This window comes from Haloplanus salinarum (assembly GCF_009762275.1).
GTDB lineage: Archaea > Halobacteriota > Halobacteria > Halobacteriales > Haloferacaceae > Haloplanus > Haloplanus salinarum.
Map to the genome: position 1 here is coordinate 1,120,872 of NZ_CP034345.1, position 53,321 is coordinate 1,174,192.

The 53,321-nt window shown below is 69.4% G+C and carries 63 protein-coding genes and 2 pseudogenes (2 of these 65 cut by a window edge); 31 read left to right on the forward strand and 34 right to left on the reverse strand.

Annotation, left to right across the window (positions count from 1 at the left end; genetic code table 11):
- The 3 genes from aroA to EI982_RS07040 form a co-directional block, all read right to left on the reverse strand.
- Positions 1-32, reverse strand: partial view of a 3-phosphoshikimate 1-carboxyvinyltransferase gene (gene aroA / locus EI982_RS07030; protein ID WP_157688848.1) — the 5' portion only. 1,267 nt of this gene lie to the left of the window's left edge; the window shows 32 of its 1,299 coding nt (coding positions 1-32); the start codon lies at positions 30-32; its stop codon lies beyond the left edge, outside the window.
- A gap of 103 nt (positions 33-135) precedes the next feature.
- A complete protein-coding gene (locus EI982_RS07035) occupies positions 136-2,079 on the reverse strand; it encodes a TRAP transporter large permease (protein ID WP_157688849.1) in 1,944 nt (647 codons plus the stop codon).
- Positions 2,080-2,142: 63 nt separating this feature from the next.
- Positions 2,143-3,294 carry a TRAP transporter substrate-binding protein gene (locus tag EI982_RS07040; RefSeq protein WP_157688850.1) on the reverse strand — a complete coding sequence of 384 codons (1,152 nt, stop codon included), beginning with the start codon at positions 3,292-3,294 and terminating at the stop codon, positions 2,143-2,145.
- Positions 3,295-3,551: 257 nt separating this feature from the next.
- On the opposite strand from EI982_RS07040, the gene EI982_RS07045 reads away from it, so the two are divergent.
- From EI982_RS07045 to EI982_RS07055, 3 genes are all read left to right on the forward strand, one after another.
- Positions 3,552-4,475 carry a bile acid:sodium symporter gene (locus EI982_RS07045; RefSeq protein WP_157688851.1) on the forward strand — a complete coding sequence of 308 codons (924 nt, stop codon included), beginning with the start codon at positions 3,552-3,554 and terminating at the stop codon, positions 4,473-4,475.
- 138 nt (positions 4,476-4,613) lie between these two features.
- On the forward strand, positions 4,614-5,666 hold the full coding sequence (locus tag EI982_RS07050; RefSeq protein WP_157688852.1) for an NAD(P)-dependent glycerol-1-phosphate dehydrogenase: 1,053 nt from the start codon (positions 4,614-4,616) through the stop codon (positions 5,664-5,666).
- 39 nt (positions 5,667-5,705) lie between these two features.
- Entirely contained in the window at positions 5,706-6,314 is a 609-nt protein-coding gene (locus tag EI982_RS07055; RefSeq protein ID WP_157688853.1) for a DUF420 domain-containing protein, read from the forward strand.
- 54 nt (positions 6,315-6,368) lie between these two features.
- On the opposite strand, the gene EI982_RS07060 is transcribed toward EI982_RS07055, so the two are convergent.
- Positions 6,369-6,800, reverse strand: a complete 432-nt coding sequence (locus EI982_RS07060) for a universal stress protein (protein WP_157688854.1) — start codon at positions 6,798-6,800, stop codon at positions 6,369-6,371.
- Positions 6,801-6,931: 131 nt separating this feature from the next.
- Here EI982_RS07060 and EI982_RS07065 point away from each other — a divergent pair, with 131 nt between their 5' ends.
- The 3 genes from EI982_RS07065 to EI982_RS07075 all read left to right on the forward strand — a co-directional run bounded on the left by EI982_RS07065 (position 6,932) and on the right by EI982_RS07075 (position 9,728).
- Positions 6,932-7,996 (forward strand): glycosyltransferase family 4 protein, encoded by a 1,065-nt coding sequence (locus EI982_RS07065; RefSeq protein ID WP_157688855.1) that lies wholly within the window; start codon positions 6,932-6,934, stop codon positions 7,994-7,996.
- Positions 7,997-8,049: 53 nt separating this feature from the next.
- A complete protein-coding gene (locus EI982_RS07070; RefSeq protein ID WP_157688856.1) occupies positions 8,050-8,313 on the forward strand; it encodes an MTH865 family protein in 264 nt (87 codons plus the stop codon).
- Between the two features lie 107 nt (positions 8,314-8,420).
- Entirely contained in the window at positions 8,421-9,728 is a 1,308-nt protein-coding gene (locus tag EI982_RS07075; protein WP_157688857.1) for a HEAT repeat domain-containing protein, read from the forward strand.
- A 30-nt stretch (positions 9,729-9,758) separates the two neighbouring features.
- Here EI982_RS07075 and EI982_RS07080 read toward each other — a convergent pair whose 3' ends face one another.
- Positions 9,759-10,598, reverse strand: coding sequence for a DUF7504 family protein (locus EI982_RS07080; RefSeq protein ID WP_157688858.1), 840 nt, complete (start codon positions 10,596-10,598; stop codon positions 9,759-9,761).
- 134 nt (positions 10,599-10,732) lie between these two features.
- Between EI982_RS07080 and EI982_RS07085 the strand changes: the two genes are divergently transcribed.
- Positions 10,733-12,589: a S9 family peptidase gene (locus tag EI982_RS07085; protein WP_157688859.1), complete on the forward strand. Its 1,857-nt coding sequence runs from the start codon at positions 10,733-10,735 to the stop codon at positions 12,587-12,589.
- A gap of 8 nt (positions 12,590-12,597) precedes the next feature.
- Here EI982_RS07085 and EI982_RS07090 read toward each other — a convergent pair whose 3' ends face one another.
- Entirely contained in the window at positions 12,598-13,236 is a 639-nt protein-coding gene (locus tag EI982_RS07090) for a hypothetical protein (protein WP_157688860.1), read from the reverse strand.
- Positions 13,215-13,415, reverse strand: coding sequence for a hypothetical protein (locus EI982_RS07095; RefSeq protein ID WP_157688861.1), 201 nt, complete (start codon positions 13,413-13,415; stop codon positions 13,215-13,217). Before EI982_RS07095 ends, EI982_RS07090 begins: the two co-directional genes overlap by 22 nt.
- A gap of 160 nt (positions 13,416-13,575) precedes the next feature.
- On the opposite strand from EI982_RS07095, the gene EI982_RS07100 reads away from it, so the two are divergent.
- The 4 genes from EI982_RS07100 (at position 13,576) to EI982_RS07115 (ending at position 17,427) form a co-directional block, all read left to right on the forward strand.
- The gene (locus EI982_RS07100; RefSeq protein ID WP_157688862.1) at positions 13,576-14,670 is read left to right on the forward strand and encodes an SPFH domain-containing protein; all 1,095 of its coding nucleotides are present in this window, start codon (positions 13,576-13,578) and stop codon (positions 14,668-14,670) included.
- Entirely contained in the window at positions 14,667-14,939 is a 273-nt protein-coding gene (locus EI982_RS07105; RefSeq protein WP_157688863.1) for a hypothetical protein, read from the forward strand. Before EI982_RS07100 ends, EI982_RS07105 begins: the two co-directional genes overlap by 4 nt.
- A gap of 269 nt (positions 14,940-15,208) precedes the next feature.
- Complete coding sequence (locus tag EI982_RS07110) at positions 15,209-15,826, forward strand: SIS domain-containing protein (RefSeq protein WP_157688864.1); 618 nt, start codon at positions 15,209-15,211, stop codon at positions 15,824-15,826.
- Between the two features lie 227 nt (positions 15,827-16,053).
- Entirely contained in the window at positions 16,054-17,427 is a 1,374-nt protein-coding gene (locus EI982_RS07115) for an MEDS domain-containing protein (RefSeq protein WP_157688865.1), read from the forward strand.
- A gap of 173 nt (positions 17,428-17,600) precedes the next feature.
- Here EI982_RS07115 and EI982_RS07120 read toward each other — a convergent pair.
- The 3 genes and pseudogenes from EI982_RS07120 to EI982_RS07125 all read right to left on the reverse strand — a co-directional run.
- Positions 17,601-18,168, reverse strand: a pseudogene (locus tag EI982_RS07120) (NAD-dependent epimerase/dehydratase family protein); the annotation flags it as partial.
- Between the two features lie 246 nt (positions 18,169-18,414).
- On the reverse strand, positions 18,415-18,567 hold the full coding sequence (locus EI982_RS18315; RefSeq protein WP_199243758.1) for a DUF7563 family protein: 153 nt from the start codon (positions 18,565-18,567) through the stop codon (positions 18,415-18,417).
- Between the two features lie 147 nt (positions 18,568-18,714).
- Positions 18,715-19,077 (reverse strand): annotated as a pseudogene (locus EI982_RS07125) (CBS domain-containing protein); the annotation flags it as partial.
- A 117-nt stretch (positions 19,078-19,194) separates the two neighbouring features.
- On the opposite strand from EI982_RS07125, the gene EI982_RS19135 reads away from it, so the two are divergent.
- Positions 19,195-19,413: a hypothetical protein gene (locus tag EI982_RS19135; RefSeq protein ID WP_394352062.1), complete on the forward strand. Its 219-nt coding sequence runs from the start codon at positions 19,195-19,197 to the stop codon at positions 19,411-19,413.
- A gap of 350 nt (positions 19,414-19,763) precedes the next feature.
- Here EI982_RS19135 and EI982_RS07135 read toward each other — a convergent pair whose 3' ends face one another.
- Positions 19,764-19,919, reverse strand: a complete 156-nt coding sequence (locus tag EI982_RS07135) for a hypothetical protein (RefSeq protein ID WP_157688867.1) — start codon at positions 19,917-19,919, stop codon at positions 19,764-19,766.
- Between the two features lie 144 nt (positions 19,920-20,063).
- Here EI982_RS07135 and EI982_RS07140 point away from each other — a divergent pair, with 144 nt between their 5' ends.
- A complete protein-coding gene (locus EI982_RS07140) occupies positions 20,064-20,384 on the forward strand; it encodes a DdfA family disk-determining factor (protein ID WP_157688868.1) in 321 nt (106 codons plus the stop codon).
- 46 nt (positions 20,385-20,430) lie between these two features.
- On the opposite strand, the gene EI982_RS07145 is transcribed toward EI982_RS07140, so the two are convergent.
- The gene (locus EI982_RS07145) at positions 20,431-21,234 is read right to left on the reverse strand and encodes a TrmB family transcriptional regulator (RefSeq protein WP_157688869.1); all 804 of its coding nucleotides are present in this window, start codon (positions 21,232-21,234) and stop codon (positions 20,431-20,433) included.
- A gap of 382 nt (positions 21,235-21,616) precedes the next feature.
- Between EI982_RS07145 and EI982_RS07150 the strand changes: the two genes are divergently transcribed.
- The gene (locus EI982_RS07150; RefSeq protein ID WP_157688870.1) at positions 21,617-22,417 is read left to right on the forward strand and encodes a TrmB family transcriptional regulator; all 801 of its coding nucleotides are present in this window, start codon (positions 21,617-21,619) and stop codon (positions 22,415-22,417) included.
- 14 nt (positions 22,418-22,431) lie between these two features.
- Here the strand turns inward: EI982_RS07150 and EI982_RS07155 are convergent, their stop codons facing one another.
- Positions 22,432-22,608, reverse strand: coding sequence for a hypothetical protein (locus tag EI982_RS07155; RefSeq protein ID WP_157688871.1), 177 nt, complete (start codon positions 22,606-22,608; stop codon positions 22,432-22,434).
- A gap of 416 nt (positions 22,609-23,024) precedes the next feature.
- Here EI982_RS07155 and EI982_RS07160 point away from each other — a divergent pair, with 416 nt between their 5' ends.
- The 5 genes from EI982_RS07160 to EI982_RS07180 all read left to right on the forward strand — a co-directional run bounded on the left by EI982_RS07160 (position 23,025) and on the right by EI982_RS07180 (position 26,734).
- On the forward strand, positions 23,025-23,234 hold the full coding sequence (locus EI982_RS07160; protein WP_157688872.1) for a hypothetical protein: 210 nt from the start codon (positions 23,025-23,027) through the stop codon (positions 23,232-23,234).
- Between the two features lie 80 nt (positions 23,235-23,314).
- Positions 23,315-23,731, forward strand: a complete 417-nt coding sequence (locus EI982_RS07165) for a cobalamin B12-binding domain-containing protein (RefSeq protein ID WP_157688873.1) — start codon at positions 23,315-23,317, stop codon at positions 23,729-23,731.
- The gene (gene meaB, locus EI982_RS07170; protein ID WP_157688874.1) at positions 23,728-24,792 is read left to right on the forward strand and encodes a methylmalonyl Co-A mutase-associated GTPase MeaB; all 1,065 of its coding nucleotides are present in this window, start codon (positions 23,728-23,730) and stop codon (positions 24,790-24,792) included. Before EI982_RS07165 ends, meaB begins: the two co-directional genes overlap by 4 nt.
- A 52-nt stretch (positions 24,793-24,844) precedes the next feature.
- On the forward strand, positions 24,845-25,756 hold the full coding sequence (locus EI982_RS07175; RefSeq protein ID WP_157688875.1) for a hypothetical protein: 912 nt from the start codon (positions 24,845-24,847) through the stop codon (positions 25,754-25,756).
- A 54-nt stretch (positions 25,757-25,810) separates the two neighbouring features.
- The gene (locus tag EI982_RS07180) at positions 25,811-26,734 is read left to right on the forward strand and encodes an alpha/beta fold hydrolase (protein ID WP_157688876.1); all 924 of its coding nucleotides are present in this window, start codon (positions 25,811-25,813) and stop codon (positions 26,732-26,734) included.
- Here EI982_RS07180 and EI982_RS07185 read toward each other — a convergent pair whose 3' ends face one another.
- The gene (locus EI982_RS07185) at positions 26,735-27,115 is read right to left on the reverse strand and encodes a Zn-ribbon domain-containing OB-fold protein (protein ID WP_157688877.1); all 381 of its coding nucleotides are present in this window, start codon (positions 27,113-27,115) and stop codon (positions 26,735-26,737) included.
- Positions 27,112-28,278: a thiolase domain-containing protein gene (locus EI982_RS07190; protein ID WP_157688878.1), complete on the reverse strand. Its 1,167-nt coding sequence runs from the start codon at positions 28,276-28,278 to the stop codon at positions 27,112-27,114. The genes EI982_RS07185 and EI982_RS07190 overlap by 4 nt, the downstream gene beginning before the upstream one ends.
- A gap of 183 nt (positions 28,279-28,461) precedes the next feature.
- Here EI982_RS07190 and EI982_RS07195 point away from each other — a divergent pair, with 183 nt between their 5' ends.
- The 3 genes from EI982_RS07195 (at position 28,462) to EI982_RS07205 (ending at position 31,086) form a co-directional block, all read left to right on the forward strand.
- Complete coding sequence (locus tag EI982_RS07195) at positions 28,462-29,760, forward strand: M28 family metallopeptidase (protein ID WP_157688879.1); 1,299 nt, start codon at positions 28,462-28,464, stop codon at positions 29,758-29,760.
- 100 nt (positions 29,761-29,860) lie between these two features.
- Positions 29,861-30,604, forward strand: coding sequence for an NAD(+)/NADH kinase (locus EI982_RS07200; protein ID WP_157688880.1), 744 nt, complete (start codon positions 29,861-29,863; stop codon positions 30,602-30,604).
- Between the two features lie 41 nt (positions 30,605-30,645).
- Positions 30,646-31,086: a DUF7313 family protein gene (locus EI982_RS07205; protein ID WP_157688881.1), complete on the forward strand. Its 441-nt coding sequence runs from the start codon at positions 30,646-30,648 to the stop codon at positions 31,084-31,086.
- A gap of 186 nt (positions 31,087-31,272) precedes the next feature.
- Here the strand turns inward: EI982_RS07205 and EI982_RS07210 are convergent, their stop codons facing one another.
- The 7 genes from EI982_RS07210 to EI982_RS07240 are packed head-to-tail and all read right to left on the reverse strand — an operon-like array spanning position 31,273 to position 35,485.
- Positions 31,273-31,554 carry a DUF7314 family protein gene (locus tag EI982_RS07210; RefSeq protein ID WP_157688882.1) on the reverse strand — a complete coding sequence of 94 codons (282 nt, stop codon included), beginning with the start codon at positions 31,552-31,554 and terminating at the stop codon, positions 31,273-31,275.
- Positions 31,547-31,945, reverse strand: a complete 399-nt coding sequence (locus EI982_RS07215; protein ID WP_157688883.1) for a DUF7315 family membrane protein — start codon at positions 31,943-31,945, stop codon at positions 31,547-31,549. Before EI982_RS07215 ends, EI982_RS07210 begins: the two co-directional genes overlap by 8 nt.
- A gap of 10 nt (positions 31,946-31,955) precedes the next feature.
- The gene (locus EI982_RS07220; RefSeq protein ID WP_157688884.1) at positions 31,956-32,732 is read right to left on the reverse strand and encodes a cytochrome b family protein; all 777 of its coding nucleotides are present in this window, start codon (positions 32,730-32,732) and stop codon (positions 31,956-31,958) included.
- Positions 32,733-32,734: 2 nt separating this feature from the next.
- Positions 32,735-33,529: a cytochrome b gene (locus EI982_RS07225; RefSeq protein WP_157688885.1), complete on the reverse strand. Its 795-nt coding sequence runs from the start codon at positions 33,527-33,529 to the stop codon at positions 32,735-32,737.
- A gap of 3 nt (positions 33,530-33,532) precedes the next feature.
- Entirely contained in the window at positions 33,533-33,919 is a 387-nt protein-coding gene (locus EI982_RS07230; RefSeq protein ID WP_157688887.1) for a DUF7318 family protein, read from the reverse strand.
- On the reverse strand, positions 33,920-34,558 hold the full coding sequence (locus EI982_RS07235) for a halocyanin domain-containing protein (protein ID WP_157688889.1): 639 nt from the start codon (positions 34,556-34,558) through the stop codon (positions 33,920-33,922).
- Between the two features lie 54 nt (positions 34,559-34,612).
- Positions 34,613-35,485, reverse strand: a complete 873-nt coding sequence (locus EI982_RS07240) for a DUF7319 domain-containing protein (protein ID WP_157688891.1) — start codon at positions 35,483-35,485, stop codon at positions 34,613-34,615.
- Between the two features lie 89 nt (positions 35,486-35,574).
- Between EI982_RS07240 and EI982_RS07245 the strand changes: the two genes are divergently transcribed.
- Positions 35,575-36,054, forward strand: coding sequence for a DUF7321 family protein (locus EI982_RS07245; protein WP_157688893.1), 480 nt, complete (start codon positions 35,575-35,577; stop codon positions 36,052-36,054).
- A 22-nt stretch (positions 36,055-36,076) separates the two neighbouring features.
- On the opposite strand, the gene nth is transcribed toward EI982_RS07245, so the two are convergent.
- Positions 36,077-36,760, reverse strand: coding sequence for an endonuclease III (gene nth / locus EI982_RS07250; RefSeq protein WP_157688895.1), 684 nt, complete (start codon positions 36,758-36,760; stop codon positions 36,077-36,079).
- Positions 36,761-36,870: 110 nt separating this feature from the next.
- On the opposite strand from nth, the gene EI982_RS07255 reads away from it, so the two are divergent.
- The 4 genes from EI982_RS07255 to EI982_RS07270 all read left to right on the forward strand — a co-directional run bounded on the left by EI982_RS07255 (position 36,871) and on the right by EI982_RS07270 (position 39,908).
- The gene (locus EI982_RS07255; RefSeq protein WP_157688897.1) at positions 36,871-38,097 is read left to right on the forward strand and encodes a hypothetical protein; all 1,227 of its coding nucleotides are present in this window, start codon (positions 36,871-36,873) and stop codon (positions 38,095-38,097) included.
- A 329-nt stretch (positions 38,098-38,426) separates the two neighbouring features.
- Positions 38,427-38,591, forward strand: coding sequence for a hypothetical protein (locus EI982_RS07260; protein WP_157688899.1), 165 nt, complete (start codon positions 38,427-38,429; stop codon positions 38,589-38,591).
- A gap of 40 nt (positions 38,592-38,631) precedes the next feature.
- Entirely contained in the window at positions 38,632-39,624 is a 993-nt protein-coding gene (locus tag EI982_RS07265) for a shikimate kinase (protein ID WP_157688901.1), read from the forward strand.
- Positions 39,621-39,908 (forward strand): chorismate mutase, encoded by a 288-nt coding sequence (locus tag EI982_RS07270; RefSeq protein WP_157688903.1) that lies wholly within the window; start codon positions 39,621-39,623, stop codon positions 39,906-39,908. The genes EI982_RS07265 and EI982_RS07270 overlap by 4 nt, the downstream gene beginning before the upstream one ends.
- A gap of 59 nt (positions 39,909-39,967) precedes the next feature.
- Here the strand turns inward: EI982_RS07270 and EI982_RS07275 are convergent, their stop codons facing one another.
- The 6 genes from EI982_RS07275 to EI982_RS07300 all read right to left on the reverse strand — a co-directional run bounded on the left by EI982_RS07275 (position 39,968) and on the right by EI982_RS07300 (position 46,100).
- Positions 39,968-40,648: a carbonic anhydrase gene (locus EI982_RS07275; RefSeq protein WP_157688905.1), complete on the reverse strand. Its 681-nt coding sequence runs from the start codon at positions 40,646-40,648 to the stop codon at positions 39,968-39,970.
- A gap of 33 nt (positions 40,649-40,681) precedes the next feature.
- Positions 40,682-41,467, reverse strand: a complete 786-nt coding sequence (surE, locus tag EI982_RS07280) for a 5'/3'-nucleotidase SurE (RefSeq protein WP_157688907.1) — start codon at positions 41,465-41,467, stop codon at positions 40,682-40,684.
- Between the two features lie 76 nt (positions 41,468-41,543).
- Positions 41,544-42,938, reverse strand: coding sequence for a small ribosomal subunit Rsm22 family protein (locus tag EI982_RS07285; protein WP_157688909.1), 1,395 nt, complete (start codon positions 42,936-42,938; stop codon positions 41,544-41,546).
- Positions 42,935-43,666 carry a prephenate dehydrogenase/arogenate dehydrogenase family protein gene (locus EI982_RS07290; RefSeq protein ID WP_157688911.1) on the reverse strand — a complete coding sequence of 244 codons (732 nt, stop codon included), beginning with the start codon at positions 43,664-43,666 and terminating at the stop codon, positions 42,935-42,937. The genes EI982_RS07285 and EI982_RS07290 overlap by 4 nt, the downstream gene beginning before the upstream one ends.
- Before the next feature lie 60 nt (positions 43,667-43,726).
- Positions 43,727-44,896 carry an MFS transporter gene (locus EI982_RS07295; protein ID WP_157688913.1) on the reverse strand — a complete coding sequence of 390 codons (1,170 nt, stop codon included), beginning with the start codon at positions 44,894-44,896 and terminating at the stop codon, positions 43,727-43,729.
- Positions 44,897-44,933: 37 nt separating this feature from the next.
- A complete protein-coding gene (locus EI982_RS07300; RefSeq protein WP_157688915.1) occupies positions 44,934-46,100 on the reverse strand; it encodes a M24 family metallopeptidase in 1,167 nt (388 codons plus the stop codon).
- An 82-nt stretch (positions 46,101-46,182) separates the two neighbouring features.
- On the opposite strand from EI982_RS07300, the gene EI982_RS07305 reads away from it, so the two are divergent.
- Complete coding sequence (locus tag EI982_RS07305) at positions 46,183-46,602, forward strand: VOC family protein (RefSeq protein ID WP_157688917.1); 420 nt, start codon at positions 46,183-46,185, stop codon at positions 46,600-46,602.
- Between the two features lie 3 nt (positions 46,603-46,605).
- Here the strand turns inward: EI982_RS07305 and EI982_RS07310 are convergent, their stop codons facing one another.
- The 4 genes from EI982_RS07310 to EI982_RS07325 all read right to left on the reverse strand — a co-directional run bounded on the left by EI982_RS07310 (position 46,606) and on the right by EI982_RS07325 (position 50,017).
- Positions 46,606-47,223, reverse strand: a complete 618-nt coding sequence (locus EI982_RS07310; RefSeq protein ID WP_233255344.1) for a LysE family translocator — start codon at positions 47,221-47,223, stop codon at positions 46,606-46,608.
- 128 nt (positions 47,224-47,351) lie between these two features.
- Positions 47,352-48,062 (reverse strand): TMEM165/GDT1 family protein, encoded by a 711-nt coding sequence (locus tag EI982_RS07315; RefSeq protein WP_157688921.1) that lies wholly within the window; start codon positions 48,060-48,062, stop codon positions 47,352-47,354.
- Positions 48,059-48,772, reverse strand: a complete 714-nt coding sequence (locus EI982_RS07320) for a metal-dependent transcriptional regulator (RefSeq protein WP_157688923.1) — start codon at positions 48,770-48,772, stop codon at positions 48,059-48,061. Before EI982_RS07320 ends, EI982_RS07315 begins: the two co-directional genes overlap by 4 nt.
- 75 nt (positions 48,773-48,847) lie before the next feature.
- Positions 48,848-50,017, reverse strand: a complete 1,170-nt coding sequence (locus EI982_RS07325; RefSeq protein ID WP_157688925.1) for a pyridoxal-phosphate dependent enzyme — start codon at positions 50,015-50,017, stop codon at positions 48,848-48,850.
- Between the two features lie 77 nt (positions 50,018-50,094).
- Here EI982_RS07325 and EI982_RS07330 point away from each other — a divergent pair, with 77 nt between their 5' ends.
- From EI982_RS07330 to EI982_RS07340, 3 genes are all read left to right on the forward strand, one after another.
- The gene (locus EI982_RS07330) at positions 50,095-51,372 is read left to right on the forward strand and encodes an NAD(P)/FAD-dependent oxidoreductase (protein WP_157688927.1); all 1,278 of its coding nucleotides are present in this window, start codon (positions 50,095-50,097) and stop codon (positions 51,370-51,372) included.
- A 91-nt stretch (positions 51,373-51,463) separates the two neighbouring features.
- Entirely contained in the window at positions 51,464-52,099 is a 636-nt protein-coding gene (locus EI982_RS07335; protein WP_157688929.1) for a PH domain-containing protein, read from the forward strand.
- Positions 52,096-52,725 (forward strand): PH domain-containing protein, encoded by a 630-nt coding sequence (locus tag EI982_RS07340; RefSeq protein ID WP_157688932.1) that lies wholly within the window; start codon positions 52,096-52,098, stop codon positions 52,723-52,725. Before EI982_RS07335 ends, EI982_RS07340 begins: the two co-directional genes overlap by 4 nt.
- Here EI982_RS07340 and pdhA read toward each other — a convergent pair.
- On the reverse strand, positions 52,695-53,321 hold the 3' portion of the coding sequence (gene pdhA / locus EI982_RS07345; protein WP_394352063.1) for a pyruvate dehydrogenase (acetyl-transferring) E1 component subunit alpha. 474 nt of this gene lie beyond the right edge of the window; only the last 627 of its 1,101 coding nucleotides appear in the window; the start codon falls outside the window, past its right edge; it ends in the stop codon at positions 52,695-52,697. The genes EI982_RS07340 and pdhA overlap by 31 nt on opposite strands.

Here is a 53,321-nt window from a genome sequence, read left to right on the forward strand (position 1 = left end):
CCGACGCGCGACCGCGTGAGTTCCACGTCCATATGCCACGGTCGGACGGCCGCCGTATCAGCGTACCGACCGACGACGGATCCACGGCGGCGACGACCCCGAAGCGGGGACGGGTCGGTGCGACAGGGGGTGCGATCACGCGTACCCCAGCGCCCGGGGGAGCCAGAGGGCGATCTCCGGGAACAGGATCACCGACAGCAACACGACGGCCTCGACGAGGAAGAACCACACCAGGTTCTTGGTTATCGTCTCGATGTCGGTGTCGGCGATCGGCGCCGCGACGAACAGGGTCACCCCCAACGGTGGCGTGATCATCCCCATCGCCAGCGTCATGATCATCACGACGGCGAAATGGAGCGGGTCGCCACCGACCCGGACGACGAGCGGCGTGAACACCGGCGCCCAGAGGAGGATGTTGGCGATCGATTCGATGAACATCGCCAGGACGGCGAGGATTCCCACGATCAGCAGGATCAACGCCGTCGGGTGCTGGGTCAAGGCGAACAGGGCGCTCCCGACGGCCTCGGGCACGGACTTGATCGCCATGAGATACGTGATTGGTCGGGCAGCGCCGATGATGAACAGCGTCACCCCCGCCATCGTGACGGTGCTGTACGACGCCTCGACGAAGCTCTCCAGATCCATCTCGTCGTAGACGAACACGCCGACGAGGAGGGTGTAGCCGACCGCCACCGCGCCCGCCTCCGTCGGGGTGAACACCCCCGAGAGGATCCCCCCGACGATGATGACCGGCATGACGAGCGCGAGCAGGGCATCCCGGGTGATCGACAGCGCCTCGCCGGCCGAGGGACGGTCCGCGCTGTCGACCTCGGGGACGCGCTCCCAGTCGGTTCGCCAACCGATGGCGTACGTCGCTACCATCAGCCCGAGACCGAAGAGAATCCCCGGGACCACCCCGGCGATGAACAGGGCACTCACACCCACCTCGGGGATGGTGATAGCGAAGACGATCATGATGATGCTCGGGGGAATGATGGGGCCGATGATCGAAGACGAGCAAGTGATCGCGGAGGCGTACCCGCTGTCGTATCCCTCCTCTTTCATCGCGGGGATGAGCACGCTCCCGACGGCCGCCGTGTCGGCCACCGCCGACCCCGAGATGCCGGCAAAGAGCATGCTGGTCACGACGTTGACGTGTGACAGCCCCGCCCGCAGTCGGCCGACGAGGAGGTTCGCGAAGTCGATGATGCGCCGCGTGATCCCGGTCGCGGTCATCAGGCGACCGGCGTAAATGAACATCGGAATCGCCAGGATGGAGAAGCCGCCGATGGCCTGGCCCATCTGCTGGACGACCAACAGGGGCTGGAGGATATCGAGCGAGTTCGGGAACACGAGGAGAAAGAGGAGCGTGCTGAGCGCCATCCCGAAGGCGACCGGCACGTTCAGCAGGATCATGGCGATCAACGCGACGAACACCAGCCCGACCTCCAGGACGGCGTTCCGAGGCAACGGGAGGCCCACCGCGTACAGCGCGAGTGCGACGGCCGAGAACGCCAGAAAGGTGCCGATCGCACCCACCGAGTTCGCCTCCAGATCCTCCCCGGCCGCCTCGACGATCCGCCGTGTCGACTCGACCGAGACGTACAGCCCGCCGACCGCGAGTGGGAGTTGGGTCCAGAACAGCGAGACGCCGAGCAGCGCGTGCTGGCTACTCGACTGGTTCAAGGCGAGCTGCGAGCCGAACCACAGCATCGCGACGCCGAGGACGAGGATCAGGCCGTTGTTGATCATCGTGAGCGAGCGCCTGACCCGATCGGAGAACTTCCGGTAGAGATACGATACGCTCACGTGATCGCCGACGTAGTACGCGACCGCACCGCCGACGTACGTGACGTAGAGGTCGAGGACCACCGACAGCGGGTTCGCCCAGCCGAAGGAGAACCCGAAGGCGTACCGCGCGACGACGTTGAGGTTGATCGCGACGGCGATACCGATCAATCCACAGATCGACGCCCACTTGAGTACCAGCCGAAGCCATCGCTCGACCTGGTCGATACCCGGCTCTATCCGCCCGAGGCTCTGCTGGAGTCCGGTCTTGACGCGCGTATCCGTACTCATGGGGGGAGCACGAGAGTCGAGGGGGCCATCATGTCGTTCGGGCTCGGAGGGGGACGGCGGGGATTACAGCTCCACGCCCGGGACGTCGTGGTCCTGGAACTCGAGGGCGCTCGTGACGAACTCCTCGGGAACGCCGTCCTCCCCGAGCCATTCGTCGTAGGTCGGCTCGGTGACCTGCTGCCACTCCTCGAGTTCGCTGTCCGTCGGGCTGTAGATCTCGATCTCCGAGTTCTCCTCCTGTATCATGCGCTTGGCCTCGGCACCCTGTTCCAGGTCCATCTCGATCTGCTGGGGCGTGACCTCCGCGACCGACGACGTGACCACCTCCTGGAGGTCGCTGGGAAGCCGGCCCCACGAGTCGGAGTTGATGTGCAGGATCGCCGGACTGTCCTGGGTCTGTGTTTCGACGGTGTAGTTGATCTCCTCGAACATCCCCGAGGCGTACAGCCACCAGTAGTGGATGTGGATGCCCTGGACGACGCCCTGTTGCATCGCCGACGTCGTCTCGGACCACGCGACGGGCGTCGAACTGAAGTTCCAGTTCCCGACGGTCGAGCCTTCGATGGGGGATTCGGTCACCCGGATCCCCTGGCCGCTCCCGTCGGTCGGGACGACCGGCGTGGAGTCGTCCGAGAAGTGCATGTGACGCATGCTCCCGCCGTTGCTCCCCCAGTAGTCCAGGATCTCGATGTTCGGGAGGTCCTCGTAGACGGCCTCGTGGACCCGTTCGACGACCTCCCCACGTCCGCCGTCGCCGTAGTTCTCGCTCCAGAAGCCGTAGAGGTTCTCGTGGTCCGACCAGAGGTACGGGAGTTGGACGAACAGCCACGCGTCAGTCAGGTTCGCGAGGTTGTTCACCGCCGAGACGCCCATATCGAGCGTTCCGGAGTTGACGGAACTCGTGATCTCCGGCGGACCGCCGGCGTTCTGACAACAGACGACGTCGACGCTGATCCGGCCGTCCGAGTTCTCCTCGATGGTCTCCGCGAGCAACTCGGTCCCACGGTAGTGGGCGCTCTCCTGGGTGGCCGACTCCGCGAGATTCAACGTGTAGGAGTCCTGGTCCTGGGACGCCTGTGCGGTCGTCGTCATCTCGCCACCGTCGCCCTCGCTACCGCCACCGCCGCCACCCGCACAGCCCGCCAAGGCACCGACGCTGACCGATCCACCGACCGTTTGCAGTACTTTTCTCCTCGAAATGGAGCTATCAACCATCGTTAGCCGATAACTATGGTCGTACGTCTAAATCTAACTGTTTGTTTCGTCGGAGACGGTCGAAATATATACAAACGTCCATGTGTTCGCCCAATAATGTGACGTGCAATCGTGAAATTCCCCATTTCATCTAACTATGTGCGGTACAGTTCGGATTCCCGCGACCGTCTCGGTGAGTGGAAAAACGGGGGTCGGCGACCCACCCGGCGGAACGGGCGGGAGAAGGTGAGTTCCCACCCCGGGGCGGCACACGCCCGATGACGCCGCGAACGCTACTCGCCCGGGGTCGCAACGTCGTGCTCGTCGTCGCCGCGGCGGCGCTGGGAACGTGGTTCCCGCAACTCGCCGGCGTCGGTTCGTTCACCCTCCCCATCGTCGCCTTTCTCGTGTATATCTCCCTCCGTGACGTCGATCCGCGTTCCCTCGCGTCGGGCGTCCCGCTTCGTGCCCTCACGGTCGGTCTCGCCGTCTCCTATGCGGTGCTCCCGGCGGGAGCGTTCCTCCTCGGTCCCGTCCTGGCGACGCCGGAACACCGGGTCGGGCTGTACGTCGTCAGTGCCGTGCCGATCACGGCGGGCAGTTCGATCGTCTGGACGCGACTCTCGGACGGCGACGTCGAACTCGCCGCCCTCGTCGCGGTTACGTCGATCGTGCTCTCGCCCGTGGTCACGCCGCCGGTGCTGTCGGCGCTCGTCGGCTCCACGGTGGCGTTGTCCCCCGGTTCGGTGGTGTCGAACCTCCTGTTCATCGTCGGTGGGGGTGTGGGTCTGCGGGTGGTCGTGCCGGACGACGCGCTCTCGGCGTCCCAGCTCGATGCCGGTGCGCGCGCGTCGATCGCCGTCCTCGTGTACGCCGGCGTCGCCGGGGTCGACCCCGGGCGGGTGACGGCGGACCTGCCGCTCCTGTCGGTGACGACGGCGACCCTCCTCCTCGTCGGCTTCGTCGCGAGCGTCGGACTCTGTCTCCTCTGTGGACTCGCTCCGGGCGTTCGCTCCGCGGTGTTCTTCTCCGGGAGCCTGAAGAACCTCGGCGTCAGCCTGCTCGTCGTGGACGTCCTCGGGATGCCGGCCGCGACGGTCGTCGTCGTGGTCTACTACGTCCTCCAACAGGTCGTCGGGGCACTGGCCGCGGACCTGCTGTTTCCGTGGCCGGGCGACGAGCCGTCCGAGTCCACCGTCTGATCCCGCTCCGTGATCGTTCCAGGGTGGCGCCGTCCCGTCCGAGCCCGGCTCGATGGGACGAGAACTTCCGACGGCGGAGCGGGACCGAAGTACCGCGCGGACCTCATCTTCTAAATGGTTCCGCGAAGTAGGAGGCCCATGTTCGAGAAGTCGACGTGGATCAAGCTGCCCCGAAACGTCGTCGTGGGCCACGGCGTCCTCGACGACCTCGGGGCCGTGGTCGACGACCTCGCGGTCGCCGGCCGGCCGCTGGTCGTCACGAGCCCGACGCCGAACCGCCTCGTCGGCGACCGCGTCCGCGCCCAACTCGGCGAGGACCCCGCCACGGTCGCCGTCGAGGCGGCGGGGTTCGACGCGGTCGAACGCGTCACCGAGCGGGCGCGGGCGGCCGAGGCGACCTACCTCGTGGGGCTCGGCGGCGGGAAGCCGATCGACACCGCGAAGATGGCCGCCGACCGCCTCGGCTTGGGACTCGTGTCGGTCCCCACCGCGGCCAGTCACGACGGCATCGTCAGCGGGCGCTCCTCCATCCCCGAGGGCGACACCCGTCACAGCGTCGCGGCGGACCCGCCGCTCGCCGTCGTCGCCGACACCGAGGTGATCGCCGCCGGCCCCTGGGAACTCACTACCGCGGGCTGTGCCGACATCGTCTCCAACTACACCGCGGTCGAGGACTGGCAACTCGCCTACCGGCTCCAGGACGTGCCCTACTCCGAGTACGCGGGCGCGCTGTCGCGGATGACCGCCGAGTTGCTCGTCGAGAACGCGGGCTCGATCAAGGAGGGCCTCGAGGAGTCCGCGTGGGTGGTGATGAAGGCGCTGGTCTCCTCGGGTGTCGCGATGTCGATCGCCGGGTCGTCACGGCCCGCCAGCGGCGCCGAACACCTCTTCTCGCACCGACTCGACCGTATCGCGCCCGGCCGCGCGCTCCACGGCCACCAGGTCGGCGTCGGCGCCATCATCGTCGCCTACCTCCACGAGGGCGAGCGGGGGATGTGGCGCGACATCCGCGACGCCCTCTCGGTCATCGGCGCGCCGACCACCGCGGACGAGCTCGGCTTCGACGACGAGACGGTGATCGAGGCGCTGACGACCGCCCACCGCATCCGCGACCGGTACACCATCCTCGGCGACGGCATCAGCGAGGCGGCCGCCCGCGAGGCCGTCACCGTGACCGACGTGATCGGGTAGGAACGGAAGAGGCAAGCCGATCCGGTCCGACCGTCGACCATGGCAACGGCCAGCGCAAGCGGTCCGGTGAAGGAACATCCCGCCGCCGCCACCGCGGTGTTGTCGGTCGTGGGCTACACCCTCGTCGTGGGCACGTTCGCGGGTGTCGTCCCCGAATCGGTCTTCCCCGACCTCTCGCTCGCACAGGTAAATGCCCTCTCCGACGCCATCGCCGTCGTCAACACCGCGGCGACCCTCTGTCTGATCGCCGGGTGGCGGTGGATCCGCCGCGACGAGGTGAAGAAACACGCCGCCGCGATGTCGACGGCGTTCGGTCTCATCCTCCTGTTTCTCGTCATCTACCTGACGAAGATCGGTGGCGGCGGCACCAAGGAGTTCGTCGGGCCACAGCTTCCCTACTTCGCGTACCTCGCGATGCTCGCGATCCACATCCTCCTCTCCATCGTCTCCGTGCCCGTCGTCCTCTACGCCATCGTCCTCGGCCTGACACACACGCCGAACGAACTCCGCGACACGGCTCACGCCCGCGTCGGCCGCATCGCCGCCGGATCGTGGATCCTCTCGCTCACGCTCGGCGTCCTCGCGTACCTGCTCCTCAACCACGTCTATAGCTGGGAGTTCGTCGCGGTCGCCGCGGGCGTTACGTAGCCGGCCACGAACCGCCGACGAGCGACGGGCGTTCGTCGCGGCCGCACACGCCGGCTACGCGCCGCCCACCACGAGCACCGGTGCGTCGACCTGGCGGACGACCCGGCCGGTGACGCTGCCGACCGGATACGGCTCCGCCCCGTGGCGGCCGTGGGTCCCCATCACCACGAGGTCGATCCCCCGCTCCCGTGTGCACTCGACGATCACGTTCTCGGCGACGCCCTCGACGGCCGTCGCCGTGACGTCGACCCCGCGGTCGGTCGCCCGCGCCTGCAGGTCGTCGAGGACCGTCTCGCCCTCGGCACGGAGCGTCTCGTGCAGGTCGTCGAGCGACAGCGTCGGCGCCTCGTGGGCGAGGGCGTCCGTCTCGACGACGTAGAGCCCGTGGACGGTCGCGTCGAACCGCTCGGCCACGCCGAGTGCGTGGTCGAGTGCCGTCACGGCCGCCTCGCTCCCGTCGGTCGGAACCAGGACGTCGTCGTACATGGTCGGCCGTCCGGTCGCCCGACCCCTCAACCCACGTGTCGGTTCCCGGCCCGCGGGAACGGGGCGGCGAGATATCGCGGACTGCCCGGCGACGGAGGGGATTTTTGGTCACCGGCTCCGTGGGCCGGCACGTGCACGTCGCGTTCGTGACGATGACGACGGCCCACCACGTGGACCACTGGTACGCCCGTCGGACGCGGGCGGTCGCCGAACGCCTCGCGTCTCGGGGCCACGAGGTGTCCGTCGTCTGTACGCAGTGGTGGGGTGGCGACCACGCCGCCTTCGACTTCGACGGCGTCTCCTATCGCCGCGTGACGACCGACCGCTCCCCGTCGACGTTCGTCGCGAAGCTCCCGTTCGTCCTCAACGGCGTCCGGCCGGAGGTGATCCACGTCGCCACGGATCCCGCCCTCGCAGTGCCGGCCGCGAAGGCCGCCGGCCGCCTCCGACGGGTGCCCGTCGTCGCGGAGTGGTGGGATCCACCGGGGCGCGGGACCGAACGCTCCTGGCGTCGCCACTGGGCCGCCCGATCCCCGAACACCCTCCTCGTTCCCTCCGAGACCGTCGCGACGACGGCCCGGGAGTGTGGCGCCGCCGCCGACGCCGTCAAGGTGCTCCCCGACAGCGTCGACGTGGCCGGCATCCGCGACGCGCCGGTCGACGATCGGGCGGACCTGGTGTACGCCCGCCGCCTCGACGAGCACGCGAACGTCGAGGAGTTCCTGCTCGCGCTGGCGGAACTCCGCGGATGGGAGTGGCGGGCGGCGATCATCGGCGACGGTCCCGCACGGGCGGACGCCGAACGGATGGCCAGCGACCTCCGGATCGACGACCGGGTCGAGTTCCTCGGCGACCTCGCCCCGGCCGAACAGGTCCCGATCCTCAAGGGAGCGCACGTCTTCGCCCAGACGGCCACCTGGGAGCCGTTCGCGACCGACCTCCTGCGGGCGCTCGCCTGTGGGTGCGTGGGCGTCGTCGAGTACCAGGCCGACTCCGCCGCCCACGAACTCGTCGAGGCCGACCCCCGGAGTTCGCTGGTGACCAGTCCACAGGAACTCGCCGAGGAGATCGTCGCCGCGACCGAGACCGAGCGCTGGACGGTCAACGAGGATTACGCCGCCTACGACCACGACGCCGTCCTCGACCGGTACGTCGATCGCTATCGGGAACTCGTGACGGACTACGGGCTCTTCTGACGGCCGTCCCGGCTTTCGGAACGCTTATCCGCCAGATACGTCCACGAATTCCCATGAACGAAGACACCGAAGCCGAACTCCGCAAGCAGTTTCGCTCGGCGTTCGAGGGCGCCGACTTCCCCGTGACCGACCAGATGGATCTCGTCCCGACGCTCCCCGACGGCCCGGGCACCCGGTTCGAGGCCGGGGACGTGTCCTTCTCCGCGATGGAACTCGCGGCCAACCTCGACGGCCACCAGGAGTTCCCCTACGAATCGGTCGACGAACTCGTCGACGACGTGATGGCGGCGCTGAAAACCGAGGGACTGCTGGACTGATCCCGGATCGGGGTGCCGCCCCCGGCGCGAAACAACTTTATTCTCCATCCCGTACAGCAAACCGGAGTCCCTGGAGCCCGGACGACGGCTCGGGGAGGACGACAAGGATGGTGGAAGACCGATCCGAGGCGGATACGGCGTTTCTCTACGAACTCGCACGGGAGTCGAACACGACGGAGCTGGTCGCGTATCTCCGACGCGGATCGCGTCCGGTCGTCCGGCGACGGGCCGCGGAGATGCTGGGCGACTTCGCCGAGGAGACGACGCGGAACGACGGCGACACCCAGGAGGTCATCCGTGCCCTCATTCAGGCGGTCCGAGAGGACGACGACCGGAGCGTCCGTGCGCGAGCGATCGACGCACTGTACCGACACGGCCCGGACACGCTCGAACGGCTCGTCCACGAGATGGGCGAGTTCGACATCGAACCCGAGGAGGGGACGCGATCCGATACGGCTGCGGAACGAGCGACGGCGAGGCTCCTCGAGGAGTGGCTCGACGCCGACTATCCGGAGTTCCGCATGGTCGCGGCGACCGCACTCGGACGGATGGGTGGGGAGCGATCACTGTCCGCGCTCGTGGCGGCGACGACCGATCCGTCTCCACGGGTACGTGCCCGTGCCGTGCAGTCCTGTGGGTGGATCGGTGACGAACGGTGTGTCGGGGCCCTCCGGAATCGCCTCGACGATGACAGGCGCCGCGTCCGTGAGGAGGCGGTGCGGGCCCTGGGTGCCATCGGGAGCGAGGCCGCACTCAGGTCGCTCGCGCCGGTCGTCCAGGCCGACGAGGAATCGCTCCGACGGGCCGCAATCGAGGAACTCGGTCAGTTTGCGACCCTCGAACCCGTCGACGTCCTGCTTCGAGCGTTGGTCGACGATACCGCACCGGTACAGCGTGCGGCGCTCCTGTCGCTCGTCCAGTTGTTCGTCGACGCCCCGGCGGAACGACGGCAGGAGGTCCGTGAGGCCGTCGCCGACCGGCTCTCGAACGCGGACACGCTGACGGTGGTCCCCCACGTGATCGACATGCTCGACGAGAGCCGACGGACGGACGTGAGACACAACGCAGCGTGGCTCCTGGGTCGGGTGGCCGACGCCGACGATCCGGACGCGGATCGGCGCGATGCGGTGTACGACTGCCTGATCGCCGCACTCGGCGACCCGGACGACCGAACGGCCCGGCTCGCGGCGAGCAGTCTGGCCGAACTCGAGAGTGAAAAGCTCGAACGCCGGCTCCAGATCCTCGTTCACGACGAGGACGTGCCGTCGGACGTCGCCGAGCGCGCGGAGGCGGTACTCGACGAGATCGGAGGGAGCCTCTCGGGAGAGGTCGTGACCAACGCCGTCGATTATACGTACGTCCGCGATCCGTCGGATTACACGGCCAACCACGACGATGCCGACCGAGAGCCGTGAGTGCCCCACGACGCGCCCCGGATCGCCGACTCAGTCGAGTTCGGAATGTGGCCCGGCGATGAACCGCCGGTCGTCGGCCTCGATCGAGAGGTCGAACACCTGATCGAGGACGTTGATCGTCGACTTCGACTGCGCTCGCGGGTCGACGTGATAGTGAGAGAGTGCATCGGCCCGGTCGAAGCGCACGGCGAGGACGTGGAGGAACTTGAAAACCGTTTGCAGGTCGAACTTCTCGACGAGTTCGGGAAGGATGTCGAATTCGGCGGCTATCTTCCCGCCGACGTCTTCGTACTCGCCGACGATCCGCGAAATCGTCTCGCCGACCTCGGAGAGGCCGAGTCGACTGTCGAGACGGACGACTTCCAGCGATCCCTCCGAGAGGTCGAGATCCGAGACGTCGCCGAGGGGATCGGGCTTGGTCGTGAGGATGATCGTCCGTCTCGGCCACTCCCGGAGCGCATCGTCGATCAGCCGAATCCGTTCGGCGGGGGCCGTCGTCACGAACAGGACGATATCTCCGGGGGAGAGAAAGTGGACTCGGGCGTTGTCGAGGCCGTCGCTCCCACGCGGGGCACGGACCAACACGCCACCGGTTCGGTCGAATTCGTCCGCGACGTGGACTCCCGACTCCACGGACGACTCGACGTGTTCGAACAGGTGCCGCTCGAAGCGCTCGATCCCGGCGTCGCGGTCGTGGTGCTGGCCGCTCCGTTCACAGTGAGGGCAGCTCCACCGGATCCGGAAATCCTGTTTGGTCACCCGCTCGCGGTGGTGTCCGAGGATGTGGGTGCCAACAGCGTCACCGATCGTGTCTCGGCTCGTCGACCAGATCGTGAAGGGACACTGCCGACACTGGAACCGGTAGACCATCTACGTTCCTACCGATTCATACCAGTAGTATATCAGTTCTTGTTCGCTCGCGTGCGATGAATCGAGGCCGCCCACGGGGCCGAGGGAGCGCTCGCCGGGGGAAGGGGTTTGGTCACGCCCGACCAACGCCCGGTATGTTCGACATCGAGCGGTACCTCAACGTGCGGAGCGCCCACGGCGCCTCCGTCGGTCCGGACGGCGACCGACTCGCCTTCCTCATGGACACCACCGGCGTTCCGCAGGTATGGACGCTCTCGGCGCCCGGCGCCTGGCCCGAGCAGCGGACCTTCTTCGACGACCGCGTCACCTTCGCCTCCTGGTCGCCCGAACGTCCCGAACTGATCGTCGGCCGGGACCGGGGCGGCGACGAACGCGAGGCGCTCTACCGCCTCGACGTCGCGACCGGCGAAATCGTCGATCTGACCCGACATCCCGACGCGAAACACTGGTTCGGGGGCTGGAGTCCCGACGGCGACCGCTTCGCCTTCGCCTCCAACCGCCGCGACGACGCGGTGTTCGACGTCTACGTCCAGGATCGTGACGCGACCGGCGCGGACGCCGAGCGCGTTCACGAGGGCGCCGGCTGGCTCTCCGTCGCCGGCTGGAGCCCCGACGGCGACCGCCTCCTCCTCGTCGAGTCCCACTCCAGTTTCGACCAAGACGTCTACGTCCTCGACGTCGGGACGGGAACGCGCCGCCACCTGACGCCCCACGAGGGGACGATCCGGCACCTGAGCGCGACCTGGGGACCCGACGGCGAGAACGTCTACCTCGCCACCGACCGCGACGGTGACACGCTCTCGCTGGCCCGGATCGACCTCGCGACCGGCGACCTATCGTCCGTCGTGGCCGCCGACGCCGGCGACGCGACCACGGCCCTCGCCGACGACGAGTGGAACGTCGACGGCGTCGCGGTCGACGAGGACTCCCGGCGCGTGGTCTACTCCCGCAACGTCGACGGCTACACGGAACTCGGCGTGGGCGAGCTCGTCGCGCCCGGCCGGCTGGATCACTTCCCGACCCCCGACCTCCCGGAGTCCGTCGCCGGCGGCGTGAGTTTCGGCCCGAACGGGGACCGCTTCGCGCTGACCGTCACCCGAAGCGACGACACCGCCAACGTCTACGTCGTCGACGTGACAAGCGGGACGGTCGAGCGCTGGACCCGGGCCTCCACCGCGGGCATCCCGCGTGACTCCTTCGTCGCCCCGGAACTCGTCCACTACCCCTCCGTCGACGGACTGGAGGTGCCCGCCTTCTTCTCCCTCCCCGAGACCGACACCGGGCACGGCGAGACGCCCGTCGTCGTCGACGTCCACGGCGGCCCCGAATCGCAGCGCCGACCCTCCTTCGGCCGGGTGAAACAGTACCTCCTCTCCCGGGGCTACGCCGTCTTCGAACCGAACGTCCGCGGCTCGACGGGCTACGGCAAGGCCTACACCCACCTCGACGACGTCGAAAAGCGCATGGACGCGGTCGCGGACCTGAAGGCCGGCGTCGAATGGCTCCACGACCACCCCGCCGTGGACCCGGACCGTATCGCGGTGATGGGTGCCTCCTACGGCGGCTTCATGACCCTCGCCGCGCTCACCGAGTATCCCGACGTCTGGGCGGCCGGCGTCGACATCGTCGGCATCGCCAACTTCGTGACGTTCCTCGAGAACACCGGGGACTGGCGGCGCGAACTCCGCGAGGCCGAATACGGGTCGCTCGACGAGGACCGCGACCTACTGGAGTCGATCAGCCCCGTCCACAACGTCGACGACATCGCCGCCCCCCTCTTCGTCCTCCACGGCGAGAACGACCCGCGCGTGCCCGTAAGCGAGGCCCACCGGATCGTCGAAGGGGCCCGGGAGGCCGGCGTCCCCGTCCGCGAACTGATCTTCGAGGACGAGGGGCACGGCTTCACGAAACTGGAAAACCGGATCGAGGCCTACACCGCCATCGTGGACTTTCTGGACGAACACCTCGGGACGGGAACCGAGGCGACGTAGCCCGCCGCCTACGTCGCCCGTTGGTCGTCGGGGTTGACCGCGCGGTTCTCCACCGTGTTCGGTTCGTCCTCGCTGCGCCGCGGGTCGGCCGCCGTGGCGACGGTCTTCGTCGGCACGTCGTCGTCGCCCTCCTCTTCCTCCTCGGCTTCGGCCTCCTCCGCTTCGGCTTCCTCCGCTTCGGCTCCTTCCGCCTCGTGATCCTCGGGGTTGACCGCGCGGTTCCCCACCGTGTTGGGTTCGTCCTCGCTGCGCCGCGGATCCGCCGCCGTGGCGACGGTCTTCGTCGGCACGTCGTCGCCCTCCTCTTCCTCCTCGGCTTCGGCCTCCTCCGCTTCGGCCCCTTCCGCCTCGTGATCCTCGGGGTTGGCCGCGCGGTTCCCCACCGTGTTGGGTTCGTCCTCGGCGCGCCGCGGGTCGGCGGCCGTCGCGACGGTCTTCGTCGGCACGTCGTCGTCGCCCTCCTCTTCCTCCTCGGCTTCGGGTTCGGCCTCCGCTTCCTCGGCTTCGGGTTCGGCCTCCGAGTCCGGTTCCGGTTCGGGCTCCGAGTCCGGTTCCGATTTCGACGACGTCGACGCCTCGTCGCTGGAGCCCCCGCCGAAGATGGAGAGAATCTTGCCGAGCAGGCTCATGCCGACGCACCCCCCCACGCGGTGTCGGCGGAGCGGAGCGGACAGCCGGTCGGCAGGGAGCGAGTCGGGGCCGTCGATCGGAGCGTCGCGTCGCTCGTCGGCCGGTCGAGCCCGCCCGTCGCGACGGAGACGATGGTCAACACGATGCTCGTGACGGCGGCGGCCAACTCGCTAGCCGTCGGTCTGGAACGGTGCATGGCTTTCGTTACCATGGCACTCATTATAAATGTGGGGCCCCGATTCGAGGTCCAGCGCCGGTGAGCGGGCCGTGCTCGTCGTGTTACTCGGATAAGTAAAAATCGGATTAGTGTGAAAACCTCGTTGCTTGATGCGGTCGCGGCGAGAACCGACTGGTGTATGCTTCATCCGCTCCCGATGCAGCTCGACGTCCCGCTGTTCGGGATCGTTGGCCTGCTGGTGCTCGGGCTAGCGATCGTGACGGTCTGGCAGATGGTCCGGATCGTCGACGCCTACGACAAACGGGCACTCACCGTGTTCGGCGAGTATCGCGGCTTGCTCGAACCGGGCATCAACTTCGTTCCGCCGTTCGTCTCGCGCACGTACCGGTTCGACATGCGGACACAGACGATGGACGTGCCCCAACAGGAGGCGATCACGCGGGACAACTCCCCCGTCACGGCCGACGCCGTCGTCTACCTCCGCGTGATGGACGCGAAGAAGGCGTTCCTCGAGGTCGAGGACTACAAGACCGCGGTCTCGAACCTCGCCCAGACCACGCTCCGGGCGGTCATCGGCGACCTGGAACTCGACGACACGCTGAACAAGCGCCAGGAGATCAACGCCCGCATCCGGAAGGAACTCGACGAACCGACCGACGACTGGGGGATCCGCGTCGAGTCGGTCGAGGTCCGCGAGGTCAACCCCAGCCAGGAAGTCCAGCACGCGATGGAACAGCAGACCGGCGCGGAGCGGCGGCGGCGGGCGACGATCCTCGAAGCCCAGGGCGAACGCCGGAGTGCGGTCGAGAAGGCCGAGGGAGACAAGCAGTCGAACATCATCGGAGCCCAAGGCGAGAAACAGAGCCAGATCCTCGAAGCCCAGGGCGACGCCATCTCGACGGTACTGCGCGCGAAGTCCGCGGAGTCGATGGGGGAGCGGGCGATCATCGACAAGGGAATGGATACGCTGGAGGGGGTCGGGCAGGGTGAGTCGACGACGTTCGTCCTCCCGCAGGAACTCACCTCGCTGGTGGGTCGCTACGGCAAGCACCTCACCGGAAGCGACGTCGCGGCCGACGGACAGCAGTTGGACAGCCTGGATTTCGACGCCGAGACGCGCGAACTCGTCGGCCTCGACGACATCAAGGAGATCCTCGGCGAGATCGACCAGGCAGCAGAGATGGACGTAGAGGAGCTAGAGCAACAGGCCAAGGCGGTCAAGGACGGCGTTCCGAACGCCGCGGACGCCGACCAGGGCGGTGACGGAGCGTGACGGCCGAGCGTTCCCTCCCGACGGATTGGACGCTGGAGACCGAGCGGACGACACACGACGAACTGATGGGCCGGGACTACACCACGGTTCTCTACCGACAGGAGGATACCGGACGCGCGGTGTACATCAACGAGGTCATCGACGGCGACAACGTCTGGGAGTACGCCATCCACCGGTCGGGGGTCGGCGGTGACCTCGGCACCGCCGCCGACCTGGAGTCGGCGAAGGGAATCGCGTTCGCGTTCATGAACGACGCCGACGGGGACTGACGGCCACCGCGCCGTCGGCGGCGGGATTCACCGCCGCGTCTGCCGGACGAACTCGTCGATTTTCGCCTCGATGCGTGTCGCGACGCCGTAGCGGTCGGGACCGTCCGTTTCACGCCGCGCTCACCGCGCGTTCACCGGTCCGGATGGACGGCCCCGACCGGAGCGGTCCAGAAATCGGTCGGCAGGGCGGTTCCGGGCTGTAAACTGGTGGTGACGCCCGTCTTGGTTCCAGACCCCAGGACGGCACCGAACTTCCGACCGCCGGTCGAGTGGCCCTCGGCCCCGGCAGCGATGGGGTTCCCGTCGTGTCGGAGGTTCGCCGTGATCGTTCCGGCGCCGAGGTTCGTCTCCGGCCCGAGGGGGCGTTCGCCGACGTCTCGAACGTCCACTTCGTCGCGTGTGGCGCCTCCTATCACGCCGCCGTGTACGGCGAACACCTGCTCTCGAAGTGGGGCATCCCCGCGTCGGCGTTCTTAGCGAGCGAGTACGCCGTGTATCCGCGGCCGGTCGACGACGGGACCCCCGTGATCTGCGTGACACAGAACGGCGAGACGGCCGACACGAAGCGAACGACCCCTATCATCCCGCAGTGGAAGACAACCCCGGCGACCGATACGGCGACTCCCCTCGTTCCCGACAGCCACGTGACGGCGACACGAACACGCGATACGCGGAGCCCGCCACTGACCGAGAACCGCGCGGTGTCAAGGGTTCGACCGCCTCCGCCCCGGGAACTCGGTGTTCGGCGGCGCCGCGACCACCGCGAGTTCGTCCCGCTTCGAAAGGCGTGGTACGCACGACTGGACGACGATCACCCCGTCGAACGCGAGCCGATCGAACAGGGGTTCGGCACGCATCCCCGGTTCCGGCTACCGATCACCGTATAGCGCGACGCCTCACCAGTCACACGCGGAGGGACGGTCGTCCGTGATTCCGCGGGAGACGGACTGCCGAATACGGAGGCTGCGTTCAGCGTCCCGGACTCGAGTAGTTCGTGAAGGAGGTGTCCAATCGACCGGTCACTGAGCCTGCGAAGCCATCAAGGGGACCGTTCTCAGACCCCCTATTGTCCAATAGCACAGTTTTATCAATTCATCTCAACAGAGATATAACGATGGAACGACCCGAGGCGCAGTTCGTCCCCGAGACGACACGCCAGGCGACTGCCGCGGACCTCCGCGCAGAGCTCGGGTCCCATGATCTGCCACGTCACCTCGCACTCTTCTACCGATCGAACGAATCCCAGTTAGATGCCACCACGGCCTTCCTCGTCGAGGGTCTCCAGTCCGGCTATCGCTGTGTCTATCTGCTCGACGTCAACACCGCTGGCGACATCGAATCGGCACTCCGGCGGGCCAATGTCGACGTCGAACGACGGATCGACGCTGGCGACCTCGTCGTCCGAGACGCCGAAGATGTCTACCTCGAATCCGGCTTCGAACCCACGGAGATGATTAGGACACTCGAAACCGAAGCCAACGCTAGTGTCGCGGACGGCTACGAAGGGTTGTGGGTCGCTGGCGAGAACTCGTGGTGTTTCCACACCGAGCTGTCGTTCGACCATATCGTCGACTTCGAAGCGGACTTCGATGCCGCCTGCCCGGACCTCCCGGTCACCGCACTCTGCCAGTACGACCTCGACCGCTTCAACGGAACGTCGGCCGCCAAGGCCCTCCGAACCCACGAACGGATCATCTACCGCAATCAGCTCTGTAAGAACCCCTTCTACATCCCACCCGAGGACTACCGCTCGACCGAGAGCTCGGAGCTGAACGCACAACTGATGCTGGAGCAAGCGTATTCGCTGACGAACGCCCGCCGCGACATCGACGAGCGCGAACAACGGCTGGGCATCGTCAACCGCGTGCTTCGGCACAACATCCGCAACGATCTGAACCTCGTGAAGGGGACGCTCGAACTGGTAGACGAGACGGAGTCGTTGTCCGCCGAGAGCCACCGGCAACTAGTGATCGCCATCGAGCATGCTGAGTCGGTCGTCGAGATGGCGGAGAAAGCCCGCCACATTCAACAAACGACGGGTGAGACGGCGGTCGAGCCACAGCAGCTTGGCCCACTCATCGAGACGGCCATCCAAGAAGTAACCGACGAATATGCTACTGCCGACGTCCAGTTCTCCGGGACGAACGGTGTGACCGTGCTTGCCGACGAGAATCTCGACGTCGCGTTGTATGAGGCCATCGAGAACGGGATTATCCATCAGGACATGGACGCTCCAACGGTTGTCGTCTCCGTCTCAACGCCAAGTGAAGACACGGCCCGGATCGAGATTCGGAACGAAGGAGCGATTCCCGACTTGGAACGGTCGACACTAGTGAAGGGAGCGGAGACCCCGTTAGAGCATTCGAGTGGGCTCGGCCTCTGGCTAATCAAATGGATCGTCGAGAACGCCCATGGGTCGATCGAATTCCCGGACTCGAACGCAGGCGAGGCACGCCTACGGATCGAATTATACCGGGTGCCCTCGTAGGGGCCCGCTATTCACTACGCTGTCGATTGACTCGTTGGTCCGTAGTGAGCGATCGTAATCGGGGAACACCGTCGGGCTGCATACGCGCTCCGTATTCACCACGGCCACTCGGACCGCTCACCGGTCGAGAGGGTGTTCGTGTCCGTTCCTCCGGCCGGGACGGTCACGACGTTTCAGAGCCCGTCTACCGTCGTCAGCCCCTCGGCCAGCGGGACGTCCGCGTCGAAGCCGAGTCGTTCGCGTGCGGCGGTCGTCCCGGCGCGACCGTGTCGGATGTCGCCCTCCCGGCCGTCGACGTAGCGGATCGACGACGACGACCCGGCCAGGTCGCGGATCCGTTCGGCCAGGGACGCGACCGTGACGCTCTCGCCGGTGCCGACGTTGTACGCGGCGCCGACGTGCGGTGTCGTCGCCGCCCGGAGGTTCGCGCGCACGATATCGTCGACGTGGACGAAATCGCGGGTCTGTTCGCCGTCCCCGTGGACGGTGATGGGGTCGTCCGCCAGCGCCTGTTCGACGAACGTGGTGATGACGCCGCTGTAGTCGCCTCCGGGCTGTCCGGGGCGGTACGCGTTGAAATACCGCAGGGCGACGGACGTCGTACAGCGACGCGTAGAGGCGGACGTACTGATCGGCGGTGTATTTGCTCACGCCGTACGGCGACGTCGGGTGTTCCTCGTCGACCGGCACGTAGTCGGGGTGGCCGTAGACCGCCGCGCTCGACGCGAAGACGACGCGTGCGAGCTGATCGAGGATTTCGTCACACCGGCGCTCGAGAGCCTCCGATTCCATAGCCCACTACCGCGTCCACAGCGTCATTGTCATGCCCGGGCTACGGGAGAGATCCGGCAGGCCCACCGGTAGCGTCGGGGGGATTCGCCGCCCGCCGGTCGCCGGCCGCGGGCCGACGTCACGGGCGAGCGCCCCTGACGGTGTCGGCCCGGTCGTGCGGGCCGAGCGGGCGTCCGGATCGGCGGCAGGAAGGGACTACCGCTTCGAGCGCGCAGCGCGGGCCTCGCTCCCGTCCCGGACCAAGTCCTCACACCGCGGACAGACCCGCACGGTGTCGAGGTGGGTCGGTGAAAACACGCGAACGTACTGCTCCGTCACGACGGACTCGCAGTTGTCACACTTCGGCATATCGGCTCCAGAATGCTCATCGTGTTAATTCATCACACTCACTCGATTCATCATTCTCATCATCTCAGTGACAGTCTGGCGGGTCGACGTCGCCCACCCGGTCACCGATGTCGTCCCGAGCTCACTGCCCTGCGGGTCCCGAAGCCGTCACCCGCCGAGCCACCACCCGTAGAGGTGTTCCGCCGCTCGGTCGTCGGACGGCTTCTTCGGCCGACGGCAGGTCTTCCCCTTGAGGATCTGCCGCTCGGCTTTGTTCGCGGCCAGTCCGAGCGCGTGTGACGCACCGTACCCCTCCCCGTGGGCCGTGAAGTAACCCCGGTCGGTCGTCAGTCGAATCCGTGCGAGCACCAGCGGCACGCCTCGGGACCGCTCGTCGTGTTCCTGGAGTTCGATGCTGGCTTTGATCAGGCTCATCTCGCCGTACTTCGCGGCCACGTCCTCGATCTCATCGTCGAGGAGGGTTCCATGACCGAGTTCGTGGCTCCGATAGGCACGAACGGCTGGCCGGTCGAGAACTGTGCCACCGTCTTCGCCGAGACCGACACGTTCCTCGAGACCGCACGGACGGTGGCGTTGTCCCGCGACGGCGCGGTCGTCGTTCACCGCGACGGTACCATCGCGGAGGGGATGGTGCGAGTCGATCAGCTCTCGCCCGGCGAGCGCCGACGGACCGACGAGCTTCCCCACGCGGGGTGGATGGGCGCCCGTCACATGAGCGCGCTGGAAACCTCGATCCGCGAGGAGGTGATCGCCGCCATCACGCTGAGCGAGGAGAACGGGCGGGTGACGGTCTTCACCGACGGCACGTTCGAGGATTTCCCGGCGACGTCCCTGCTGGCCGATTGATTGGCGGCGGGACGCGTCGCTCGCGGCGGGTCCCATCGACGGCTGTGTCTCCCCGTGAACGTCATCCACGACACGCGATGGTGGGTGGCGGAACCGCCGTTCGGTTCGGCGTGCTCGTCGCGGCGGCCGCGGGCCGCTGGATCGGTGCCCGTCGCTTCGGCCGTCGGCGCTGACCGTCGGTCTCACCCACGTCGCCGCGGGCATCGCCACCCTAGAATCGGTGGTCACCGCCGACCCGGCACTCGAGGGGTCCGGGACGTCGCAGTCGGCGACGCCGTCGACTCCGACGGTCGCCAGTTCGCCCCGAGGGGGTGGTGGTCGCGAGCAGGACGAGCACACCGAGGATGGCCTCACGCCGGTCGCATCACCACCAGCCCGGTCCCCGAGACCGCGGCCGGATCACTTCCCCTCGCGCTCGCGCCGAAGTGATCCTCGAACCGCTCGACCGGGGTCGTGAACGGCTCCGCGCCACCGAGGTTCGACGACGGACTCGAAGGGGGTGCCACCGAGACACGGCCGTGGGTTCAGCTCACGCGTCGTCCCAGGGGTTCCGTGTCGACAAACACCGCCCTTCCGTCGGATTCGAACATTGTTTTGATAATCTGGGTGAAATTCGGACGCGTTTTCAGCGTCTACCGCGTTGGGACAGCATGGAGTACGACATCGGACCGAACGAGTCGACGAGTACGGCCGTGGTGCGTGCGGTGAGTGCGGTCGAAGGCCGCGACCCACGGTCGATGCGGCCGCTCACTGACGTACTCGATCCGGACGCGCTGGACGCCCTGTTCGGTCCCCGACACGACGGAACCCCCCGGCCGGGTGGCAGTCTCACGTTCGTCTACAGCAGGTGCCGGGTCACGGTCGACAACGGGGAGTACCTCACGCTCCACCCGATCGATCCCCGGACCCGCGACCGACGCGACGCCGAGATCGTCGAGGCGGACCTCGGTGACGAATCGGCGACCGGGTGACGAGCGAGCGTGCGCACTGCCGGGTAGAACGTCGCCCCGGACGGTGTCAGACGGCGGGATCGCGCTGGGTTAGGAGTCCCTGTGCCATGAGTCGGCGGGCGATCACGACGAGGCCGTTCCCGAACCCCTCCCCGAAGATGGCCTGTTCGGCCTTCGAATCCGGCATGATGGAACTGACGAGGATCGTCGAGCGGTCGACCAGCAACAGACGGCCGATCGCGGTCTCGTCCTGGCTACCGGTCGCACCGTGTAACCACTCCAGTCCGGAGATGAACGTCGTGGCGTCGGGGACGGCGGCCTGAATCCGTTCCTGGAGCGGTTCGGTCAGGGCACCGATGAGCAACTCGACGCCGTTCCCGACCTCGTTGAGGGTGGCGACGAGGTCCTCGGTCAGCAGCGATTCGTCGCCGATGACGAGGACGATTTCGTCGGTGGCCGTCTCGATGAGCTCTTCAGTCCGGTTTTCGATCGCGTCGTTTCCGGCCATCGCCCACACCTGCTGGACCGGTTCCTCGTCGTCGCTGTCGACGATTTCGACCGTGTCGAGGGCGTCGTGCAGGCGTTCGACGCGGGCCTCGTACTGGTCGCGGAGCGTCTCGGTCGCCTCGTCCAGCGAGACGGCGCGGAACTGCTGTGGATTCGAATGCTGAATCTGGACCAGCCCCTGTGCTTCCAGCACACGGATCGCGTCGTACACCCGCGTCCGGGGCACTTCGGTCATCTCGCTGAGTCTCTTCGCCGTGCCGGTCTCTAACTGAGACAACCCCACGTAACACCGTGCCTCGTACTCCTTCAGCCCGAGTTGCTGGAGTGCTTCGATCGCTTCTTCTATGTTTTCGGATACGTTCATTGTGTCCCAACTGTCCCATTCAAACGGCGTCAGACTAATCGTTAGGACGGGGCTACTGATAGTGTTTGTCACTCAAACCGTAAATCCAACACCTTCGTCACACTCACCCGCTCCGCTATGCCGACGTAAACCACCGTGGGGCCCCGAATACGGATCGGCTGTCACCTGACGAGTTACGGGCGACTGCCGATCGAAGAGTACGGCGCTGAAAGGTGATCGCTCCGGCGGCCCAGATATTTCACCCGTTTTATCACAACATCTATATCCCGGACGGGGCCATAGGTCACAACCGACGGCCGGTGTCGAGCCGCGTCCCGACCGCTCGATGCGGCGTGCCGACCGGCCACCGCACGTGGCGGCGTTCGACGGAACCCCCTCATCGATGACCACCGACCCCAGCCAAGACCCGCAGTCCGCCGCCATCGAGCAACTCGAACAGTTCGGCTTGAGTTCGTACGCCGCACGGACGTTCGTCGCGCTCGCCAGCCTCGGCACCGGGACGGCCAGAGACGTCAGTGAGGCGTCCGAAGTGCCACGAACCCGCGTGTACGACGCCATCGACGAACTCCACGACCGGGGACTCGTCGACGTCCAGCAGTCCTCGCCCAAACGGTTCTGGGCCATCTCCGCCGAAACCGCGAGCCGGTCCTTCGAACACGAACTCCGACACCGGACGGACGTCCTGCGGACCGCACTGACCGAACTGGAACCGATCGAGCGGCGGGACTCACAGCGCGGCGTCTGGACGGTCGACGGCCAGCCCGCAGTCACGGAACGGGTCGTGGAGTTTTTCGGCGACGCGGAGTCGGAGATCGTCTACATGACGGTCGGGGAGTTGCTCACCGACGGCCTGATCGAGGCGCTGAGCGGCGCCGCGGAACGGGACGTCTCGATCAAGCTCGGCGGCGTTTCGGCGGACGTCCAGGAGCGTATTCAAGACGAGATCCCCGGGGCGACGATGTTCGAGTCGCTGTGGGTCTGGTCGGAGACGCCGGCCGCCCGGCTCATGATGATCGACGGGGAGAAGACGCTCGTGAGCGCGCTCGTCAACGGGGTGGACGCGAGCCCCTCCGACGCGCGCTCTGAGACCGCCATCTGGGGCGAAGGCGAGGCAAACAGTCTGGTCGCCGTGCTGAAAGCGATCTTCACGTGGCGACTCGACGCCGTTGAGAGGGATACCTGAACATCCCGAGCGGTCTATCCGACCGGGTCGACGCCGGCGTCGCCCGCGCGCTCGTCGGCCTCGTCCGGAAGGTAGCCGTGGGGCAACGCGTCACGTCGGGCCGCAAGCGCCGCGAGGACGGGGTCGACCGCCTCGAAATCGTCCCCTCGCCGCACGGTCCCGGTCTCCCGGTCCCACGTGACGAGGTCCATCTCCTCCAGGAGCGGGAGGTGGACGTGATGGAGTGGGATCGTTCGTTCCCGGTCGTCTTCCACACCGGCGAACGGGTCCAGGGGCTCCGCGTCACGGAGTTCGATCAGTATCCGGCGGCGGCGACCGTCCGATAGCGCGCATCACCCCGTCGAAATCGTTCACTGTCCGAAGGGATGCGGTGGTTCCCCTTTCAACCCCTCACGTTTCACGGAAAGCTATGTTGTGATTACACGAGTAACGAACCGTCCGACGGTGAACGGTGGATCGGGGAGCGACCGGGCCCGTCGGCGTCTCGCGTTGCTCCAGACCGGAGTACGCCGGTAGGTTCGGCTTTCGCGCTCGGGGGCTGGCGGGGACGGAGCGAAAATCAAGCCGCGCCGACCGCCGTACGTGCCGAGTCGAACGAGGTGGTAGTGTGGCAAGCCTAGGACTGTGGACGAACCTGGCGGGCGTATCGATCAGTATCGTGGGGACGCTACTGCTGTTCGCACACGTGACCAGCGAGTACCACGCGGCCATCGTGGACATCGGCTCGATCGCCGTGGGATACCTCGGTCTGATCCTCCTCGGGGTGGCCGTCTCGATCACGGGGGTTGCGCTCCTGGTGCGCGAGGCGACCGACTGAGACGGACGGCGCGGGTCGGCGTCGGCCGCCGGCACGGGGGCTCCGTTAGAGTCAAACGCCCGTGCGCCGAACGGTAACACATGAGCGCAGGGCAGGAACAGCGGACCATCCGGTGTCTCGTCGCCAAGGTCGGTCTCGACGGCCACGACCGGGGCGCCCACGTCATCGCCCGGGCGTTCCGGGACGCCGGCTTCGAGGTCATCTACTCCGGCCTCCACCGCGCGCCGGAGGAGATCGTCCAGGCGGCGGTCCAGGAGGACGTGGACGTCCTCGGCATCTCCATCCTCTCGGGCGCGCACAACACGCTGGTGCCGACGGTGATCGAGGGGCTGAAGGAGTACGGCGCCTTCGAGGACACCCTCGTCATCGTCGGCGGGATCGTCCCCGACGAGGACCGCGAGGACCTGATGGCGGCGGGCGTCGCCGAGGTGTTCGGCCCGGGGACGCCGATGCAGGACACCATCGACTTCGTCCGCGACAACGTCCCGCACCGATGAGCGAGGCCGACGCCGAGGAACCGGAACTGGTCGCCGACGTCCTCGACGGCGACCACCGAGCGCTCGCCCGCACCATCTCGAAGATCGAGGACCGCGCTCCCGGCTACCGCGACATCGTCTCGGCGCTTCACGCCCACACGGGCGACGCGGAGGTGATCGGCGTCACCGGCAGCCCGGGCGCCGGTAAGTCCACGCTGGTCGACAAACTCGCGAAGACCTACCGGGACCGCGGGCTCACCGTCGGCGTCATCGCGGTCGATCCCTCCTCGCCGTACACGGGCGGGGCGGTCCTCGGCGACCGCATCCGGATGGCCTCGAACGTCGGCGACATGGACGTCTTCTTCCGGTCGATGAGCGCCCGCGGCCAGCTGGGCGGGCTCTCGACGGCCACCGCCGACGCCGTCAAGGCCCTCGACGCCTTCGGCAAGGATCGGATCGTCGTGGAGACGGTCGGCGCCGGCCAGAACGAGGTGGACGTGGTCCGCACCGCCGACAGCGTGGTCGTCCTCGTCCAGCCCGGCAGCGGCGACGACGTCCAGATGCTCAAGGCCGGCATCCTCGAGATCGGCGACGTGTTCGTCGTCAACAAGGCCGACATGGACGGCGCCGCGACCACCGTCTCGGACCTCCGGGAGATGCTCCACATGCGCGACGGGACGACGGCGGGTGCCGGCCACCACGGCGCGGGCACGACGGCCGACGGGAGCGACGGGGACGAGGACGAGGGGTGGGATCCCCGCATCGTCGAGACCGTCGCGACCGAAGGCGAGGGGGTCGCGGCGCTGATCGACGCCCTCGACGCCCACTACGACCACCTCCGGTCGACCGGCGAACTCGACCGGCGCGCGCGGACCCGCACCGCCGAGGAGATCCGGCGGCTACTCCGGTCCGACGCGGCCGATCTCTTGGAGGAGGAGATCGATCGCCACGGCGGGATGGCGACGCTCGTCGACGAGGTGCGCGCCCGCGAGACCGACCCCTACACCGTCGTCGACCGGCTCCTCGACCCCCTCGCCGACTGCGTCCGCGAGCGTCGCGAGCGCGACGACCCGGCCGAGTGACTCCGGTGGTCGTCTCCGATAGGATGAAATCACCGCACGACGAGAGCCGGATATGTCCCTCCGTTCGGCGACGCCGTGGTTCGGCGACCACCCACTCGCGACGGAACTCGCGGCGGTCGTCCTCGCACTGCTGGGCGTCCACCTCTGGCGACGGATCGTGACGGTCCTGGGGCCGGCGGTGTCGAACGCAGTCCCCGTCGGCGGGGATGGCCCCTTCACGGGCGCGCTCCTCCTCGCCGGTCTCGTGGCGTACGCCGGCGCGTACGCGGCCCTCCGCGGCGTCGACGTGGGGCTGGCGCTGCCGACGGGGCGCGACCGACGGCGCCTCGCCCTGGCACTCCTGCTCCCACCGGGGCTCGTCGCCTGCACGAAACTGGTCGGCGACGCCACCGGCGTCCCGTACAACGCGCTCACGACCTCGGCGTGGAGCGCCGGCACGCCCGCGACGACGTTCCTGGCGCTGCTCGGTCCGGGCGTCGTCGTCGGCGCCTGCTCGCTCACCGTCGTCTGCCAACTGCTCGTCCAGGGGACGTTCGAGCGCGTCGTCGACGGCCGGCGGGCGGCCGTCCTGACGACCGTGCTGGCGGCGGTCGTGCTGACCGGGGCACCCGCGGGGCTGACCGCCTTCCCGCGGCCGGGGAAACTCGCGCTCGCGGTCACGTTCGTCGGGACGCTCTGGCTCGCCCTGCACGCCGCCGAGTCCGTCGACAGCGACGCGTTGGCGTTCCTCGCGTACCTCCCCCTCACCGCGGTCCTCGGCCTCGTCGTCGTCTCCTGGGTGGCGGCGACGGACTCGGTCGCGGTACTGCTGTACGGCACCACCCAGGTCGCCGTCCTCTGGACGGCCGCGGACGGCTACGACCGGACCGACTCCCTCCTGTTGCCCGCGGTGGCCTACGGCGCCCTGCTCCTCTCACAGGAGGCGGTCGTCTTCCTCCTCGAAGCCGGGATGCGAAGTTGGTGACGGCCCGGGACCGGCAGCCGGCCGGTATAAGGGCACCGCGTCCGAAGGGCGGGTATGAAGCTCAGACGCCTCGGGGGTGCCCTCCTCGGACTGGGGGCGGCGACCGCCGTCACCGACCGCGTCCTCCGGGACGCGGCGGGCGAACTCGAACCCGCCCTCGACGCGACCGAGCGGACGTACAGCTGGCGGGGGATGGACGTCGCCTACGCGGAGGCCGGCGACCCCGACGACCCGGACCTGGTCTGTCTACACGGGATCAACGCCGCCGGCTCGAGCGGCGAGTTCCGCGAGGTGTTCGGGACGCTCGCGGAGACACACCACGTCGTCGCCCCCGACCTGCCGGGGTTCGGCCGCTCGGATCGGCCGCCGCTTCGCTACTCCGCGGCGCTCTACGAGGACTTCGTCGCCGACTTCCTCGACGAGTTCGACGCGCCGGCGGTCGTCGCGTCGTCGCTCTCCGGTGCCTACGTCGCCCGGGCGCTGACGCCCGGCGTCGACGTCGAATCGCTCGTCCTGGTCTGTCCGACGACCGTCGGCGGTCCGGATCCGCCGAAGACGTGGCTCCGCGAACTCCTGCGTGCGCCGGTCGTCGGGACGGCGCTGTTCGACGCGCTGGTCTCCAAACCCTCGATCCGGTATTTCAACGCCGACCACGCCTACGCCGATCCGGACGTGGTGTCCGCCGAGTGGACCGACTACCAGTGGCGAACCACCCACCAGCCGAACGCCCGCTTTGCCGTCGCCTCCTTCGTCGCCGGCGACTGCAACTCGTCGCTCGACCTCGATGCGACCCTCCGGGACGCGGACGCGCCCGTGACCGTCGTCTGGGGACGCGACGCGACGCTCCCGCCGCTGTCGCGGGGGCGGGAGTTGGCCGAGGCGGCCGACGCGCGGCTGGTCGTGTTCGATCACGCGAAACTCCTGCCGCACGTCGAGTATCCCGAGGAGTTCGTCGAGACGGTCGTTTCGGCCGTCTGATCAGCGCGTCCGCAACACTAGCAGGTCGTCCCCGGTCGTCTCGTTGGTTCCGATGGCCGGTTCGACGACGGTCCCGACGGACACGTCCTCGGGGTCGACCCCGCGGACGACGCCCGTGAGGCGCACGTCGCCGAAGTCGGCGATGGCGGTGGCGTACGGCTCCTCGTCGGCGAAGTCCGGGGCGGCGACGTAACACACCGTGAACGTCTCGACGGTGCCCGTCTCCGGCAGCGGCGTTCGGTCGAGGTCCGGGGAGCCACAGTCGGGACACACCCGCCGGGGCGGGAGCGAGCCGTGTCCCGAGGGACAGACCAGGGAGTAGCCCTCGCCGTCGTCGATGGCTTCGAGCCACTCGTCGTACCCCGCGTTCTCGTCGGTCATCGGTCCACCTCCAGGACGTGGACGACGGCGGAGGCCACCGTCCCGCCCGCGTTGTGGGTGACGCCGACCGTCGCGTCCGAGACGTGGTCGCTGTTGGGGTGATCGCCCCGGAGGAGCCGGGTCATCTCGGCGATCTGACTGCCGCCGGTGGCGCCGACCGGGTGGCCCTTGGCCTTCAGCCCCCCGGAGAGGTTCACGGGACGGTCGCCGGTCGCCGTCGTCTCGCCGCGGCGCGCGGCGCCGATGCCCTCGCCCGTCTCGTAGAAGCCGAGCCCCTCGATGGCCATCACTTCGGCGATGGTGAAGCAGTCGTGGACCTCGACGAGGTCCACGTCGGCGGGTTCGCGGCCCGCCTCGGCGTACGCCTCGCTCGCGGCGCGCTCCGTCGCCGGCGTGACCGCGAGGTGCTCGCGGGACTGGAGGGCGAGGTTGTCGCCGCCCTGTCCGGATCCGGTCACCGACACCGGTGCGTCGAGGTCGTTCGCCTCGGCGTACTCCTCGCTGACGAACACGACGGCGCTCGCGCCGTCGGTCACGGGACAGGCGTCGAGGAGGCCGAGCGGGTCGGCCACCATCGGTGCGTCGAGCGCCTCCTCGACCGTGATCTCGCGGTGGAACTGGGCGTACTCGTTGGGGAGGGCGTTGTCGTGGTTCTTCACCGCGACGTGGGCGAGGTCCTCGCGCGACCCGCCGAACCGATCGAAGTAGGCCCGCGCCATCAGGGCGTACGCGCTGGGGAAGGTGATCCCCGCCCTGATCTCGTAGAGGTCGTCGGCGGCGGTCGCCAGCCCCTCGGTGACGGCCGCCGTCGAGAGGTTGGTCATGCGCTCACAGCCGCCGGCGAGCACCACGTCGGCCTCGCCCGAGCGGACCGTGCGGACGGCCTCGCGGACCGCCACGCCGGCGGAGGCACACGCCTCCTCGTACCGGGTCGCCGGGCAGTTCACCCCGACCATCTCCGCCATCAGCGGTGCCTGGTGGCCCTGGCGCTCGGCCAGCGAGCCCATGAAGTTCCCGTAGTTGATCTCCTCGATTTCGTCCCCGGGGACGCCGGCGTCCTCGCGCGCCGCGAGGGCGGCCTCGGCGAACAGATCGCGACCGGTACGCTCCGGCTGTCGGCCGAACTGCGTCAACCCGACGCCGGCGACTCGAACGCCTGTCATGCCGTGACATAGGCGCACGAGCAGATAAAGACCTGCCGGATTCGGCGCCGCTACCGCACCGTATCGACGGTTTCGCTTCGACGACTGTCACCCGCTGGATCGACGTTCGACGTTCGACGTTCGGGTGTCCGGACGGACCCGCCGGACCGAAACGGTTAGTCGCCCGGGGGAACAGGTGCGCGCATGCACGGCTGGATCGGCGAGACGTTCACGAGCGACGTCGGGTGGTCGCATCTGGAGCGACTGGCCGACATCGGCGACCGGATGGCCGGGAGTCCCGGCGAGCGCGAAGCGCTGACCGCGACCCGCGACGCCCTCGCCGACCTCGGCGCCCGGGACGCACACGTCGAGACGTTCGACGTCCAGGGGTGGGTTCGGGGATCGAGCGGGATCGAGACGCCGAGCGGCGAGACGGAGCCGATCGCCCTGCCGCGGAGTCCCGCCGGCGCCGCGACCGGCCGCCTCGTCGACTGTGGTGACGGCCTGCCCGCGGACTTCGAGACCGACCTCGACGGCGCGGTCGTCGTCGCCTCCTCGACGGTTCCGGACCACTACGACCGGTTCGTCCACCGCCGCGAGAAGTACTACCGCGCCGCCGAGGCCGGCGCCGCCGCCTTCGTCTTCCGCAACGACACGCCCGGCTGTCTGGCGCCCACGGGCAGCGTCGGCACCGACGACACGCCGCTCGGCCCCATCCCCGCGGTCGGCGTCAGCCGGGAGGCCGGCACGCGGCTCGTCCGCCGACACGAGGGCGAGCGCGTCACCGTCCGTGTCGACTGCGAGACACCCGACGCCACGAGCGGCGTCGTCCGTGCCGATATCGGCCCCGACACCGACCGTGCGGTCCACCTGACCAGCCACGTCGACGCCCACGACATCGCCGAGGGCGCCGTCGACAACGCCGCGGGCACGGCCACCGTCCTCGAGGTGGTGCGCGCGCTCCTCGCGCGCGACGCCGACCTCTCCCGGCGGGTCCGGATCGTCTGTTTCGGCGCCGAGGAGGTCGGCCTCCGGGGGTCGAAACGCGAGGCCGAACGGATCGACCCCGACGCCGTCCAGGCGCTGGTCAACTGCGACGGCGTCTGTCGCGGCCGGACGCTCCAGTGGTACACCCACGGCTTCCAGGCGCTCGGCGACGCGGTCAGGGACGTCGCCGACCGCTTCGGCCACCCCGTCTCCGTCCGCCCGAGCCAGCACCCACACAGCGACCACTGGCCCTTCGTCGCGCGCGGGTTCCCCGCGCTGCTCGTCTCGAGCGAGGGCGACGACCGGGGACGGGGCTGGGGACACACCCGCGCGGACACGCTCGACAAACTCGAACGACGGACGCTGCGGGAGGGGGCCATCCTCGTGACGGGCGTCGTCGCCGCCCTCGCGGACGCCGACCGGATCGACCGCCGGTCGCCCGAGGGCGTCGCCGCCGACCTGGAGCGCGAGGACCTCGCGGCCGGCATGCGCGCGACCGGCGACTGGCCGTTCTGAATCGCACGGGCTTTTTACCGTCGTGGGTCGAGGTGTCTCGCATGGAGCGGACGCCTCGCGCGGAGCGACCCGGCAGGGGACGGCCGGAAAACCAGGACGGGTGCGGGCAGTGAACGTCGCCGTCAGGGGCGACGACGGGACCGTCGCGGCGGCGGTGGGCGTCGCCGGGGCGTCGCTCGTCGCCGAGGACGGGGACCGACACGCGGACGTCGTCGTGGCCGTCGGCGACGACGCCGTCCGCTCGGTCACGGCCGATCCGCCGGACGCGCCCGTCCTCCCCGTGACGACCGCGGGGGGTCGACACCGCGTCGCCCGTCCGGCTCTGTCGGGTGCACTCGCCGCGCTGGTCGCGGGCGACGGCCGTCGCGAGTCACATCCCGTCCTCGGCGTTCGTCGCGACGGGGCCGTCGTCGCCCGCGCGCTCCGGGACGTCGCCCTCGTCACCGACGCCCCGGCGAGCATCTCGGAGTACGCCGTCGCGGCGGGAGGGACGCGCCTCGATACCGTCCGGGCCGACGGGATGGTCGTCGCGACGCCGCTCGGCAGCGACGGCTACGCCGCCGCGGCGGGTGGGGCGGTCCTCGAAGCCGGCGCGGGCGTCGCCGTCGTCCCGATTTCGCCGTTCTCGACGGCGCCGGACCACCGCGTCGTCGACCCGGGGACGGGACTCGACCTGTCGGTTGAACGCGAGGGGGCGGTCGCGCTCTTCGCCGACGGCGTCCGCCGCGACACCGTCGACGCCGGGGTCGACCTCCGGATCGAACGCGTCGGCTCGGTCGACCTGGTGACCGCGGACGTCGGCCGCGGCCCCGATGGCCCCGGCGTCGGCACCGATACCGGATAGGAACGGAAAAGTTCTAATGAGTCACCGGCCCAGTTTGAACCATGCAACCGCTACAGTTCGTCGTCCCGGTCGGCGCTCTCGACGCGCTCGAACCGTACATCGCGCACGTGGTGCTGGCGCTGGTGGTGGTGAACATGCTCACGCGGATTCGGGCCCACTCCGTCCACGCGGCACAGGTCGAGGACGGCGCCGATGAACTGAGCCGGTACCTCCCCCACTCGCTGTCGACCATCCTGCTCGTCCTCGCCTCGTTCGTGTTCCTGCTCGTCGAGCCGCACGGCGGGATGGTCATGTCGGTCATCGCCGTCGGCCTGCTCCTGACCGACTTCTTCGAGTTCGAGTCCCGGCAGGTCGAGGCCCGAAACGACATGACCTTCGAACGCCCCAAGGGCGCCGTCGCGGCGTCGCTGCTCGCCCTGCTGTACGCGGGCTACCAGAGCCTGTTCGTCGTCATCGAACCCGTCTGGAGCGCCATCGTCTGATACTGTTCATTGTAAGTCAGTACCGGTGGTTCGCCGGGACAGTCCGGCGAACCACCGGAGAACAGGTACAATAATCCGTACGACGACGGGTCGGCTTTTTTCACCGGATTCCGGCGTCGTGACGCCCGAGCACAGAAGCCGGTTCCGTCGGTCGTCGAAAAGAGCGCGGTCGCTCGCGTCCCGCTTTCAGGCGTTCCGCCGATCTTCGACCGCCTTGCGCGTCTGTCTGGCGGCGGGGAGCAGAACCCAGAACGCCAGCGGGCCGAGGAGCGCGAACCAGAAGAGCACGTCCATCAGCCCGATCGCAAGCAGGTTGAACAGGTCCGCGTTCGCCGGGGTGGGCGACACGGGGCTCACGAGCTGTCGGGTGCTCTCGAAACTCGGCGTGCGGTACCAGCCGGCGAGCACGATCCAGCCGAGGCCGGCGCCGGTGAAGATGCCGAGCCCCTTGATGAATTCGTCAGCCATTATCTGAGGATTCGTCGGCGTCCTCTTGAGGGTTTCCCATTCCGCGGGCGCGAAACCGCGTCCCGAGAACGTACACGCCGGCGCCGACGGTGATGGAGACGAGCCCCGCGACGGCGAGGACCGCGCTCAGTACCGTCGACGGCGGCGTGACGCCGAGGGCACCGAGCAGTCCGATCAGGAGACGTCGCAGGAGGCTGAGTCTGATCGTCGCCGCGTCGAGCAGGACGAACCCGAAAACGACGCCGGCGACGGCGATGAGCGTCGAGAAGACGGTGACCGTCTTGTAGAGGCGCATGGGGACGACCACGTCCCGGCGGCCGCCCTCGGTGGTCGTGGGTCCGTCGACGTCGGCGGACTCGCCGCCCGCCTCGTCGTCCGAAGAATCGGTCATCGACCGTCGGTCACTTCGGCGGCCGGAGCCGATAGTACCGACGGTTGAGGTCGTACATGTACCCTTCGCGCATCGTCTTCAGAACGGCGTAGGTGACCGTCGTCGCCACGATGGGGAGGAGGAAGGTCAGATCGAAGAGCAGGTCGACGTTCATCGGCATCAGGTTCTTGATCGCCAGCAGGCTGATGGTCAGCGCGAAGACGACGCCGCCGACGCCGACGGCCGACCAGAACGGCTGTTCGACGGGACGCCGCGCGGAACCCTTGTTCAGGAAGGGTACGATGGCGATGACGCCGACGACGACGACGTTCGCCAGCACCCCGTAGGTGCGGTCGGCCGTGAGTTTCTGCCCGCCGAGGATGGCGAGGTCGGGGTTCAGCGGGCCGAGCTTCAGCAGGCCAAAGGACCAGTAGAGATACCAGTCCGGCAGGATGATGGCGGGGGTCGAACTCGGGTTGGCCGGCGAGCCGATGTGTGGTGGCATCGTCGCCGAGAGGAAGAAGATCATCCCGGTAAAGAAGGCCGCGATGGAGAGGTTCCGGACCGTCTCGTGGGGCCACGTCGGGAAGGCGAGCACGTCACGCTCGACGTAGTCGGACTCGGTCCGCAGGTCCTGGTCCTCGCGCCGTGCGCGCTCGAAATACTCGTAGGTGAGCCGCGAGAGGCCCGTCGTCCGTTCCTTTCGCTCGCGCCACGTCGGCGTCTCGTCGTCCGGGGCGACGATCCCCGGGCCGCCGCCGTCGGTGCGAGCGTCCGCGTCGTCCGTGGTGGAATCTGTCTCGGTCATGATCAGTGGGGTTCCGCGATGCCCTGCACCCAGACGATACCGATGTGGATGGCGATCAGCGTCGTCACGACGAATGGGAGCAGGAACACGTGCAGGATGTACATCCGCTGGAGCGTCGCCTGACTGAGCGTGAAGCCGCCGAACAGCAGTTGGGCGATCCACTCGCCGGCGAGCGGGATCGACAGCGACATCTCGACGCCGATCTGGCCGGCCCAGAAGGCCAGCTGATCCCACGGGAGCAGATAACCGGTGTACCCGAACACCATCGTCAGGCTGATGAGGACGATGCCCAGCAGCCAGTTGAGTTCCCGCGGTTCCTTGTACGCGCCCGTGAAGTACACGCGGAGCATGTGGAGGAACACGGCCGCGACCATCACCTGTGCCGACCACCGGTGGATGGACCGCAGCATGAACCCGAACTGGAGGTCGGTCATGATGAACGTGATCGAGTTGTACGCCGTACTGGGGTCGCCCGCCTGTGCCGGGGCGTAGTAGAACCCGAGCAACGCGCCGCTGACGGCGGCGACGATGTACGCGAGCGTCGAGAACGACCCCAGCGCGTACAGCGGGTACCAGTACCAGAACTTGTTGTCCAGGTCGTACTGTTCCGTGTGACTCTTCGGCATCTGGAGGTTGACCTTGTAGTACAGGTTCTCCAGCAGCTCCAGGTAGTCGACGATGCGGAGCCGCTTGTCCATCCAGATCAGCGCCGTCAGGAAGGTGGCTTCCACGGGGGTCAGGTCCTTCCGTTTCATCCACCCCTCGTGGTCCATCTCGTCTTTCTTTTCTAAGCTCATGGGTTATCGCTTGTAGTAGGGGTACACTGCGCGTTTGACGGTGTCCCACGCGCCGTCGCCGAGGGCCTCCCCGTCGACGTCCTCCTCGCGGATGTAGAGGTCCTCCCACTTCCGGCGTCGCTTCTTGACGATGACGACGTCGGGGAGGAACTCCTTACGGTACAGCGCGAGGATGAACGCGAGGTCGACGAAGATGACGGCTAGGATGGCGCCGAGGAACATGTTGCCCGTCTCGGTCAGGCCCCACCCGCTCACGAGGCCGTAGGCGAACATGAACACGAACACCACCTCGATGACCGTCAGGAGGACGATGGCGATGGCCGCGGCCGTGCTCTCCCGGGCCGGTTCGTACCGGTGGATGTCGCCGTAGGTACTGCCGCTGGACGACATCTACTCTCCCCTCCCGGTTCCGGTGTTCGGCGACTCGCCGTACTTCAGGACGTAGAAGGTGAACACGAGCGAGACGATGATGCCGAGCATCGTCGCGCCGCCCACCCAGTGGGCCTGAATCGGGACGCCGAGGGTGTGGAGGTCGACCTCGCCGCTGCCCTCGCCGCCGCCTTCGCCGCCACCGCCGCCACCGCCACCGGGCATCTCGCCGACGACGACGACGCCTTTCATGCCGAGGCCGCGGTGGGGCTGGCAGTAGTACTTGGCGACTGTCGCCTCCTCGAAGGTCTGTTCGAAGGTGAAGCCGGCTTCGGCGGTGAGCTCGCTCTCGAAGTCGCCGCCCTCCTCGGCGACGACGTTGTGCTGACCGCCCTCGCCGTTCCACTCCCAGACGACGGTCGTCCCGGGGTCGACCTGAACGGCCGCGGGGTCGAACCCGAAGTTCCCGCCGTTGCCCTGGGCGCCGACGGTGATCGTCACCTCGTCCTGGCCGGTCGCGTCGGCCACCTCGCTGTAGTTGCCCACGTCGCTCATCCACCCGTCGAACGACGCCTGTGCGGCGGCTGGCGTCGCCGTCGCGGCGGCCGTTCCGGCGGCGGCGGACCCACCGGCCACTCTCAGGAAATCCCGCCTCTTCATACGGTCGAAACTGAGGATGGAACGCGCTTAAACCCACCGACTCCCCAGTGGTCGTCAGCCGGACTCGCCGGCCTCGTCGCCGGCGGTCGACCCCCGCGACGGCGCCGTCTCCGACCCCTCCAGCGGCGGGAGGAAATCGGGGCGGTCGCCGTCGTCGACGCCGGTCGCACGCAGCCGGTCGCGGAACTCCTCGGCCCGGAAGCGATCCGAGAGCCGGGCATTGGCGACGACCGCAAAGAGGAAGACGCCGATGCCGACGAAGATCAGCCCCATGAGCGGCGGCACGAGGTTGACGTACCCGCCCGGCGCGGGGACGGCGTCGGTGAACAGCCAGGCGCCGATCAGTCCGATCCCCGTCAGCAGTTGGGCGAGCGCGACCACCTGGAGGAGGTTGTTCCCCAGTTGGCCCGTCCCTTCCGGTACGTCGTCGGGGGCTGGCAGGGAGACGTCGTCGGGAGCGTCGGGCACCTCGTAGGAGTCCATCGAACACAGCGCCACCGTCGGTTTCACGTCCCGGAGGACCGTCCCCCGTCCCTCGACGCTCCCGTCGGGGCCGACGATGGCGTACCCCTCGTCGGAGTAGGCGACCAGTCGCTCCTCGCCCTCGTCCTCGTAGCGTTCGAGGACGGCGAACACCTCGCGGGTGGCGATCCGGCTCTTGAGGTCAGCCTCCACCCGGTCGAGCAGTTCCGCGCCGACGATCCACGTCTCGGGATCGAACGCCGCCTCCCACTCCTCGGCGCTCATCTTCGCCATGTCGCTGGGGCCGAAGTCCTCGAAGTCGTACTTCTCTTCGACCTCGCGGCGGAGAGCCTCGACGTCCGTATCCCCCGCCGTCGGGTCGTCCCCGCCGGAGTCGGCCGTGGCCGGCACGTCCTCGGGTGCGTCGTCGGACCCGTCGGTCGACGACGGTGACGGTTCAGCCATCGGTTCGCATTGGGTCCCGAGTGACATACGCTTTCCGACCTCTCCCCCGAGCCGGGTCCGTTTTAACCACCCCATCCCAACGGTCGACGATGGTACGCGACGCGACGGTGGCGACCCTCGCCGGCCTCGCCGTGACCGCGAGCCTCCCCTTCTACCTCTACGGCGCGTGGATCGTGTTGGACAACGACACGGTGACGTGGAGCGTGTTGACGAGGCACCTGAAGTACATCTCGGTCGGGCTGGTGTTGACGACGGTGCCCGTGGTCGGCTGGATGGCGCCGCGGCTGATGGACCAGTTCGGCGGGCTGGCGGTCCTCCACGCGGTCCTCGGCCTCCAGGCCTACGCGATGCTCGCGTTCGCGATGACGGGTATCGTCCGCATCTTTCAGGCGAAATACGCGGCCGATCTCTATCGCGACCCCGACCAGGACGTCGATCTGAACGACCTCCACGAGAACATGAGCGCGTGGCGCGGGCGCCTCCGCGTCGGCGTCTTCGGCTACGTCCTCTTCTGGCTCGGAGCCTATCTCGTCGGCGTCCTCCGGTATTTCCAGTTGCACGTCCTGTAGCGTGTGAGACGCGGACGTTACGCTACCACGCCTCGCCGCTCGCGAGGTCGACGTCCGAATCCAACTTCGAGGACGGACAGACGTCCTCGAGGACGCAGTCCTCGCAGTCCGGGTTCCGTGCGTCACAGGTCGCCCGCCCGTGGCTGATGAGCAGGTGTGTCAACTGCTGCCAGTCCGACTCGGGCACCAGGTCCATCAGGTCCGCCTCGATCCGTTCCGGCGTCTCCTCGGTCGTCAGGCCGAGCCGTCGGGAGAGCCGCTGGACGTGCGTGTCGACGACGATTCCCTCCACGACGTCGTGACCGTGTTGGAGGACGACGTTCGCCGTCTTGCGCCCGACACCCGAGAGGTCGGTGAGTTCGGCCATCGTGTCCGGTACCTCGCCGTCGTGTTCCGCGACGAGCGTCTCGCCCATGGACTTCAGATAGCCCGCCTTGTTGTTGTGGAAGGTGATGCCGTAGATGTCGTCGGCGAGTTCGTCCTCGTCGGCCGCGGCGTAGTCCGCCGCGTCGGTGTACGTCTCGAAGAGGTCGGCCGTCACCTCGTTGACCCGCTCGTCGGTACACTGCGCCGACAGGACGACGGCGACGAGCAACTCCAACCGGTTCGTGTAGTTCAGCGAGATGGTCGCGTCGGGATACTCCGCGGAGAGTCGGTCGACCACCTCGGTGGCCTGCGCCTCGCGCGACGCCAGTGGCGTACCCATGGCTCGCGGTCGGCACCGATCCCCGTTGAGTCTGTCGGCTGGGCCGGGCCGCTCTCACGTTCGATACCGGGGCCGGACATTATTTACCGGGGGGCTCCCTTGTCGCGGTCATGGAGTGGACTCGGCGGGCGCTGCTGGCCGGGACGGCGGTCGGGCTCGGCGGCTGTCTGTCCGCCGGACGATCGAACGTCGACTACCCCGAGACGGCCGCCGGGACCGAAACCGCGGTCGACGAGGCGCTGGTCGACGCCGAGACGGCTGGCCCGGCGACCGACGACGGAGACGAGCCGGCACAGCAGACCGAGCCGTCGGTTCCGAACCGGCAGCTCGCGACCGAAGTCGAACGGGCGTACGGGGAGATCGAGTGGTTCGCGACCGAGTACGACGACGCGATCGAAACCTATCGGCGCGTCCTCGGCAACGCGATGGCGACCGTCCAGCGGGTCCGGGACTCCTCGGAGTTCGATGCCGGCAACCTCGAACTCGTCCGGCGGGCGACCGACCGGGCCGTCGCGACCGCGGAGGCGGAACTCGGGGGACATTTCGGTCTCCCCGGACAGATGCGCGACGAGGTCGACGCCCACGTCGAGACGATCCGCCGGTTCGGGGCCCGGGGGGATCTCGACCGGGTCGACGTGGAACTCGAACGGCTCTACGACTACCTCAGGGGGATCCGAAGCGACCTGTTCGTCCGCCGCGTCCTCTCGGACCGGCAGGTCGACGCGCGGCTCTACCGACACCTCCACGACGACACGCCTGACGAGGAGGACGGCGAGGACGAGACGGACGACGACGAGGCGGATCCGGGCCTGTTCGAGGTCTACCACTCGTCGGGATACGCGGGGTACGCCTACGGCGGCCCACGGTACGTCGAACGCGACCCCTTCGGCGACGACGACGCGAACGATACGAACGAGGGGGCGGAGCTGCTGGCCCGCCAGCGGACGCAGTTCGGATCGGTGGGCGAGGCGACCGGTCGCACCGGGTTCGCGTACGTGGTGAGCTACGCCGTCCCGGACGAGGCGGAGCAACCGACCGACCTCGAGCCCCTCGACTACGATCACACGTCCCTGTTCGTCCAACGGTACGAGGACGTGGCAGCGGCCGGGGAGGCCGCCGAGCGCCTCTACGACACCGCGGTCAGTCGCGAGGGGAGCTACTCGTTCGGCCGGGATCGGTGGGATCGGGTGTACTACGAGGCCGACGGTGACGTGACCTACGCCTTCCTGATCAGGGCGGGGCCGTTCGTCCTCGTCGCCGCGCCCTCCGAGGTGGCGTGGGAGGAGCGCGTCGACTGGACCGAGCCGCTGGACAGGCTGTGGCTGTGGAGACCCTGACGTGTCCCGGCAGTCGACCCGCCCCGTCGCGCGCCGACAGATCGCCCTGATCGTCACCGCTTTCGCCGCCGTCGGCGTCGCCCTCGGCGTCGTCGGCTTCGTCGGCACCGACTGGGCGCGGACCCAGTTCGTCACGGGGGCGACCGGCAACGCCCCGGAGACGTTCGGCCCCGTCTTCGTGGCGCTCTCGGCCCTGCAGACCACGGTGACGCTGTTTTTTCGCCGGGCCGGTCCTGGCCGCGACGGTCGGACTGCTCTCCGGATCGCGGTTCGTCGACGACGGCACGGCCGGCGCCGTCGCCGCCGGCGGCTCGCTCGTCGGCTTCTTCGTGCTGGCCGGGGCGGGCCTCGCGGGGGTCGCCCTCGTCTCGGGGCCCGGAACCGACCAGACGTACCCGCTCGCGGGCGCCGTCGGCCCGCTCCTGCTCGCGGGGGTCGCCACGGCGGCCACGGGCGGGGTGGCGGGACTGCTGGGATGTCGGTTCGTCCGGTGAGACCGGCACACATAACTGTCCGCTCCGCGGGGGCTTCGGTATGTACGGCGAGGCCGCCGCACTCGGGGCGGGGACGATCCTGAACGCCCTGTCGACGGGGATGGGATCGGCCTTCGCCATCGACGCGGAGACGACCGCCCGGGTCGAACTCGACGACTCCGGGACCGTCGACGGCGAGATTGCGGGGGTACCGGACGCCGACACCCGTCTGATCCGCCGCGCCGTCGAGCGCGTCGTCGAGCGGTTCGGCGACGGCGAGGGCGGTCACGTCCGCACCGAGAGCGAGGTGCCGATGGCCGCGGGGCTGAAGAGTTCGAGCGCCGCCGCGAACGCGACGGTGCTCGCGACGCTGTCGGCGCTCGACGTGCCGGTGGAGGGCGCGGAGCCACGGTCCGCGGGAGGCGCGGAGCCACGGTCCGCGGGAGGCGCGGAGCCACGGTCCGCGGGAGGCGCGGAGTCACGGTCCGCGGGAGGCGCGGAGCCACGGTCCGCGGCGGACGCGACGGACGCCCCGCTCGACCGCGAGGCGGCCTGTCGGATCGGCGTCGAGGCCGCCCGCGACGCCGGCGTCACCGTCACCGGCGCGTTCGACGACGCGAGCGCGAGCATGCTCGGCGGCGTCACCGTCACCGACAACGACGCGGACGACCTGCTCGCCCGCGAGGCCGTCGAGTGGGACGTCCTCGTGTGGACGCCGGCGGCGCGGGCCTTCTCGGCCGACGCCGACGTGGAGCGGTGCGCGCGGGTGGCGCCGATGGCCCGCCTCGTCGCCGACCTGGCGCTCGACGGGCGCTACGGCGCGGCGATGACCGTCAACGGACTCGCGTTCTCGGCCGCCCTCGAGTTCCCGACCGAACCGGCGGTCGAGGCGATGCCCCACGCCGCGGGCGTCTCGCTCTCGGGGACGGGACCGAGCGTCGTCGCCGTGGGCGACCGCGAGGAACTGGAACAGGTGTGCGAACGCTGGAATCAACGGACCGGAGACACATGGATGACGACGACACGAACGGACGGCGCACGGGTGATCGAATGAACGACGCGACCGAGGAGATGTCCCTCGCGGAACTCCGCGAGGAGATCGAGGGGATCGACCGCGAACTCGTCGAACTCATCGCCCGCCGGACCTACGTCGCGGGCACGGTCGCCGAGGTGAAAGAGGAGCGGGACCTCCCGACGACCGACGAGTCACAGGAGGCCCGCGTGATGGAGCGGGCGGGCGAGAACGCCGAACACTTCGACGTCGACGCGAACCTCGTGAAGGCCATCTTCCGGCTGTTGATCGAGCTGAACAAGGTGGAGCAGCGCGAGAGCCGGTAGGACGACCACTGCGACGGCCGGGGCGGCGCTTGTCCCGAGCGCGCCGCGACGGGTCGCGTTCAATAGGTCCACAGCCGCGCGATCCGTTCCTCGATGGCGGGATGGGCCGCCCGCAGCGCCGCGGGGTCACGCTCGCCGTCGACGTTGATCACGTGGACCTCGCCCCGCCGGCCGGCGTAGACGTCCCGGAAGTCGTAGACGACGCCGAGCACGTCGACGGCGGCCGGGACGTCGGCGCTCCGGACGAGGACGTCGACCTGCCGGTCGACGTTGTACTCGACGAGGCGGTCGATGGCGGCCGCCCGACCCAGGTCGTCGGGGAGCGCGTCGATGCCCGCCTCCAGATGTGGCTCCAGCAGGTCGAGACAGCGCGCGATCCCCGGCGGTTCGTCGACGCCGTCGGTCAGATCGTCGTAGGCCGCGGTCACGGCCCCACAGCCCGTGTGTCCCACGACGACGACGGTTTCGGTCCCCGTGTGTGCGATCGGGTAGAGCACGTCGCCCGAGACCACTTCGCCCGCGTCGGTGCGCTCGACGACGCGGTTGCCGATGTTGCCACAGGTAAAGAGGTGGCCCGGTCGGTCGTTCCCCCAGATGTGGTCCTGGAGGACCCGGGAGTCGGAACAGCAGACGGTGACGACCGGCGGGCGCTGGACGTCCTGAACGTCGTCGAACCGATCCGCGAACGCCGCGGCGTGCTCCAGGTTCCGGTTCAGGAGGTCGACGAAGGCGTCATCCATCGCCCGTCGGTTGCGAGCGGTCGAGCAAAGGAGTTACCGGTAGGTCTCCGCGAGGGCGTCGAGCGCCTCGTGGTGCTCGGAGGTGTGTGGCGCCGTGAGGGGCGAGACGCTGACCCGGCCCTCGACGATGGCCCGGCGGTCGGTCCCCTGGGGATCGGGGAGGGTCCCCTCGTGCATCCGCGCCCAGACGTTGTCGGTGAGGCTGATCCGGTCGCCGTCGCGTTCGGCGCGCATGTCGTAGAGCCTCGACGGTTCGGTGATCTCGATGGGTGCGAGGTCGTCGCCGGGTTCGTGGATGGGCACGTTGACGTTCAGGTAGTCGGCCTGTTCGAAGACGCCGGCGCCGAGGGCGTGGTCGACGAGGTACGTCGTCACCTCGGTGGCGTTGCGGTAGTCCCGCGTCTCGTCGGCGGCGTGTTGCCACTCGCCGTCCGCGCCGGGGACGTACAGCGAGACGGCGAGGGCGGGCACGTCGAAGAAGGCGGCCTCGACGGCGGCGCTGACGGTGCCCGAGCGTCCGAGGACGTACGCGCCGAGGTTGGCTCCGCGGTTACAGCCAGCGATCACCATGTCCACGTCGGGACAGAGCGCCTCCAGGCCGACGACGGTGCAGTCCGCGGGCGTCCCGTGGATGGCGTAGCCGAGGTCGTGTGTCTCGACGTCGACCTCCCGCGACATGGCTCGTCCGACCGCGCTCTGGTCGCCATTCGGGGCGACGGCCGTCACCTCGGCGAACGTCGAGAGCGCATCGTAGAGCGCCCGGAACCCCACGGAGTCGATGCCGTCGTCGTTCGTCAGGAGAACGTGTGGCTCGTCCATGCCCTCCCCTGGGGGAGCCGCCGAGTTAGGCGCTCCGGCCCAGGCGGCGGGCGAGGGCGGCACGGCGAATCGAACCCTACGCCACCGGGTCGACGACCGCCTCGTCGTCGACGACGAGGTTGTACGCCCCCTCGTCGTCGTTCCAGAGCGCGAGGGCGTTCTCGAACCGGAGGACGGCCCCGTAGTCGGCGTCCCGGAGCGGACGGTTCAGCCCCGACTCGCGCGTCAACACCGCGTAGTGTTCGAGGCGCTCGCTCCCGTCCCCGATCTTGAACAGGGGGTTGCCGTCGTCGGCGAGGTTCCGGCTGAGCTTCACCGCCAGCAGGTCGATCCGCTCGGTGACGTGGCGTTCCATGTCGGCCATCCGGGCGTGGCGGGCGGCGTCGGCACGGACGTCCACCCGGCGCGTCCCGTCCCGCCGGAGGAGCGTATAGGAGAACTTCACCGTCTCGTTGGTGAACGTGCCGGGATCCGTGCCGGCGTCGTCGAGGCGACGCTGTGGCCGGGGCGCCCCGACCAGCGGTCGCTCGTCGAACGACCAGCCGCGGTCGGAGGGGGCGGCGCCGGGCCACAGCCGAAGGGTGGGGGCGTAGACGGTCGTGGCCCCGTCGTCGGCGACGGCGCGTTCGACCCGTCGGAGGCCCGTGCTGGTTTCGAGGTCGGCCGGCGAGAGCGCGAGGAGGGTGCCGTCGTCGGCGAGGGCCGCCAGACAGCGGTCGACGGCGGCGACCGGGTCGTCGAGTTCACTCAGGACGTTCGCCGCGAGGATCAGGTCGTAGGGGGCGTCCCCGAACGCGAAGTCCTCGATCCGGTCGCGGTGGATCGTCGTCCGGACGTTGCGCCGGGTTCCGTCGAGCAGGGTATCGAGGACGTCGGCCGCGGCGCTCGGCTCGACGGCGTGGTAGTCCACGACGGCGTCGTCGGGGAGGTAATCGAGGAGGCCGAGCGCCGGGCCGCCGACCCCCGCGCCGACGTCGAGGACGCGGAGGCGACGCGGGAGCAGCGACCGCTCGACCAGGTCGCCGAGGGGGTAGCCGACGGCGGCGTAGTAGTCGGGGAGGTGATAGAGGGCGTAGCCGAGCGCGACCTCCGCGTCGTACTCGACGGGGTTCCCGCGGTAGTAGTCGTCCTTCAGCCGCCGGATCACCTCCCGCAGGCGGTCACCGGTCCCGCCACGGTGCCAGTTCGCGCCGTAACGGGCGACCAGCAGGTCCTCGACGGTCTCGACGTACCGGTCGGGGAGGTGGGTCGGCGCCCGGTCGGTCGCCGGGACGGGGTCCTCGGACGCGGGGACGAAGGTGCCGTCCTCGCGCTCGAACAGGCCGAGGTCGTAGGCCTCCTCCCGGAGCACCCGGCGGACGGCCGCCGGATGCGGTCGGCCGTCGACGTAGTCGGCGATCTCGTCGGGATCGATCGGCCGCACCTGTCGGAGGTACTTCGCGTTCGAGCGGACGGCCTCGCGGTCGATCATTCGCCGGCCTCGCGGTAGAGGTCCTCGAACGCCTCGCCCTCGGCGTCCGCGACCCGCCGGGCGGCCGCCGCGACGGCGTCGGCGCCGTCGAACGTCTCCTGGATCTCGCGGTAGACGTGGGGGGTGCCGCCGGTCACCGTCGCCACGAGGTCGTCCATCGCCGCGGAGACGGGCGTCGCGAACTCCTCGCGGACGTCGGCCGCGGCGAGGGCGTACGCGAGGACGGCGGTGTGGGCCCCCGCCTGAACCGTCTCCATGGCGGCGTCGTGTTCCTCGACGGTCGTCTCGAAGGTGTGGTTGCCGGCGGCGGCGACGTCGGCCCGGATGGCGTCGGTCACGGGACCGGGGGCGTCGGCGACGACGGCCACGTTCCCGGGCGCGTTCGACGCGGCGAAGAGCGGATGCATCGACACGCGCTCGCGGTCGGGCAGGGCCACCCGCATCGCCGTCACCGGTGTGGCCATCACGCCGGTGACGTCACACATCGCGCGCTCGGCGCGGGGGGCGTACCGCTCGACGGCCGCGTCGACGGCGGAGATGGGGACGGCCAGACAGACGGCCGCGAACGTTTCGGTCGTGTCGGTCGACACCGCCCGAACGTCCGAGCCGAGGGTCGCGGCGGCCCGCTCCGCGGCCGCGGCGTCGACGTCGGCGAGGGCGACGGGTCGGTCGACGGTCCGGGCGACCCAGCGGCCCATCTCGCCCGCGCCGACCACCAACAGCTCCATGCGCCGTGCTTCCTCCTCACCGATCAAAAGGGGTTCGGTGCGGGCGGTCGCGGGGAGGGCTCACAGTCCCAGCCGGAACGCCCGGTTGGCCAGCAGGGCCACGAGCGCCACCCCCGTCACGCCCACGAGCAGGCCGTAGGCGGCCGCCCACCCGCTCACGTCCGAGAGGACGCCGACGACGACGCTCCCGGTCGACCCGATCACCATGTACGCGGTGCGGACGAGGCCGAAGGCGGCGCCGCGCTCGTCGGCCTCGAACTTGTCGAAGAAGCGGGACTGGAGGGGCGCCCCCCACGTCATCGCGACGCCGACACAGACGACGGCGGGGAGGAGCGCGACCCGCGGCCCGGCGACGAGCAGAGCGTACCCGACGACGCCGAGGGCCATCGTCACCGCCGCGGCGCCGTCGCGGCCGATCCGGTCGGACACCCACCCGGTCGTCGGCTGGGCCAGCCCGTTGACGACGAAGTACGCCGAGAAGAGCAGGCCGGCGGTCGTCTCGGGGAGGCTCCGAAAGGCGACGAGGAAGGTGGGGAGAAAGGAGGCGGTCGCCTGCCAGGAGAAGGCGCCGATGCCGGCCACGAGCGTCGTGAACGCGATGGACGGGCGGGAGAGCAACTCGAGCAACGGGCGGACCGCCATCCGGTCGCGCATCGGCTCGTCGGGGTGGTCGGGCGTCGTCCGCTCGACCCGCCAGGCGAAGGCCACGAACGCGGGGAGGGCAACGGCGGCGCCGACGGCGATGGCGGCCCGCCAGCCGAAGCGGACGGCGACGGCGGTGGCGACAACGGGCGCGATCAGCCCCGCTAGCGGCCCACCGGCGACGTGGACGCCGATGGCCCGGCCGATGTCGTCGAACTCCTTGGTGAGCAGGGTGGTGGCGACGCTGTAGTGGAGGCCGGCACCGGCGCCGAGAACGACGGTCAGGACGGCGAAGACGGCGAAGGTGGGCGAGAGGGAGAGCGACAGACTGGCCGCGGCGGTGATGCCCACGGCGGCGAGGATCACCCGTCGCTCGCCGAAGCGGTCGCCGAGAACCCCCGACGGGAACTGGGTGAGTGCGTAGGCGGCCCACATCCCCGAGAGCGCGAGCCCGACCGCTCCGGTCGAGACGCCGAAGTGGCCGGTCACGTCCGGGACGACCGGGCTGATGACCAGTCGCGCCAGCATCGTCGACGTGAACGCGAGCGTACAGAGCGCGAGAACCGTGTGGCGGTACCGCCAGTTCACACGGGCTCTGGATCCACCGCAAGGAAGTGCTTTGCGATCAGACGATCAGTTCGACCGGGTACTCCGTCAGGTTCTCGGCGCCGTCCGCGGTGACCACGACGAGGTCCTCGATGCGGACGCCGCCCACCTGTGGGTCGTACAGCCCCGGTTCGATCGTGATCACGTTCCCCGGTTCGAGTTCGTCGCCGTCGGGGGCGATCCGCGGCAGTTCGTGGACGTCGAGGCCGACGCCGTGGCCGGTGCTGTGAATGAACCCCGTTTCGGTCGACGGGTCGGTCCGGAGCGTCGGGACGTCGGCCGCCTCGTAGACCTCGCAGGCGGCGTCGTGGACCGCCTCGCCCGTGACGCCGGGTTCGACGGCGTCGAGCGCCGCCCGCCGGGCCTCGTCGGTCAACGCGAACCACTCCCGGAGCCGGGGGTCCGGCTCGCCCCGCAGGAACGTCCGCGTCATGTCGGCGTGATAGCGCGTCTCCTTGTCCCGGGGGAAGATGTCGACGACGATGGGTTCGTCGGCGCGCAGCGGGCCGGACCCCCGCTCGTGTGGGTCGGCCGCGTCGGCCCCGCAGGCGACGATGGTTTCGTCGAGTGCACAGCCCTCGTCGAGCAGCGTCCGCTCGATGGCCCGGCGGACGGCCTCGCTGGTCAGCGGGTCGCCGTCGCGGTGGAGGACGCCGTCGACGACCGTCGCCGACTCGATCAGCGACTCGGCGGTCGCCATCGCCCGCTCGTTCGCCCGCTGGGCCCGGCGGACGTGGTCGAGTTCGGCGTCGGTCTTGACGGCGCGGATGCGGGTCACCGCGTCGTCGTCGTCGACGCGAACGGTCACGCCGGCCTCGCGCAGGCCGTCGGCGGTGCCGAGCGGGAAGCGCGCGGGGACGGTCACCGACGCCACGTCCCTGTCGGCGAGGAAGTCGGCCACCACGGCGGCCCGGCCGGCGACGGGACCGACCTCGCTCACCCGGTCGCGGTAGTCGTACGCCGAGAGCCGCGAGACGGTGTCGGCCCGGGCGTCGGTCCGGGCGCGACCGTACTCCAGCCCCGAGACGAGGAGGTGGACGCCGTCGGGGGTGTAGCAGGTGACGAAGGGGTCGGGCGCGTCGAAGCCCGAGAGATACCGCTGGGTCGAGTCGGCGCCGTCGGCGTCGACGAGGTAGCCGTCGCAGTCGCCGAGGGCCGCATCGAGGGCGGAGCGATCCGGATCCATGCCTCCCCTCGGGAGGCGGGCGACTAATACGCTTGGTCCGGCGGCGCGCGACAGTTATGCCGCTGGCGTCGGGAGGGGGCCCATGGCACGCCAATCCGACGACCGGCCGACGCTGACCGGGATCGATCACTTCGTCCTCACCGTCGAGGACGTCGAACGGACCTGCGAGTTCTACGCGGATCTGGGCGCCGAGGTCCGAACCTTCGGTGACGGCCGGAAGGCGGTGCGGTTCGGCGCACAGAAGATCAACCTCCACCCCGTCGACAACGACGTCGCCCACGTGGCCGCGGCGCCGACGCCCGGAGCCGGCGACTTCTGTCTCCTGACGGAGACGCCCATCCCGACGGTGATCGAACAGCTGCGCGACCGGGGGATCGACATCGTCGCGGGCCCGGTCGAACGGACGGGGGCCGTCGGGACGCTCACGTCGGTGTACGTCCGTGATCCGGACGACAACCTGGTGGAGTTCGCGAGATACGGCGACGAGTCCCCGGCGGGGTGAGTCCTACGCGAGCGTCCGGACGGCGTCGACGAGGAAGACCACGCCGAACCCGGCGAGGACGAGGGCGCTGGCGCCGGCGACGACCGGGGCGAAGGCGTCGACCCGCCGCTGGGCCGCCCGGAGCGCGGCGGGAAAGCCCGTGATCCAGACGGTGATCCCGAGGAAGAAGCCGACGATGAGCGCCGGGCTCCCGGTCCGCACCACGAGCAGGCCCGTGAGGTCCCCGCCGACGTATGGCGTGTACGCGAAGACGTCCAGCCGGCCGGGTTCGAGTAGCCCGACGCCGATGGTCAGCCAGAACAGGATCTGGTAGGGGTTGGTGAGCGCGAGGACGAACGCCTTCCGGAAGCCGGTGGTCGCGCGGGTCGCGGCGCCGTCGGTCGGGACCGCGTCCACCCCGCCGGTGGCGTCCGCGGCGGCCCCGTACGCGAAGTAGAGCATGAGCACGCCCCCGACGCCAACCATGGCGGCGCGGACGGTGGGGAACCGCTCGACGAAGGCGACGACGCCGAGCAACGAGCAGACGAGGAAGACGGCGTCGGCGGTCATCGCGCCCAGTCCGGTCCGGGCGCCCGCGACCCAGCCGTTGTTGACGGACTCCTCGGCGATGACGGCGTTCATCGGTCCCGGCGGCGCCGCGAGCGCGAGGCCGAAGACGACGCCGGCTAGGAGCGACGGGAGGGGGTTCGGCACGGGTCGAGCCTCGGCGGCGTCGAGAAAAACGCTGGCGTTTTCTCCTGTCGGCCGTATCAGAACAGCGCCAGAACGGCCGTCGACGCCGCCTCGACGATCGTCTCCCAGACGGAGAACCCGGTGGCGATGCTCAGGACGGTGTCCGCCGCGAAGAAGGCAAAGAGACCCGCCGAGAAGTAGTGGGCCTTCCGGAGATCCAGCCGGTGGGAGAACTTGTGGAAGAAGAAGGCGTTGGCGAGGCTCACCGGGATGATGGCGAGCATCTCGCCGGCCCAGATGGCCGGGTGGGCGCCGTACTGCGCGGCGAGGCCGATGGTGACCAGTTGGGTCTTGTCGCCGAACTCGCCGACCGCCATCATCGCGAAGATGGGGACGAACCCGCCGAGTGCGTCGGGCAGTTCCCGGCCGAACACCCGTGGCTCGAACTCCGTCGACAGCGAGGTCACCCCGCCGTCGGTCGTCGCGGCGTCGACGTGCTCGGGGTCGCCGCCCTCGGGCGCGGAGCGGTAGAGCAGGACGGCGAAGACCAGAAACAGGCCGGCGGTGAAGAGCTCGAGCACGAGCGGCGGCAGGGCGCGCTGGAGCGCCTCGCCGAACAGGATCTCGAGGGCGGTCCACCCCGCGAAGGCCGCGCCCGCCGCGCTCACGACCACCAGCGGGTTGTACCGGGTCGAGAGCCCCGCGATGATGAACTGCACCTTCTCACCGGGCAACACCACGAGCTGGGCGACGAAGGCGACGGTGAGGATCTCCAGCCAGCCCGTCACGCACCGCTCACCCCCTCGAGTTCGTCCCGGTCGGAGCCATCGCCGGCGTCCGCGTCGACCGGCCGCACCCGGATGGTCCGGGCGACGCCCTCGGGGAGGCTCTGTTCGCCGTCGCCGATCCGGACGGTCACCATACCGAAGGGGGCGACGTCGACGACTTCGAGTTCCGTCCCCGGGCGGACGCCCGCGTCGTCGAGGTAGGCGAGTTCCGCCTCGTCGCGGTCACGGACCCGCTCGACGACCACCCGCGCGCCCGGGTCGTGGTCGGTCAGGGGCGTGGTCTCGTCGCCGTCGAGCGGATGCAGGTCCGCCCCGGGGATCGGATCGCCGTGCGGGTCGACCTCCGGATCGCCGAGCGCCTCGGCGACCCGGCGCTCGAACTCCTCGGAGATGTGGTGTTCGAGCGCGTCCGCCTCCGCGTGGACGTCCGTCCACGAGTAATCGAGGTGCTCGGCGAGGTAGGCTTCGAGCAGCCGGTGGTGACGGATCACCTCCAGAGCGACCGTCTCGCCCTCGGGGGTCAGTTCGACGCCCTTGTACTTCTCGCGTTCCAGCAGGTCCCGCTCGGCGAGCTTCTCGACCATGCTGGTCACGGTCGGCGCCGTCTTGCCGACCTCGTCGGCGATGGCGGAGGTGGCGACCGGCGTCCCCCCCTCCGACTGGAGCCGATAGATCGCCTTGAGATAGTCTTCCATGACGTCGCTCAACATCTACTCGGCCCGATTTAGACGCGTCTAATCTATAAACCTGTTGCGCCGAATATCGGAGTGGGCGGGTGGGAACTCTCAGACGCCCTGGCCCATCAGGTGGCTCCGGAGCAGGTCGGCCGTCTTCACGCCGGCGTCGGCGTTGACAAGCACCACCGTCCCGTCGTCGTCGAGTTCCCCCCGCTCGGCGAGCGCCCAAGCGCCGGCGGCCGCGGCGCCGCCCGTCGCGCCCACTTCGGTCCCGAGTCGCTGTGTCAGCGCCACCGCGCTCTCCAGGAGGTCCTCGTCGGCGACGGCGACTGCCTCGCCGCCGCTCGCGGCGAGGGCGTCGAGGGCGAGGGCGCCGCCGGCGGGCTCGGGGATTTCGAGTTCGCCGCAGATGGTGTCGGGATACTCGACCGCACTGATCCCGCCGTCGTCGTCGTGGGCGTCGACGAGGGGCGCACAGCCCTCGGCCTGGACGGCGTGGATTCGGGGCACTCGGTCGGTCAAGCCGAGGGCGACGAGGTCGCGGAAGCCGCGTTCGATCCCCACCAACGTCTCGCCGGTGCCGACGCCGACGACGACGGCGTCGGGTGCCGTCCAGTCGCGCGCGCCGGCCACTTCGTAGGCCAGCGTCCGGTAGCCGTCGTGGCGGTACGGCGTCGTGAACTCCTGGAGCGAGTACCACTCGCGGGCCAGGTCGTCGTGGAGGGCGGCGAGCGCGTCGGAGTAGCGCCCGCCGGTCACGCGCATGTCCGCACCGTGGACGTTCACCATCGCCTTGTTCGGGAAGGGGGCCCGCGAGGGGAGGTAGGCGTAACAGTCGATGCCGGCGCGGCCGGCGTAGGCCGCGGCGGACTGGCCGGCGTTGCCCGCGGCCGCGAGCGCCAGCAGGTCCGCCCCCCGCCGGTCGGCCATCGTCACCGCGACCGAGAGCCCCCGGTCGAGGACCGTCCCCGTCGGGTTCCGGCCCTCGTCCTTGAGACGGACCGATCCGACGCCGAGGTCCGCGGCGAGGTCGGGCGCGTCGAGCAGCGGCGTCGCTCCCTCGGCGGCCGAGACGGCGTCCCCGGCGTCGACTGGCAGGAGCGCGTCGTAGTCCCACATCGATCCCGGATCGGCCGGCAGGGCCGCGGGATCGACGGCGTCGAGGTCGTAGACGGGATCGAGCGGTGCGCCGGCGTCGCTCCGGCCGACGTGGCCGGGGTCGTACCGTTCGCCGGTTGCCGTGCAATCGAGCCCGAGGAGCCGTTCGGGGGTGTCCATGCCGGCGGTTGCGACCGGAGGGGCAAATCCCTGTCCATGGGCATGGCTTCTTTACCCCCGCCGGCCGACCGATCGGTATGGACGACACACCGTCGGTCGCCGTCGCGGGCGCCGGACTGGCGGGGCTCGTCGCCGCGCGACACCTCGCCGACGCCGGCGCCGACGTCACCGTGTTCGAACGCCGCGAGGAGGTGGGCGGCCGGGTCCGGACCCGCCGCCGGGACGGCTTCACCCTCGACCGGGGCTTCCAGGTCCTCTTCACCGCCTATCCGGCCGTCCGGGAGGAACTCGACCTCGCCGCGCTCGATCTGCAGTCGTTCTCGCCGGGCGCCGTCATCGCCCGCCCCGGCGAGCGGTCGACGCTCTCGGATCCCCTGCGCGACCCCCTCTCGCTCACCGACACCCTGTTCAACCGCGAGGTGACGACGACCGACAAGCTCCGGACGCTCGCCCTCCGCCAGCACGTCGGCGGGCGCGACGAGGCGGCCATCTTCGGGAGCCCCGACGCCCCCATCGACGAGTACCTCCGCGACTGGGGCTTCTCCACGGACTACCTCGACAACTTCGTCGCGCCCTTCTACGGCGGCATCACGCTCGACCGGTCGCTCTCGACGTCCAAGCGCGTCTTCGAGTACACCTTCAAGGCGATGAGCGAGGGGCTGATCGCCCTCCCGGCGGCGGGGATGGCCGCCGTCCCCGAACAGTTGGCCACGCGGGCCCGCGAGGCCGGGGCGACGGTCCACCGCGAGGAGCCCGTCGCCGCGGTCACGGCCGACGGCGGCGGGGTGACCGTCGAAACCGAGCGCCGAACCGTCGAGGCCGACGCCGCCGTCGTCGCCACCGACCCGCGGACGGCAAAGCGTCTGACCGGCGTGCCGTCGGTTCCCACGGCCGCCCGGCCGTCCGTCACGGCGTATCTCTCCCTGCCCGACGGCCCCGCGCTCGACGACGCGCGGAAGATCCACCTGAACGCGGCCGACGACCGGCCGAACGCTGTCGTCCCGCTCTCCGCGGTGGCGCCGAGTTACGCCCCCGACGACCGCCGACTGCTCTGTGCCACCTTCCTCGGCGACGACGCGCTCGATACGGCCGACGACGCGCTCGTCGAGGCGACCCGCGAGGCGCTCGCGGCGTGGTACCCCGAGCGGCGGTTCGGCGGGCTGGAACACGTCCACACCGACCGGATCGAGTTCGCCCAGTTCGCCCAGCCGCCGGGCGTCCACGACGACCTGCCGGCCGTCGACGACCCGTCGGGTCCCGTCTACCTCGCCGGGGATTACACGGCGTGGTCGTCGATTCAGGGGGCGATGCGGAGCGGGCGGGAGGCCGCAGCAGCGGCGCTATCGGGGCTGTGACTGCGGGTCCGAAAGAACGGGGAGACCCCGGGCGTGTCTCGGCCCGAAACCCGCGACCAACGTTTACAAGCCTCGCCGGAGAACGCCGCGTATGGCCTCTCGTCCCGATTGGTTCTCGCTCGACACCGGCGAGACGGTCGTCTGGGAGGGCGCGCCGCGGGTGCGTCGCGTCCTGCCGACGGTCGTCGCGGCGACCCTCTGGATCGCTCTCCTCGCGGCCGGCGCGGTCCTCGCCGGCCGGACGCTCGTCCTGTCCACGCCGGTCGTCGTCGGCGGTGCCGTCCTCCTCGCGCTCCCGGCGGTCGCCGGGGTCGCGTGGCGCTACCTGCGGACGGTCAACGTCGAGTACGTCCTCACCGACCGGAACTGCTACCGCAAGCGGGGCGTCCTGTCGACGAGCGTCACGCGCGTCGGCCTCGCGGACGTCGAGCGCACCGCCCTCCACAAGGACGTCTGGGGGCGCCTCTTCGACTACGGGGCCGTCTCGATCAGCACCGCGGGCACCGACGGCGTCGACCTCCGGTTCACCGACCTCGACGACCCCGAGACCCTCCGCGACGAACTCCGACGGCTGGTGGGCGCGGAGAGGGGAAGCGGGCTCGCCGCGGCGTCGTCGGGACCCGCGGGGGCCGGACTGGACGCCGCGACGGCCGATACGCTCCTGACCGAGTTCGGCGCGCTGCGCGCGGCGGCCGACCGCCTGGACCGGGAGGTGAGCGACGGATGAGCGAGGCGTCGGTCGACGACGGACCCCCGCCCGAGTGGCTCTCGCTCGACCCCGACGAGGAGGTCGTCTGGGCCGGCCAGCCGGCCTTCGAGACGCTCTACGGCACCATCGCGACCGGCCTCGTGTTGACCGTCGTGTTGATCGGCTTCCTGATCCTCCTCGGGGTGCCCTTCGCCTACTTCCGGATCCAGAACACCGAGTACGTCGTCACCACCCAGTCGCTGTACGTCAAGCAGGGCATCTTCTCGACCAACATCGAGACGGTCGACCTCGACCGCATCCAGAACACGGAGTTCAACCGGAGCTTCTGGGGCAAGCAGTTCGACTACGGCTCCATCTCGATCAGCACGGCCGGCAGCAGCGGCGCCGAGATATCCTTCGACGGCATCCCGGACGCCCCAGCCGTCCGCGACCGCATCACCGAGTTGAAACGCCAGCGGACGGAGCGGGAGGGAGCCGAGGGCGAGGGCGGCGACCGGCCCGCGAGAGCGGACCAGCTGGCCGAGTTGATCGAGGAGGTCCGGGCCACCCGCGAGGCGTTCGAACGGGTCGAGCGTCGGCTCGCGGACGGCGAGGAGGACGGCGACCCCGACGATCAGTCCCGCACGGACGCCTCGTCGCCGTAGCGGTCCAGGATGTCGAGAAAGCCCGCGCGCTGCTGGCGGAGTGCCGGCGGCAGGTCGCCGTAGGCGTGATCGAACATGGAGGCCGGGTCGGCCTCCACCTCGGCCGCCGCCTCGACGACCGCCGCGACGTGGTCCTCGACTCCCGCCCTGATCTCGTCGTCCCGGTCGTCGTCCAGGCGGCCGGTCCGACGGAGGAAGGCCTCGAACCGGTCCAGCGGGTCGCGGTCCTTCCAACGCTCGACTTCCTCCTCGTCGCGGTAGACGGTCGGATCGTCCGCGGTCGTGTGGGCGCCGTAGCGGTAGGTGACGGCCTCGATCAGCGTCGGGCGCGTCTCGTCGTCGTCGGGGTCGCGGGCCCGCTCGACGGCCTCCTTCGTCACCGTGTAACACGCGAGCGGATCCATCCCGTCGACGCGGACGCCCTCCATGCCGTAGGCCGCCGCCTTCTCCGCGATGGTGTCGCTCGCCGTCTGGCGCTCGACCGGATGGGAGATGGCCCAGCCGTTGTTGTTACAGAAGAAGACCGTCGGGGTGTCGAACACGCCCGCGAAGTTCATCGCCTCGTGGAAGTCGCCCTCGCTCGTGGCGCCGTCGCC

Coding starts and splice junctions, on each gene's coding strand:
- EI982_RS07035 (WP_157688849.1), bottom strand. CDS start 2,079: ATGAGTACGGATACGCGCGTCAAGACCGGACTCCAGCAGAGCCTCGGG.
- EI982_RS07040 (WP_157688850.1), bottom strand. CDS start 3,294: ATGGTTGATAGCTCCATTTCGAGGAGAAAAGTACTGCAAACGGTCGGT.
- EI982_RS07045 (WP_157688851.1), top strand. CDS start 3,552: ATGACGCCGCGAACGCTACTCGCCCGGGGTCGCAACGTCGTGCTCGTC.
- EI982_RS07050 (WP_157688852.1), top strand. CDS start 4,614: ATGTTCGAGAAGTCGACGTGGATCAAGCTGCCCCGAAACGTCGTCGTG.
- EI982_RS07055 (WP_157688853.1), top strand. CDS start 5,706: ATGGCAACGGCCAGCGCAAGCGGTCCGGTGAAGGAACATCCCGCCGCC.
- EI982_RS07060 (WP_157688854.1), bottom strand. CDS start 6,800: ATGTACGACGACGTCCTGGTTCCGACCGACGGGAGCGAGGCGGCCGTG.
- EI982_RS07070 (WP_157688856.1), top strand. CDS start 8,050: ATGAACGAAGACACCGAAGCCGAACTCCGCAAGCAGTTTCGCTCGGCG.
- EI982_RS07075 (WP_157688857.1), top strand. CDS start 8,421: ATGGTGGAAGACCGATCCGAGGCGGATACGGCGTTTCTCTACGAACTC.
- EI982_RS07080 (WP_157688858.1), bottom strand. CDS start 10,598: ATGGTCTACCGGTTCCAGTGTCGGCAGTGTCCCTTCACGATCTGGTCG.
- EI982_RS07085 (WP_157688859.1), top strand. CDS start 10,733: ATGTTCGACATCGAGCGGTACCTCAACGTGCGGAGCGCCCACGGCGCC.
- EI982_RS07095 (WP_157688861.1), bottom strand. CDS start 13,415: ATGCACCGTTCCAGACCGACGGCTAGCGAGTTGGCCGCCGCCGTCACG.
- EI982_RS07100 (WP_157688862.1), top strand. CDS start 13,576: ATGCTTCATCCGCTCCCGATGCAGCTCGACGTCCCGCTGTTCGGGATC.
- EI982_RS07115 (WP_157688865.1), top strand. CDS start 16,054: ATGGAACGACCCGAGGCGCAGTTCGTCCCCGAGACGACACGCCAGGCG.
- EI982_RS18315 (WP_199243758.1), bottom strand. CDS start 18,567: ATGCCGAAGTGTGACAACTGCGAGTCCGTCGTGACGGAGCAGTACGTT.
- EI982_RS19135 (WP_394352062.1), top strand. CDS start 19,195: ATGGTGCGAGTCGATCAGCTCTCGCCCGGCGAGCGCCGACGGACCGAC.
- EI982_RS07140 (WP_157688868.1), top strand. CDS start 20,064: ATGGAGTACGACATCGGACCGAACGAGTCGACGAGTACGGCCGTGGTG.
- EI982_RS07145 (WP_157688869.1), bottom strand. CDS start 21,234: ATGAACGTATCCGAAAACATAGAAGAAGCGATCGAAGCACTCCAGCAA.
- EI982_RS07150 (WP_157688870.1), top strand. CDS start 21,617: ATGACCACCGACCCCAGCCAAGACCCGCAGTCCGCCGCCATCGAGCAA.
- EI982_RS07155 (WP_157688871.1), bottom strand. CDS start 22,608: ATGGACCTCGTCACGTGGGACCGGGAGACCGGGACCGTGCGGCGAGGG.
- EI982_RS07165 (WP_157688873.1), top strand. CDS start 23,315: ATGAGCGCAGGGCAGGAACAGCGGACCATCCGGTGTCTCGTCGCCAAG.
- meaB (WP_157688874.1), top strand. CDS start 23,728: ATGAGCGAGGCCGACGCCGAGGAACCGGAACTGGTCGCCGACGTCCTC.
- EI982_RS07175 (WP_157688875.1), top strand. CDS start 24,845: ATGTCCCTCCGTTCGGCGACGCCGTGGTTCGGCGACCACCCACTCGCG.
- EI982_RS07180 (WP_157688876.1), top strand. CDS start 25,811: ATGAAGCTCAGACGCCTCGGGGGTGCCCTCCTCGGACTGGGGGCGGCG.
- EI982_RS07185 (WP_157688877.1), bottom strand. CDS start 27,115: ATGACCGACGAGAACGCGGGGTACGACGAGTGGCTCGAAGCCATCGAC.
- EI982_RS07190 (WP_157688878.1), bottom strand. CDS start 28,278: ATGACAGGCGTTCGAGTCGCCGGCGTCGGGTTGACGCAGTTCGGCCGA.
- EI982_RS07195 (WP_157688879.1), top strand. CDS start 28,462: ATGCACGGCTGGATCGGCGAGACGTTCACGAGCGACGTCGGGTGGTCG.
- EI982_RS07205 (WP_157688881.1), top strand. CDS start 30,646: ATGCAACCGCTACAGTTCGTCGTCCCGGTCGGCGCTCTCGACGCGCTC.
- EI982_RS07210 (WP_157688882.1), bottom strand. CDS start 31,554: ATGGCTGACGAATTCATCAAGGGGCTCGGCATCTTCACCGGCGCCGGC.
- EI982_RS07215 (WP_157688883.1), bottom strand. CDS start 31,945: ATGACCGATTCTTCGGACGACGAGGCGGGCGGCGAGTCCGCCGACGTC.
- EI982_RS07220 (WP_157688884.1), bottom strand. CDS start 32,732: ATGACCGAGACAGATTCCACCACGGACGACGCGGACGCTCGCACCGAC.
- EI982_RS07225 (WP_157688885.1), bottom strand. CDS start 33,529: ATGAGCTTAGAAAAGAAAGACGAGATGGACCACGAGGGGTGGATGAAA.
- EI982_RS07230 (WP_157688887.1), bottom strand. CDS start 33,919: ATGTCGTCCAGCGGCAGTACCTACGGCGACATCCACCGGTACGAACCG.
- EI982_RS07235 (WP_157688889.1), bottom strand. CDS start 34,558: ATGAAGAGGCGGGATTTCCTGAGAGTGGCCGGTGGGTCCGCCGCCGCC.
- EI982_RS07240 (WP_157688891.1), bottom strand. CDS start 35,485: ATGGCTGAACCGTCACCGTCGTCGACCGACGGGTCCGACGACGCACCC.
- EI982_RS07245 (WP_157688893.1), top strand. CDS start 35,575: ATGGTACGCGACGCGACGGTGGCGACCCTCGCCGGCCTCGCCGTGACC.
- nth (WP_157688895.1), bottom strand. CDS start 36,760: ATGGGTACGCCACTGGCGTCGCGCGAGGCGCAGGCCACCGAGGTGGTC.
- EI982_RS07255 (WP_157688897.1), top strand. CDS start 36,871: ATGGAGTGGACTCGGCGGGCGCTGCTGGCCGGGACGGCGGTCGGGCTC.
- EI982_RS07265 (WP_157688901.1), top strand. CDS start 38,632: ATGTACGGCGAGGCCGCCGCACTCGGGGCGGGGACGATCCTGAACGCC.
- EI982_RS07270 (WP_157688903.1), top strand. CDS start 39,621: ATGAACGACGCGACCGAGGAGATGTCCCTCGCGGAACTCCGCGAGGAG.
- EI982_RS07275 (WP_157688905.1), bottom strand. CDS start 40,648: ATGGATGACGCCTTCGTCGACCTCCTGAACCGGAACCTGGAGCACGCC.
- surE (WP_157688907.1), bottom strand. CDS start 41,467: ATGGACGAGCCACACGTTCTCCTGACGAACGACGACGGCATCGACTCC.
- EI982_RS07285 (WP_157688909.1), bottom strand. CDS start 42,938: ATGATCGACCGCGAGGCCGTCCGCTCGAACGCGAAGTACCTCCGACAG.
- EI982_RS07290 (WP_157688911.1), bottom strand. CDS start 43,666: ATGGAGCTGTTGGTGGTCGGCGCGGGCGAGATGGGCCGCTGGGTCGCC.
- EI982_RS07300 (WP_157688915.1), bottom strand. CDS start 46,100: ATGGATCCGGATCGCTCCGCCCTCGATGCGGCCCTCGGCGACTGCGAC.
- EI982_RS07305 (WP_157688917.1), top strand. CDS start 46,183: ATGGCACGCCAATCCGACGACCGGCCGACGCTGACCGGGATCGATCAC.
- EI982_RS07310 (WP_233255344.1), bottom strand. CDS start 47,223: ATGAACGCCGTCATCGCCGAGGAGTCCGTCAACAACGGCTGGGTCGCG.
- EI982_RS07320 (WP_157688923.1), bottom strand. CDS start 48,772: ATGTTGAGCGACGTCATGGAAGACTATCTCAAGGCGATCTATCGGCTC.
- EI982_RS07325 (WP_157688925.1), bottom strand. CDS start 50,017: ATGGACACCCCCGAACGGCTCCTCGGGCTCGATTGCACGGCAACCGGC.
- EI982_RS07330 (WP_157688927.1), top strand. CDS start 50,095: ATGGACGACACACCGTCGGTCGCCGTCGCGGGCGCCGGACTGGCGGGG.
- EI982_RS07335 (WP_157688929.1), top strand. CDS start 51,464: ATGGCCTCTCGTCCCGATTGGTTCTCGCTCGACACCGGCGAGACGGTC.
- EI982_RS07340 (WP_157688932.1), top strand. CDS start 52,096: ATGAGCGAGGCGTCGGTCGACGACGGACCCCCGCCCGAGTGGCTCTCG.